Here is a 57,671-nt window from a genome sequence, read left to right as displayed (position 1 = left end):
TAATGACTCATACGGTTTTGACCGAGTTTTTCAACAAACAGAATGCGACGGTGCATTCATGTTAGGCAATATAAACTTAAACCTACTGCGCTCTCTGCATGTACTTCTTGAAGAGTGTCACGTAAGCCGTGCTGCTCAACGCCTGCATATCACACAATCCGCAGTGAGCCGCCAGCTCAGCCAGTTACGAGATTTGTGTGGTGACCCTTTGCTGGTTCGTGACGGCAACAAACTGGTGCCGACCAACCGCGCACTTCTGCTTAAAGGCAAACTCGACGACCTGCTTGGGGAGTTTGACCACCTGTTAGATGATAAACCCTTCGAACCGCAAGATTGGCAGGGTGAATTGGTGTTGTCCTCGAGTGATTATGTGGCTCAGTATATTCTTCCTGTGATTGTGGCAGAGGTATCCGCTGAGGCGCCAAATATCAATTTAGCTTATCGTCTGTGGCAGCCAAACTACCTTGAAGCACTGAACGAGTCGGGTATTCACTTGGCTTCCAGTATGTTTCCCACAAAGCCTGAACATGTCTCAAGCATCAAACTTGGCGAAGATAAGTCGGTGTGTTTGATGCGAAAGTCGCATCCATTGGCTCAACAAGCAGTTTTGAGTGCAGAAGATATTGTTCACTACTCTCACATCAAAGTGACGGGTGGTGGAGATAAAGACAGCTACGCGGACATAGCATTGAAGAAGCAAGGGCTGAAGCGAAGAGTGGCTTTACAGGTCCCGTTCTTTTCATCCGCTGGCACTGTGTTAATGCAAGACGACTATCTGATGATCGTGCCAGAACATATCGCCTACAACCTAGGTCGACACCTCGATACTGCTTACTTTTCGTTGCCATTTGATACGGAGATGCATACCTATTGGTTAATGTGGCACCCTAAATATGACAACGACTCTGCCCACAAATGGGCGCGAGAAAAAGCATTCCAAGCCATGCAAAAGTCGAGTTACAATATCAGTATGACTTGAAATCATAGGTGTGATGATAATCTTTGATTTCAAATAATACCTCCTGCGAATTATGGTAAGTGCCAAGTATTAAGCGTAGAGCATTCAACTGGAACGCTTTATTTTATTAGGAATGGAATGATGACAGTAACAATTTGGTTTTCTTTATTAGCGATTTGCTTGTTGGGTGCAATGTCTCCGGGCCCAAGCTTGGCGATGATCGCTAAACACAGTTTGGCTGGTGGCCGTATGAACGGGCTTATCGCAGCTTGGTCACACGCAGCTGGCATCGGTATTTATGCGTTCGCAACCATTGTTGGTTTAGCCGTTGTGCTTGAGCAATCCCCAATGTTGTTCAAAGGTATTAGCTTAGCGGGTGCTGCTTATCTGCTTTATCTTGGCGTTAATGCGTTGCGTTCGAAAGGTGGTGTTGCCGCTAAATTAGAAGCAGGTGAGAAGATGAGTTACATGCAGTCTGCTCGTGAAGCTTTCTTGATCTCTATCTTGAGCCCAAAGATCGCGTTGTTCTTCATCGCTCTGTTTAGCCAATTTGTTGCGCTAGGTAATGAACTGACCAATCAAGTGATTATTGTTTCAACACCGCTGATTGTCGACGGCCTTTGGTACACCTTTATCACCTTGGTACTGTCTAGCCCGTTGATTGTTGAACGCATTCGCTCGAAAGCTCAGTTGATTGATCGACTATCTGGCGTGGTGCTGATCCTGCTTGCTGTTCGTGTGGTGTGGACGATATAGCAGTGCGCGATAAGAATAAGTAACGAGACGTTCACCAGAAACGACACTCATTAAAAAAGGCTCACTAGAGGTTATCTAGTGAGCCTTTTTGATTTCTATGGATTGGCTTCGACAGGCTTTAGCTTGTTAGCCTTCAGAGTTCAGCACGGTATCTAACTTCGCCATCGAGTCTGAGAAGTAGGGGTTGTAAGTCAAACGTGCATGGTTTTTGCCTTCTTCGCGATAGCCCCAAGCTGAGTACCAAACCTCACTGGTTGCGTTGCATTGTTCTTCAAAGCCTTCAGCCTGACCATTGGAGCAAATCTTTTCGCTACCATTGATTCCGTAGTAAGGGTTGTTTGGTGAGAACAGTAAGCCCATGTGAGAGCCGTTCGAGATACGTTGCTCTGGAATTTTCATGCTGTACTGAACAGCGCGAGGATCCTCGAGAGTCGTCTCTCCTTGCCAAACCAACACATTGTTTGGATTCTGCATAGATTCAGTAAACGCTTGCTGAACGTAGTTGGTGTCAATCACGCTATCGCCTTCACTCATCATAATAAACACTGGTTTGTCGAAGTGCTTATCTTGCAAGTCATCACGTACGACTTCTGATGTCTCGTAGTAAACCGAGGCACCGTTCATTGGCAACGAGTTATAACGTAAAACATTGTCTTCAGGATCTTGGTCAGCCCAAGTGACAAAGTAGCTTGCTAGTCCCGCGTATTGAACGGCAGACGAGCTCGGTTGAAACGCAGGTGAGAACAGCAGTAACCCAGAGATCTTTGGATCGTTCATCGCCTGTGAAGTCACGAGGTTCGCACCGGTTGAATAGCCGCCTAGCCAAACCGAATCATATTCTTGCTCAAGTAACTTCGTATGATGAGCCACCACACCTTGCCAATCTTCTAGGCTCGGCTGCATTAAGTCACCCACGCGACTGCCGTGCCCCGGAAGTAATACGGTTCTCACTAAGTAACCTTGCTCTGCCAAATGGGTAGCGATGTCTTTAAATGAATAAGGTGAGTCGCCTAATCCATGAACCAATAACACCGCCTTACCGTTTGGCGAGGTTGGTTGATACTCGGTTGGTGAATTGAGTTGGATCTCTAGTTGCTTGTCTTCCGTCATGAACACACGGTTTTTCAATAACCAATCTTGGGTGTCATTAACATAGGCATCAAAGCTGTCTTGCTGATAGCTAGGCAAGTCTGGAGAAGTTTCGTAAGCGGGTATCGGTGTCTCGTTGGAACAACCAACGAGACTTAAAGTCGTTAAGGCCAGCAGTGCTAGGAGGGGCTTTCTTTGCATTATGTAATCTTGTCTCTGTTGTGCTTTCACTATGTCTGAAACTAAAGTTTAGGTTACTTCTTGCTTGAAAGGTCTTCGTATTCACCTTCAATAACACCGGCATCATTGGTTGATGACTGACGAGTGTTCATATGTGCTGCGAAACCTTGTTTCTTCATTTGATTCTGAATGCGCTTGCCAGTAATTAAAGCTGCAATAGCTAAAGGAATAGCAAGGATCAAGCTTGTGAATAACGCCAAAAGGCCAGTAAACAATGCAACAATCGTAACTAATATATTTTTCATATTCATTCCTCTTTTTCTATGTTGTTACTTTATCGCTTCTATTCTGAACGAAACATGAACGCCGTTAAATAATCTCTGAGAGTCACTATGACACGGATGTGTGCTGTTGGGGAGTTTATATGTAGTCATAATCACGCACTAAAAATATGGAATAAAACTAAATCTAATAAAATCAACAGGTTAAAAGTTGGCACGCTTGATGCTCTGTAGGGTTTGGAATAAGTCACTGTAAGCAAAGTACTTACAGTTAATAAAAATTACTGGAGCCCTTATATGTTCTGTATTCAATGTGAACAAACAATTCAAACCCCAACCGTAAAAGGCTGTTCTTTCGCACAAGGTATGTGTGGTAAAACTTCGGAAGTATCCGACCTTCAAGACGTGTTGGTGCATTCTCTTCAAGGTGTTTCTTTTTGGGCCAATTTAGGCCGTGCTTGTGATGTTATTGATACTGAAATCGACGAGTGGGCGCCAAAAGCGTTTTTCGCAACACTGACCAACGTTAACTTCGATCCTGCTCGTATCATCGAATTCGCACAGCAATCTCACGAATTTAAGCAGCGCTTAGAACAACAGGTTCGCGCGGCAGCGACATTGATTGGTTTTGAGATCCCAGCGCTTTCTGCTGCTGCTCAATTCGACCTTCCAACGGACTCTTCAGAGCTATTGGCGCTTGCCCCTCAAGCGGCGGTAAACCGTGGTCACGACTCTCAACACGAAGATGTGATTGGTCTTCGCCTTCTTTGTCTTTACGGGCTAAAAGGTGCAGCAGCTTACATGGAGCACGCTCGTGTTCTTGGTCAAACTGACAATGCTATCTTTGCTGAATACCATGAAATCATGGCGTTCCTAGGTACAGATCCATCAGACCTAAAACAACTGTTAGATACGTCTATGCAGATTGGCTTAATGAACTACAAAGTCATGGAAATGTTGGATAAAGGCGAGACAGATACATTTGGTCACCCTCAACCAACAACCGTGAATGTGAAGACGAAGCAAGGTCACTGTATCCTTGTTTCTGGTCACGACCTGCATGATCTAGAAAAGATCCTTCAACAAACGAAAGGCAAGGGCATTAACGTTTACACCAACGGTGAGATGCTACCTGCACACGGTTACCCTGAACTAAACAAGTACCCGCACCTTGCGGGTAACTACGGCAGCGCTTGGCAGAACCAGCAAAAAGAATTTGCGAACTTCCCAGGTGCGATCGTAATGACATCTAACTGTCTGCTTAACCCTGATGTGGGCTCGTACGCTGACCGCCTATTTACGCGTAGCATCGTAGGCTGGCCGGGTGTTGCTCACCTTGAAGGTGACGATTTCAGTGCAGTGATCGATTGTGCTCTTGCGCAAGAAGGCTTTAAGCATGACGAGATCGAGCAAATGATCACTGTCGGTTTTGGTCGTAATGCCTTGATGGAAGCTGCACCAGCGGTTGTTGAACAAGTGAAAGAAGGCAACATCAAACACTTCTTCCTAGTGGGTGGTTGTGACGGCGACAAATCTGAGCGTAGCTACTACACAGATTTCACAGCGCAAGCGCCAGAAGACTCAGTAATTCTGACATTGGCGTGTGGTAAATTCCGTTTCAACAAAAACCAATTCGGCGACATTAACGGTATTCCACGTCTGCTCGATGTTGGTCAATGTAACGATGCTTACTCAGCGATTCAGCTAGCTCTTGCGCTGTCTCAAGAGTTTGATTGTGGCATCAACGAACTACCGCTAACACTTGTTCTTTCTTGGTTCGAGCAAAAAGCGATCGTTATCCTGCTTACTCTGTTTGCTCTTGGTGTGAAAGGCATCTACACCGGCCCAACAGCACCGGCTTTCTTAACAGAGAACCTACTAAAGATTATTCAAGACGAGTTCGACATGCGTTCTATCTCAACGCCAGAGCAAGATCTTAAAACAATCTTAGCGGCTTAATATAAGCCCACTCCCAAGCCCCGTTGTTGCTGTTCTCTAGGAACGTGCAGCGGCGGGGCTTTCTAGATTTAATTCTTTAGTATCAGTAAGGTGTGTGAACTATGTATGCATGGTCGGATAGCGATTCAATCAATTTAGTGTGTTTAAAGAAATGGCACGAGACGCCAGATACGGTCAGCTTTGAGCTTGGCAGTATTCCACAAGACTTACATTTCAATTTTAAGCCCGGTCAGTTCATCACCTTGGGTTTAGATATGCCGACGAAAACCGATTACCGTGCTTATTCAGTGGCTTCTTGCCCCGAAGATAACCGCCTGAAGTTGACGGTCAAGCGTGTGGAAGGTGGCTTGGTTTCGAACTTTATTGTTGATGAGCTTGATGAAGGTGACGAGGTTTCTGTGTTGAAGCCGGCAGGCTCGTTTAATTGTATTGATTGCATGCCAACGGCAACAAAGAAAGTAACGCTAGTGAGTGCAGGCTGCGGTATCACTCCAGTGATGGCGATGGCAAAGTATTGGTTGTCTCAAGACAGTGACATCGAGATTGATTTCGTCCACATGGCACGCAACAAGCTTGAGACTATCTACTTTCAAGAACTTCATCAGCTCGATGAATCACATGCGAACTTCAACTTAAAACTTTTGCTAAAAGACAATGAAGGAACAATGGCTCCTCAAGGTCGTTTAGATAAAAACTGGTTGGTGAAACTGAGCCCAGATATCTTAGAGAGAACCGTTTACCTGTGTGGGCCTGTCGGCTTCATGCAAGATATTGAGAGCTATCTGAAAGAGCTTGAGTTCAACATGGATAACTTCTATCAAGAAAGCTTTACTCCTGCTACTCAGAATGCTCAATCAGAAGCGTCAAACGCCGAAGTTGCTGACGATACGAATAGTGCAGTTAAGGTATTTGTGCCAGCGTTCGGCGCTGAAGTTGAAGCGGAAACTGGTACACCATTGGCGGATTCATTAGAAAAAGCAGGCGTTCCAATTATTATCGCTTGTCGTAGTGGGATTTGTGGTTCGTGTAAGTGCAAAGTGACCAAAGGATCTGTGGAATCAAGCAGCCAAGAAACATTGACGCCAGAACAGATTGAACAGGGCTACGTGCTCGCATGTTCAAGTTCGATTCAGTCAGATGTTGAGGTGGAGTTATAACAGACGCGAAGCTGTGCAAGAGTGATGAAGACAAGGTCTTGTCATAGCGATAAAAGTTAGAGCGCTAGATGTAAAAAGGCCACCTAGATCAGTTAGAGAGAGCAGATCTAAGTGGCAACCCTCTTGTTTATACGGGGGAGTAAAACAAAAGGGGTTGCGAAGCCCATACAGACTTCGCAGATATAGTTATTATGTTGTGGAGCTTGTCGCGATGGACGTATCTACAAGAGCGAAGTTAATTAAACTTCTGGGTATGTCTTGTAGCGTACACCCATCATCTGTTCCATACAGTGAACAACTTGGCAGCTGTAGCCAAACTCGTTATCGTACCAAATGTACAGCACGGCACGGTTGTCTTGTGCGATAGTCGCCACACCGTCAACCACGCCTGGGTGACGAGAGCCAACCAAGTCCGTAGATACAATCTCAGTCGAGTCTGTGTAATCGATTTGTGCAGACAAAGCAGAAGACAGCGCCATTTCTCGTAGGTACTCGTTCAACTCTTCTTTGTTTGTGCCTTTCTCAAGGTTTAGGTTCGCTACTGCCATTGAAACGTTTGGCGTAGGTACGCGAATCGCATTACCTGTTAGCTTACCTTCCATTTCCGGCATCGCTTTTGATACTGCTTTAGCAGCGCCAGTCGATGTCAAAACCATGTTCAATGATGCAGCACGACCACGACGATCACCCGAGTGGAAGTTATCGATTAGGTTTTGATCATTGGTAAATGAGTGCACCGTTTCGATGTGACCAGACAGCACGCCAAACTTGTCGTGAACCGCTTTCAATACTGGAGTGATTGCGTTAGTAGTACAGCTTGCTGCAGAGATGATGGTGTCTTCTGGCTGAATAACATTTTCATTTACACCAAATACCACGTTCTTGATGTCGCCTTTACCAGGCGCAGTCAGTAGCACTTTCTTCGCACCGTTACACGCAACGTGCTGGCTCAGGCCTTCCGCGTCACGCCATACGCCTGTGTTATCAACCACAAGTGCGTTTTCAATACCGTAAGTCGTGTAATCCACTTCTTCTGGTTTGTTTGCGTAGATAACTTGGATGAAGTTGCCGTTAACGATGATCGCTTTGCGTTCTTGGTCTACAACAATGCTGCCGTTGAATTGGCCGTGTACAGAGTCACGACGAAGCAGGCTTGCACGTTTTTCTAGGTCACCATCTTTGCCGCCACGTACAACGATTGCACGTAAACGCAGTGGGTAACCCGGGCCACTTTTCTCGATCAACAGGCGAGTGAGCAGTCGGCCAATACGACCAAAACCGTACAATACAACGTCACGAGGTTCTGTCATCGCATCGCCTTCAAGCGATTCAATTAGCGCAGTTTGTAGGAAATCATCCAACCCGTGTGTGTCTTCGCGATCTTGCCAGAATGAATGTGCAAGGCGACCAACGTCAATACGACATGGAGATAAGTCCATAGAGAGAAGGTGTTGAATGATAGGTTGAGTCTGTTCTGCTGTAAGAGGAGAACCAGTGTAACGTTTTGCGATGCGGTGAGCTTTGATGATGTCGATAGTTGTCGCGTTAACTAAGGTCTTACCAAAGAGGATAACTTCTACGCCTTTTTGACGGTATAACTGACCTAAAGTTGGAGCGATGGATTCAGCAATGGTTTGACTAGTTTGCCAATCTAGGAGGTGCTTTTCGGGACTCATCTTTACTCGGGACCTTTCACGTTAAGTTTCTGCATTCATGGCGGTTGTAGGGAAGCCAATCAGCATAGGGGATTTGAGGCATCAGGCTGTGGTCTTTATTGCCACTTAAATGTGCTGATATACCTTGTGTGTAACTTGTAATTTTTATGTGGCAGGATTGTAAGGTACGACGGGTTATTCTGCTAGGAAAAATAAATGCAGACAAAATATCTGTAAATTGGCTTTATATTAGCCATAAATCAAGATTTGAACGTCAATAAAGACTATTGACTTTAACAATCTGTAGCACTTATTTTTCGTCAAAAAATACTCAATTCAAAAGATAATATGTAATACAGGTCATATTGAACATTAAAGATGTGATCGCTAACTCAAGTTACACGTAAACAGTAAACGACAAATAAGGGAATCAGCGAGTATTGTTGTTCGACCTTTTAATAAGTCTAGTTTGAGCGTGAAAAGTGCATTACGCAAACGATTGGATGTCACAATTTTAACCTAACTATCCGCTTTGTTAGCGCGCAGAGTCATTATTCACAGTCTAGTTGAGACGCGAAATGTGGCCGTTCACTTGTTATGCGCGTGATAATAACTGGAGAAAACGTCTTTTGTTTACATTTTGCTCTCTGAAACCTCGCTTGTTTAAACCAGTCTTAATAAAAGCACGCCTTTCCGCTTTAAAGCTCTTTTCTGGATACCAGTTGGCTTTAATTTTTCGTTCTGGGCTCAGAGTATCGTTTGTTCATATCCAATTTGATCAATAACCCCCTGTTAATGTCCTATTCTTAATTTGGGTTAGGTAAATTACTTTCGGGAAGGGAGTAGTTATAAAAATGATAAATATGTCAATTAGATGGCGTCTTATTTTTCTTTCCACGGTTTCTGTACTCATTATGTTCGGGTTTACAGTGAATGAAGTGCTTAAGAACGATGAGAAGATGAATCACCTTGAAACAACGCGTATTAAGGTCGAAGCGCTTCAATCTTTTAATACGGTATCAAGTGATGCTTATCGATGGTTGGTGCTGTCTAATGACTCCCCTGAGAAAGGTCAGTTACTTTTAACGTTGCAATCAGAACTGGATAGACTGACTCAGTATGGAATGCGACTTCAACAGTTCGACAGCAATTGGAGTATTGATCCTCAGTTAGCTGAATTGAAAAAGCTGTTGATGACCCTAGCTAGTACATCTGAAACCAGAGACAGCAGACAATCGACAGAGCGCGCTTTCGACTTATTAAAAGACGTGCTAATGGATCTGTCTGAATATCGCATGGCCTTAGTCGATGAAAATATTGGTCAAGCGGATGCGATGTTCATCAATCTTACGCATTACGTGTTTTGGACTCAGAGAGAAGCGTGGTTAAGTTTCAGTTTGTATCGCTCGCCAGAGTTTAAAAACCAATACTTGCTTAGCTATGTCGGTGCTCTTGAGAGGCAGCAACAGCTATTAGATACCTTTTTCCGTTCGGATACGCGTTCTCCAAACATTAGACTGTTGTTAAACGCTGTCGCCAAGGATGAATTCCAAGACAAGTTCACATCACGAATCCTCAAAGGGGACTTTTCATCACCCGAAATATATCAACACTTGAAAAGCTTAGAGCTTAAAAAACGGGCGATTTCAAAAGCGATTGGCGCTTACACCAATCAAATACAGTTTGAGCTGACCAAGAATATCGCGTTGCAGAAAAGACAAACCTTGGTCATGACGTTGCTTATACTCATCGCTTCTGGTGTTCTGATGTGGCTTGGGGTCGCGACGTCTCTGCGTTTAAACAGAAACCTGTCGATTATCTTGAAAGGGGTGTCTGAATGCGCGGATAGCTACGGCAAGCCCAAGGTTATTCATATTCAAGGCAACGATGAACTTGCCGAGTTCACTGAAACTTTGAATCGAGTGATGGAGCGCAACTATCAACATAACAAAGAGTTAGTAGAAGCAAAGGAAGATGCAATTTCGGCTAACAAGGCCAAGAGCGCATTTTTAGCCAATATGTCCCATGAGATACGTACACCACTCAACGGGATCATTGGCATGGCTGAGATCTTATCTCAAAGTCAACTGAGCCCAAATCAACAAGAAGTGTTAGGAGATATCGAATCGTCTTCTCACTCATTACTGGTTCTGCTTAATGACATTCTTGACCTGTCCAAAATCGAGTCGGGCAACTTAATGCTATCGCCACACAACGCTGATCTGAGAGAGGCGGTTTACGACTCAGTAAGTGTGATTTTATCCAAAGCGATAAGTAAGGATATCGAACTCGACATCAATATCGATTCCCAAACTCCACCGCAGCTGTTTTTCGATGAGTACCGTGTGAGGCAGGTGCTGACCAATTTGCTGTCTAACGCCATCAAATTTACGTCAAAGGGCACGATTACCACGGACATTGCTTATACACCTATGTCTATGGGCAGAGGTAAGCTTGAATGCAGTGTGTCTGATACTGGAATTGGGATTGAGCCAGAGAAGCTAGAGTCCATATTTGAACCTTTCACTCAAGAAGATGGCAGCATTACCCGCCAATTTGGTGGTACGGGGCTAGGGCTTGCGATTTGTCGACAGCTTGTTGATTTGATGGGTGGTTACATTACCGCGCGTTCAGTGAAAGGAGAGGGCTCTACATTCACGTTTTGTTTGTATGTCGATATTGTAGAAGCGCCTGTTCAAACTTTCAATAACCTGAGTAGAGCGACCATCATCTCGAACTCTTTCAATTACCTCGATCAGCTTGTGAAAGAGTGTGAGCGTTTGAATGTTCGAGCCAATGTGGTGTCATCCATTGCAGCCCTGAGTGAAAGTGTTAAAGAAAGCGACTTCATACTTTATTGTCATACCTTGCACCACTCTATGGAAAAAGATCTTGCGACGTTGAAGGCGATATATCCTCTTGCTCGCGTCATCGTTTGTCAGCATCACCTATTTAAAACCAACCTAATCAGAGAAACAGTCCACTCGACTCATACCTTGCCATTCTTGGGCCGACGTTTCTTAACCAGCTTACAATCTCTCGATGTGGGCGAAGAGCAAACGCCTCAAGTGGAAGCAAAAGATGAAGAAGTTCGCTCTCTGAATCGACGCATTTTGATCGTTGAAGACAATCTGATGAATCAAAAAATAGCGAGCTTCTTCCTTGAGCAAGCGGGTTATGAATATTTGATTGCCAGTAATGGCCAAGAAGCGGTGGATGTCATCACTCAGGGGGCTCAGTTTGATGCCATTTTAATGGACTGCATGATGCCTGTTATGGATGGTATAACGGCGACTCGTGCGATTCGTCAGTGGGAAGCCGATCAACAAGTCACACCATTACCCATCATTGCTTTAACCGCCAGTGTTCTAGAAGAAGACATCAAAGACTGTTTTGAAGCCGGTATGAACGCCTACTTACCGAAACCCTATAAATCTCACCAGCTGTACGATCTTTTCAGTAGCCTTGATATTGTTTAAGGGTTCCCGTATCAAGGCTAACGAGGTGCTACTTAACGAACTTCTAATCCAAGGTTGTATTGTGCAAGGCAACGACCGACATAGCTGATTTTCAACAAGGCTGCGACTAAGATGGTGCTGATGTGGGCGACGATTTGAATTGGCAGTGAGAAGTGATCGGCCATTGGATAAGCAACGATAATACTGAGTAGCATAAGCAAGGCGGTGGTTGCTAGACTGAAGTTTGAAACAGAAAGTAGCGTTTGAGAGCGTTGAGTCATCGTCTTCATATTGAATTCCTAATTGCTATTAATGATTATGATACTCGTTATCAATAGCAATTAGCGTTCCAGTTTTATTTTAATCATTAAATCAACTAGTTAAAGTGTCCTGTTAACTTTGCGAGTCATAATGACTTTGGTGGTTATCATGTCTTTATGACTCTCTAGTGTGATTACCACTGTCTGAATCCGCAAGTATCGATGTGGAATCGAACACCAGAATACAACCCCAGCCCAACGTTATTTTTTTGCCCAAATTCAGCATGAACCTTTTTAAGTTTCACGTGTAGATCTTCGCGAGTAATATCATTCGCAGGAACTAAGTCTAAGGCGCAGAATTCCAAGTGTTTACTTCGCAGTGCGCCGCCAGCTTGTTGATTGTAGATATTGGTTCGCTCTCCGGACACAGGGATAACCACGCCAATTTCAGGCTCAATATATTGTTGTATGTACTTAAGGGTATTGACCATGTTTGGCACATGTTTCTTATTGGGAAGGGTGAACAGGGTCGTATTACTCATTGCCCAATCCGTGCCTTGCAACAAGACTAAATGCAGAGGCATGCTCTGAGTGATGCCGTTGTCTTTTAGTTGTTGACCGATCGCTTTGACTTGATCTTGGGCGTGGTTAAGGAGCATCCAACCTCGAAATGCTGATCGGGTCGGAACCTTGTAGCCATGAACATCGACCACGAGATCGTCATAAGTGATTTCGGTTTCTTCGGTATAAAGTTTCTCAAATTTTTCAGGGTAAGGTTGTGTCGTTGATAACGCCAAGGTAATCAGAATACTTGCGTACATACGGTCTCTCCATCGCTGATGTTCACCTAGTTATTTTTCTTCCTACGGTTGCTCTGTTTTCTCTAATGGTTCAGTGTTCTATAGTTGTTCATTTCATGCGGTTACTTAGGTACGCTTAAGTATAGACGCTAGAATTTAGGTACAAAAAAACCCACTACAAAGAGTGGGTTACTAACATTATTACAAGTTAATCAACTAGGTGAGATTATTTCTTACCTTGGATTTGCTTGTCTTCTTCTGTCAGTTCACGAATGCGACGGCTGATGTCACGGCGAGCTTTAGAAATCTCGGCGCTCTTGATGATGTGGTCATCAACACGGTCTTCGTAGTCAGCTTTCATATTTTTGATAATGCCTAGGATCTCGTCGTGAGTCATCTCTGGCTTGATGTAATCAAGTAGGTTATCAAGAAGGTCGACACGCTTACGGTTGTCACGAACTTTCTTTTCGTTGTCTAAAAGTTCACGCTTAAGTTTGTTCTTACGTCGTGCTTGGTTAACAATTTCAAATACGCTGCTCATAGATTCCTTTTCCTATTCGTCAAATACGTTGTCTGGTTCTGATTAAAGCACATCAATTGATGATGTAACAGTCTTTAGATCAAAGCAAAAGTAAGGTTGTTTAATTATTCGTCACTCTCTCTAACGTGTGATTGTTTTTATCTCGCGGTTCAAGTTAGTATCCTATGTAGATACTGCATTGATACGATATGTGAAATGAATCAACAACAATTGGAAACAGAAGATTTGGGTGACGATGTTACTGAATCTTCGGCAGAGCAGAACAAGCTTCGTGATGCGTATGTACAAGAGCGTACTTATTTGGAAGTCGTGGAAATAGAGCTAAACCGTTCTAAGATCATAATGATTGATGAACAGGGCAGAAAGAAACGAGTACCAATTTTGTCTGAACACTAGTTACTGTATTGTTAGGTGTTGAGATGGAATTATCAAAATAATAAAAAGGAAAAACGATGAACACAGTACTTTCCCCAATTGAAGCGAGAATTATCGGTTGTTTGATCGAGAAAGAAGTCACTACTCCCGATCATTACCCACTGACACTGAACAGTTTAACCACGGCATGTAATCAAAAGAGTAACCGTGAACCTGTTCTCTCTCTTTCTGAGTCAGATGTTTTAGATGCGGTTGATGGCTTAATCGGACGTCGCATGGTGAGCGATGAGAGCAGCTTCAATAGCCGTGTTAATAAGTATCAGCATCGTTTCTGCAACACTGAGTTCGGTGATCTGCAATTTACAGAGCAAGAGCGTGCAATCATCTGTTGTATGTTACTGCGCGGCGCGCAAACACCCGGTGAACTTCGTACTCGAACGGGTCGCCTTGCAAACTTTAGTGATGTGAAAGAAGTAGAAGCAACATTAGATAAGCTAGCTGCAAGAGAAGCAGGTGCCTTAGTGGTTAAGCTACCACGCGAAGCGGGTAAACGTGAATCACGCTACCAGCACTTATTGAGCGGTGAAGTGGATGTTGAAGCGTTTGCGACGGCATCAGTCAGCGCGGCTGCACCCTCTGCAACGAGTGAAAAGTTTGAAGAGCTTGAGTCTGAAGTTGCAAGCCTAAGAGCAGAAGTGGCAGAGCTTAAGGCTCTGGTTGAATCACTGCTTTAGATGTCTGAGTCTGATAAAAATGCGGATTGGGTCGTGTACTTGATCCGCAATCGTCACAATGCCCTTTATTGTGGCGTGACGAACAATCTAGAACGTCGATTGGAACAACATCAAACCGGTAAAGGCGCCAAAGCTTTAAAAGGTAAAGGCCCACTTAAGCTGGTTTGGAGCTTTGGTGTTGGCTCAAAAAGTGAGGCGTTGAAAACCGAATACGCGATCAAGCAATTGCACAAATCCCGCAAAGAAAAACTGGTATCACTCAAACTGATTATTGAGTGGCAAAAAGACAAAATTCAATATATCGAAGTCTCATAATTCATAGCCAAAATGTTTGTTATTGATTAAATCTTAATAATGTAAGGGTCTATGATAAATTAAGCTAAGCTCATGAATTTAAATGGTAATTACTCTTAACGTGAATGGGCTAAAATCATGATTGAACTCGTTGTTGTTAATCTCCATTCCAAATTAACATATTGCTCATTTAGAATGTCGTTCTAATTAGTGTTAGACGCTATCATTTATCATCGTTGTCCTACATAATATCCATTAGCCATACAAAGAGATGGTGTCATGCTAGGTTAAAAAATGAGCCAAAGTAGCTCATATAAAACGAGAAAAATATGAAACGTTTACTGATGTTGTTTGGACTTGCCGTATTTTCTGCGTCCGCTCTCTCCCATGGTACTCATGTCCTCAATGGGTACTGGGAATACCAAGATTATCTTTCCACTTTTCCAGAACAAAGAGCATTGACCGATAAAATGGTCGAGGCTGTACAAAATCACCCTGTGCCACTGAGAAGAATCCAAGACGAGCCGATTACGATTTCCGTGGTGTATCCGGGTCAACAGATCTCGGATTACTGGGTTCGTAATATTCAAGCTTTTGAGAAACGTCTTGATAGGCTGAAGATCCGCTACCAAATAAATCAAGTATTTACCCGTATTAATTCCGATCTCGCGCAGCAGAGTATTTCGTTGCAAGAAGCCATTGAAAACAAAACGGACTACTTGATTTTCACTCTAGATACCACGCGCCACCGCAAGTTTATTGAGCACGTGTTGACCTCTACAGATACTAAGTTGATCCTTCAAAATATCACGACGCCAGTGCGAGCTTGGGCGGATAGACAGCCATTTATGTATGTGGGCTTTGACCATGCGACAGGCAGCTTAAAACTGGCGGACTATTTTAAACAAGTAAGCCCACCAGACAGTAAGTATTCTGTTTTGTATTACTCACAAGGCTATATAAGTGATGCGCGTGGGGATACTTTTATCCATGAAGTGAATACGGATACCAACTTTACCCTTAAGTCTTCGTTTTACACAAAATCAAACAAAGACAGTGGCTACCAAGCGGCTAAAATCAGCATAGAGAACGATAAGGATCTAGACTTTATCTATGCATGCTCAACGGATGTGGCTCTCGGTGCAATGGAAGCGATTCGTGAATCGGGCCAAGACATCTTAGTGAATGGTTGGGGAGGCGGCTCTGCTGAACTTGAAGCCATTGCAAGAGGCGACTTAGATGTTACTGTCATGCGTATGAACGACGATACGGGCATTGCGATGGCAGAGGCGATCAAGTGGGATCTAGCCGGTTTGGAAGTGCCTACCGTTTACTCTGGTGAATTTGAAATTGTGACCAAGGAAGATTCCCCAGAACGTATTTCAGAACTTAAACAGCGAGCATTTAGGTACTCAGGTCAATAATGAAGAAAAGCTACGCCAGTACACCTAGAAACACTTTAGCTAGACTCATTACGCGTATCGTTATTTTGGTGATAGGCGTGATGGCAACTGGCGTGCTTATTCATAACTATGAAACCAGCAGTAATATCGTACAGCAAGAGACGAATCGAACGGTTCAGCAAACCTCAAGCCTGATCCAAAACATGTTTGATTATCGTTTGTCGGTGCTGCAAATCCACCAAGACAGCAGCTCACACAGTGAAACTCTCAGAGAGTATTTTGATACCGGTAATGACGAGATTCTGAGCTACTTTTTCTTTGGTGTTGACCAACGTGAACCTGACCATGCGCCAGATTTACGCTTTGTCTCTACCCACGATGGTTTGGCTTGGGAAGACGGCAACAGTCAATTCTATGGTTTAGATGAGTCCAACTTAAAGCATATTTCTGATGAGGTTTCTTTCAGTAGTAATTGGCATTTTATTAAACTGAGGACAGATATAGGTAAGCGTCACTTGTTGGCTCGCCGTACTCCTATCGTTGATAACGCTACCGGGGAAGTGCTTGGTCAGCTCTATATAGCCATTGTGCTTGATAATAACTTCTCTTTGGCTGAGTCAATCCAACAAGGCAGTAACTGCGAAAATATCGTTATTGAAGCGCATGGTACACCGGTGACATCGACATTCAGTGGTGATGAAAGCTACACCATTACTGACATCCTCAATTATCAAATGTACGAACAGTTGCCGCGTCATTTCGTCACCATCGCAACCATTAAGATCAACGCGGTTGAAACCCCTTTAATCATTCGAGCCGTTCAAAAGAACAATAACTTCATTGCGTTAGAAGAGAATTATCAGCGCGCGATCATCGTAGTGATTGTGGTGATCATATTGATGTCTTTCTTTGCGCGTACTTGGATACAAAGAAGGGTTGCTGCTGAGCTAGATAAGCTGATGGATTTCACCCGCTCCGCAAGCGATGGCGAAGAGTACAACAAGTTTGATGGCTCTAACATTTTCGAATTCCACCATATTGGTTGTACCCTCGAAGACACCTTTGAGCGCTTATCGGAACAGAATCAAAAGTTCCAAGATCTCTTTAACTTTGCTCATTCACCTATTTTGGTTTGGTCTGAGAAAGGCGACTTGATTCAGATGAACCCAGCCGCTCGTATGGCGCTGTTCGATGCTGATGACAATTATGGTCCAATTGCCCAAGAGTTTGAGCATCGAATGCTGCCTAATATTCAAATGGTGGTTCAAGGATCTAAACTGACGGGTATTAACGTACCCATTGGTGAAAAGGTGTTTCGTTGGAACATGTCTGCTATTCGCGTGGAACACGGCATCACAGGGGTGGTGGTACAAGGGCAAGATATTACTAAGCTTATCGAGGCGGAAAGGCAGGCTGATCGGGCAAGAGAAGAAGCCGAGCATCTTGCGAATGTGCGAGCAGACTTTCTAGCTAAGATGAGTCACGAGATTCGTACGCCGCTCAACGGCATTCTCGGTGTCTCTCAGCTGCTCAAGCGCTCTATGCACAATGAAGCTAACCGTGAGCAGGTGGATGTACTGTGTAATAGTGCGGAACACTTACTGGCGGTACTTAATGATATCTTGGATTTCTCAAAGATTGAGCAAGGGCAGTTTAATATTCAAAAGAAAGACTTCCGCTTGGGGGAGTTAGTTAATACCTTAGACAGCATCTATCGTCCGCTGTGTGAAGATAAATCCATCGAATTTACCATTGTGAATCACTTGGTCGATGACATCGAAATCAACACCGACCAAGTACGCCTCAACCAGATCATGTTTAATCTGTTGAGCAACGCCCTTAAGTTCACTCATCAAGGCGGTATCTCCGTCAGCTTTGAGCTCGAGAGTATCTTTAACTCTGATCACGCCAGCTTAATCGTTCGAGTGAAAGATTCCGGTATTGGTATTGATGAAAGCAAGATTGATGCTGTTTTTGAACCCTTTGTTCAAGCCGAAGAGACCACGACTCGTGAATATGGCGGTACTGGTTTAGGACTTACGATTGTAAAAAATCTGGTCGATATGCTGGAAGGGGACATTCAAGTCCGCAGCGTGATAGGTCAAGGCTCAGAGTTCACGATAGAAATTCCAGTGGTCGTACACGCCAAGCCCCTATTAGTCGATGCTAAGAAACAAGCTGAGGTTGAGCCAGAGGCGTTGTTTAGTCGACCTTTGAATGTGTTGCTGGTGGAAGACAATCACACCAACGCCTTTATTGCTCAGGCTTTCTGTAAGAAATATGGCATGGTCGTCACTTGGGCAAAAGATGGCTTAGAAGCGATTGAGATGGCTAAGACGATAACCTATGACTTGATCTTGATGGATAACCAACTTCCTAATCTCGGTGGTGTTGAAACCACTCAGCAACTAAGAGGTGAGATTGGTGTGTCAGCCCCAATTTATGCGTGTACCGCTGATGCTCAAGAGTCAACAAGAGATAGTTTTATGGCCGCAGGGGCGAATTACGTGATTGTAAAACCGATTAAAGAAGAGTCGCTACACCAAGCATTTGTTCATTTCAAAAACTCATACTGGAATGACACAGAGCACTAGGCTTTAACTTAGTGCTCTTAAATGGACTCTATTGAAGATAAGTAACTAATTTGCTGCCTTTATATCGAGCCAGCGACAAAGGCTTGTTCCAACAGTAGCGTTTTCAACTCATCACTCATATCTAGGTGTTCAGGGAATTGGACACCTAACAACCAGCCTTGTCTTTGCCTTTTCTTACTCACCACTTTGTAGACCAGATCGTCATCTAAGAACTCATTTAAGTCAGAATTAACTTTAATCTTCCAGCCGACATCGATATCTGATTGCTGGGTAAGATAGATACCGCAGCCTGAAGCTGAAAAATCGATCAGTGTGGCATCCAGCGACAAGGTATCAAAGGTGACTTCACAGCTGAGACGTACTTTATACCTTTCGTGTTCACGAATAGGCTTGGTTGCAAAGTTTGAGGGTGGGCGAAGGAAGATTAGATGTGCTGGTGAGGTGATATGAGCCAGTACATTGGTTTTGAACGCGACAATGTGCCCAAGTTCGGTGTCGGTAATCGCACGAACAATAATATCAACGTTTGTGAGCTTTCTCAGTGTCAGTGCTTCTGTCGCTTTTTGCGTAAGCTCTAGTATAAGGTACTGATCTTCTTTGTGTCCGATATAAAGCGTACTGATCTGGATTGAGTCGTCTGGGCCAAATTCTAATACACCTGCTGTTTTTGTACCTGGCTTTAGGTATCTGAACAGTTCTAAGTTTTTATCTTTATGCATATTCGTTACTGAACAATGTTAATCGTTTGATAAAATAATATAACGTCCTGATAAAACTATGTCATTAGTTTCATTGAAGTAATTAGCAGCGTACAACAAAAAAATGAATCGCTGTCTCAAGTAAACAACGGCTTACTCTTGTCGTAAAACAAGATACACTGCTGACAGATATATACTTGATGGAGAAATAGTAAATGGAACTGGAAACCTTATTAAATACTCTGGCTGAAACCCCAGAAGCCGTGCAATTTGAAGATACAATGCAAGTGATCGAAGCTCACTATGATTTTTCTGAGAGCGAATTTCGCAATGGTGAGGTAGTGAACGCTGCAGGGCAGAATAATGGTTCGTGTAAGATTTTTGCTTTTGGTTTAGAGCAAGGCCTATCAGCAGAGCAAACCCTTGCTTGTTTTGGTCAATTTTATCGTAACGACGTGCTAGGTTTTCCTGAGCACAGCGACCATCAAAATATTCGTAACTTTATGGTTCATGGCTGGAATGGTATCCAGTTTTCTCAGTCTGCGCTGGTTGCAAAAGCGAAGTAGACACTAACTAGTTAACGATTAGGTCGAAACTTAATCTCAGTATTTTGAAGCGAGAAAATAACCTCTCGCTTTTTTTTGTCTATGTTGAACCAGCTCGTAACTTGTTAACTAGTAGCTTGCTGAATAGGCTTTAAACTACTGAACAGGCAAGGCAGACAAGCACTTACGGCACATACAAACTCCAGCCTTTGGAATATCACTAGTATCTCGTTTTTCTAGCTCAAAACACCAACACGTCTCTTTACCGGCACTGATATCGCATTGAGCTGGCTCATTACACTGTGGACACTGGTGAGTCGAACTCTCGCCACTAAGATTATCCATAACCGACGTTTGCTCTTCTTCAGATAAGCCTTTCCAACCTATAATTTCATCCATTGTTCGAAAGCAGCCACTACACATTCCGCCATTATTTTTACAAGCCGCTCGGCAAGGTGTTTTCATTTCTCTAACCTGTGATTCATTTGGGCTGAAATGTAGCATATTTGTTTCTTCTTGAAGAGCCGTTAGGTTAAGAAATTACTCAGTTAAATTTAGAAATGACCTCGTAATTTTTAGGCTTTTCATGTAGCATCTCGCCCCTTTTGTTGAGTGGGGGATATTATGTTTATTGGATTTGATTATGGAACAGCGAACTGTTCTGTCGCGGCGATGGTTAATGGAGAGCCAAGCCTGTTGCCGCTCGAAGGTAACAACCACTATATTCCCTCAACCGTGTTTGCGCCTACCCGTGAGAGTGTTTCTGAACACCTCTTCCGCCACTTGAATATCAAGCCGAGTGATGCGATCGGTGAGCAAGTTTTACGACGTGCGATCGCTCTGAACAGAGAAGAGAGTATCGACTTAGTGCCAGAAGACATGGCATTTGGTCAGGCTGCGTTGGACTTATATCTAGAAGACCCTCGCGATGTTTATTATGTTAAGTCCCCTAAATCTTTCCTTGGCGCGAGTGGACTGCATGATGTTCAGGTGAGTTTCTTCGAAGATTTAGTGTGCGCCATGATGGCAAATATTAAGCATCAAGCCGAAATCACGACTCAAGATCAGATCAAGCAAGCTGTTATCGGCCGACCAATTAATTTCCACGGTCGAGGTGGTGAAGAAGCAAACAGACAAGCTGAAGACATCCTCACTCGCGCAGCTAAGCGTGCAGGTTTCCTTGATATCGCTTTTCAATTTGAGCCAGTAGCCGCAGGTCTTGATTACGAAAGCACATTAACTGAAAACCAAACAGTATTGGTTGTTGATATTGGCGGTGGTACCACCGATTGCTCATTATTAGAAATGGGACCTAGTTGGTCTGGTAAAGCGGATCGTACCCAGAGTTTGTTGGCACACAGTGGACAAAGGGTAGGGGGTAATGACCTCGATATCTATCTTGCATTCAAACAACTTATGTCACCTTTTGGTATGGGTAGCAAAGGCATTTCGGGTATCGATATGCCACTGACTCAATTCTGGAATCCTATTGCGATTAATAATGTTGAAGCTCAAAAGAACTTCTATTCAAGAGAAAACCTAGCGGCATTGAAATTACTTCGTAAAGAAGCGTCAGAGCCTCAAAAGCTAGAACGTTTGATGAAGGTCTATCAGGACACCTTGGGCTACGGTATTGTGCGTAGAGCGGAAGAAGCCAAGATTGCGCTGGCAGAATCTTCTCAATATCGAGCTGCGATTAATGTTGCCTCTGAACTGGTCGAGGTAGATATCTCAGTCGAACAGATGGTTGAAGCGATTGAAACACCAAAGTCTAAGATGGTTGAGTTGGTTAAAGAAGCGATTCAACAAGGCCAGAAAAAGCCAGACGTAATCTACATGACGGGTGGTTCTGCGCGTTCACCGATACTTCGTGAAGCCGTACAAAAAGCTGTGCCGAACGTACCGATTGTGAGTGGTAATTACTTCGGTTCAGTAACTGCAGGTTTAGCTCGTTGGGCCGAGGTTTGCTTCAAATAAGAGTCCAATGATGAGTTATGAAGGGCAACCAGTCGCTGATTGGTTGCCCTTTTTTTTGTTTTTTCTCTAATGAACTTTCTATTGAGCGATTTTTCCTAGCTCAAATTGGGATTTGTTTCACAAAGCTAAATATTTCAGTTGAGTTCTGTATGTTACAAAATGTTTCAAGGTTAAAGGTTAACCTCTCGATGGTCTGATGAGTTACCTTGGATTTAGATTTTTAATGCTTTTTTAGTGATTATAAAATCAAAAATAATCAAAGTGTTCATCTCAAAGAATGAAAAGAACTCCCAGTAATTACTGTGTTATTTCTTTGTTTTTAAATGATTTTTTGTTTTTTATGTTGCGATTTTTTTTATTTTATATATTTTAATGCAACTTTCTTGTCATTCGTATATTAGGGTTTCGCTACTTGTTAAATGCAGGTAACAACTTCTCCGTAAGCACGAGGTTGTTAGTGAATAACTCACCCAGTTACATAATGGATATGACAATGAATAAGAAACTTTTAGCGCTAGCAATTTCTGGTGCAGTATTTGGTACACAGGCAGTTGCAGTAGAACTTTACAACGAAGATGGCACAACATTCTCAGTTGGCGGCCACGTTTCAGTTGCAGTTGGTGACGTAAACAGCGATGACCGTCAAAACAGCGATGACATTGGTGTAGAAACTGTATCTCCACGTATCAACTTCGGTGCAACTCACGAGCTTGGCAACGGCTTTACTGCTGACGCTAAAGGTGAATGGGCGCTAAACATGCTTGATGGTGGTGAAGAGTCATTCACAACTCGTCTTGGTTACGTTGGTCTTTCTCACGACGATTACGGTCGTGCAGCAGTAGGTACTCAATGGGCACCTTACTACAACGTTGCTGGCGTAGCAGATATGCCAATCGCATTCGCGAATGACTTCATCTACGAAGATCACGGTAACCTAGGTACTGGTCGTGGTGAAGAGATGGTGAGCTACGGTAACGCTATCGATTTCGGCAATGCAGGTTCTCTAAGCGCTGCAGTTGCATGGCAAGGTCGTAAGATTGATGACTTAACTACATACGGTAACCGTGGTCAAGTTGCATTGAACTACGCAATCGCTGGTTTCACTGCAAACTACGCGTACAACACAGGTGACGTAGAGTACGCACTTGCTGGTTCACAAACTGCTGATTCACACGTAGTAAGTGCTACTTACGGTTCATACGGCGCTGAAGGTCTTTACCTTGCTGGTGTTTACGCAATGAACAACTACATGAACTCTGGTAACGGCCAAATTCTTGAAGAGTCAGTTGCAGTTGAATTACTAGCTTCTTACGCACTATCTAACAGCCTTAACCTAAGCGTTAACTACGAAGCTGTAGAAGACGACAAGATGAGCGAAACTGTGTACAGCACGACTGCTCTACAAGCTGAATACAACTTCACATCTCAGTTCGTAGGCTTCGCTGGTTACCAGTTTGACCTACAAGGTTCTGGCGTGTACAAAGAAAAAGCTGACGACCAATGGCTACTTGGTGCTCGTTACTACCTATAAGTCGCAGACTTATTTAGCATAGTGTTTACTCCTTAAATTTACCTTTTCGGATACTGTCCTAGACACCATGCTAAGCCCTCTCCAGCCTTTTGGTTTGAGAGGGCTTCTTTCGTTCTATACGCATCTGTTTTAGCTTTTCCTTCATGTTTCCCTGCTATTCATTTTATCTACGTAGTTATGATCTACGAAGCTATGGCTCTTGTCATCAGTTCATATATGTCGCGATCTTCGGATAAAAGTATTTAAATCATTTAATTGAGCTAAAGATCAGAATTTAGAGATCGGTAACCATCTTGTCGAAGACTCTCATTTTATGATGCGTTAAACTCTGCACTCCAAAAAATAGTTCAGGGATAAACTATGAGCAGTGTTGTCGATCAGGAACAGCTGATGAATTCGAAACGAACAGCAACTCCAACCAAGGTTCTGTGTGTTGGGCGTAACTATGTCGATCACATCGAAGAACTCAATAACGCAATTCCAGACTCAATGGTGGTTTTCAATAAACCGAGCACCAGTGTTACGTCATCTCTGTCTTCTTTTCATCAAGAAGCGCTGCACTACGAAGCAGAAATCTGTTTTATTGTTGAAAATGGCCAGTACTCCGCTGTGGGTTTAGGGCTAGATCTCACCAAACGTGAATTACAAAGTAGCTTAAAAGTGAAAGGCTTACCTTGGGAGCGCGCCAAAGCGTTTGATGGTTCCGCTGTCTTGAGCCGTTTTGTACCCATTGATAACTTAGCTCTCTCTGACTTAAATCTAGAGCTATTTATTAACTGTGTTCGCGTTCAAAAAGGGCACGTTGAGCAGATGCTTTACTCTCCACAAACTATCCTCGAAGAGTTATCTTCTTATACGACTTTGCTTGATGGTGATGTTGTAATGACAGGCACACCTAAAGGTGTTGGTGAGGTGCATCGAGGTGATATCTTCCTTGGTCGTCTAAAGTGTGGTGAAGCGACATTGATTGAGATTGAGTGGGTAGCGAGTTAATTAATGCTCTATGTTTAGTTAATAAATTGGTTTGAATGGTTAAAGTTAGTTTTTAATTCGTACAATTTACCACCTTACAACTAATTGCATCTGGAAGGGTGTTGGTAATTGATATAAAATCCGCCTCCGTTTTTATCAATACTGAAACCCATGATCGACTTAGCCATCTTACCTGTTTACCTGACAGCCGTTGTTGCACTTCTTCTTTTACCTGGCCCTGATATGTTACTCATCGCGAGCTCAAGTATGAGCTACGGCCGCAAGGTTGGTGTGTTCGCAAGTTTAGGTAATGCAACTTCCGGAATCATCCTGACTGTATTGGCTGCAATGGGTGTTTCAGCGTTGATCGCAATGAGCCCAATAGCGCTTAAAGCTCTACATTTGTTAGGCGGCGCGTACTTGTTGAAGATGGGATGGGATTGTCTGCGCACAGAACAGGGTAACGCGCCTGAGTTAAGCGATAACTTTGCAGCAAAAGCCTACTATCAAAGAGCGCTTATTAGTAACCTGCTTAATCCAAAAGCGTTGGTTTTCTTTGTGATGTTCTTACCACAGTTTGTGTCGACGAATATTGAAGCGACTTCCGGTCAGCAGATGCTTGTTCTGGGTTTATTACTGAATGTTCTTGGCTTAACGTTCAACTTTTTGCTGGTGGCTTTAGTGGGTACGATTGGTAAGTCTCTGGTAGAAAACGCGAAATTTCGTACCTATCAACAGAAAGTCATGGGCGGAGTCTTCATCGTGTTGGCTATCTGGATGTTGTCTTCTTTCTTTACTTCGTAGACGAATCAAATCAGACATCTTCTCGTGGTTAGCCGCGAGACAAAAATGGACGCTTCGAGCGTCCATTTTTATATTTAACCGTTACATGTTGAACGCGCTAAATCGCTATGAATTCAACTCTTGTTGGTGCTGTTCAATCAGTTTCTCCATGTACTTCTCACCGCGCAGGCGAGTGTCTTCATAGGTTTCTGTCCCCTCAAACTTTGTCACCGTTTCATAATAGACTTTCACTTTTGGCTCTGTGCCTGAAGGTCTTACGATAATGCGTGAACCATCCTCGAGGTGATAGATGAGTACGTCACTTGCGGGCAGGTTAATGGCTTCAGTATTGCCTCCAATGACGAAGCGTAAAGAAGACTGCAGATCTTCAATTACAGAGATAGCGACACCGTTGATTCCTTTAGGCTGTGCCGAGCGGAGCTTAGAACCAATTGATGGTGAGTCTGGGTCTAGGGCAATACTTCGCTGCGCGTTGGTGTGAACCCCATGTTCAAATGAAATTTGAGCGAGAAGATCCCAAACCGTTCGACCTTGCGATTTTAACTCCTCAACCAATTGAGCAAACACGACGATAGCAGACAGCCCATCTTTGTCTCTTACCTGAGTACCAATTGTATAGCCTAATGCTTCTTCATAGGCAAACAAGAACTCGTTCTGCTCATCTTCTAATTGCATGCCAATATTCGCTAACCATTTAAAACCTGTCAGCGTTTGGAAATAAGTCGCACCATGAGATTGAGCCACTTTTTCTAGTAGGGTGGATGAGACGATGCTGTTACCAACTAACTGGTTTTTGGTATGCGGCTTTGAGAGTAGATAATGAGCGAATAGCACACCAACTTGGTCACCTGTTAGCATTTTGTATGAGCCATCATCTGTTCTCACTGCAACCGCAAATCGGTCTGCATCTGGATCGTTGGCACAAGCAATGTCGGCATCGACACTTTTTGCTAAGTTAACCACCAGATCCATCGCGCCTTTTTCTTCCGGATTCGGGAAGTTGACGGTCGGGAAGTTACCATCGGGCTCTCTTTGTTCTGCAACGCTGAACACCTTATGGAAACCAGAATCGTGAAGTAGATCCTCAGCCATTTGTGCGCCGACACCATGCATTGCGGTATAGGTGATGGTTGTGTTCGCCGATTCGATCTCGTTACTCACGTATGGGCTCTGATTGATCGCAGCGCGATATGTTTGATAATAGCCTTCAGTTAACCACACCAGCTTACCTTGCGTTTCAGCGTCGCTTAGGCTCATTAAAGGGAGCGGCTTAGTTGACGCGATCTCGATTTCAGCGGCAATGCCTGCATCGTGAGGAGGAATGATTTGAGCGCCATTCTCCCAATACACTTTGAAACCATTGTATTCCGGTGGGTTGTGGCTGGCGGTCACCACAACAGCAGCTGCGGCGTTAAAGTGCTCAATACCAAAAGCAACGATAGGGGTCGCCGCGACGTTCGAGGTTAGATAAACCTTAATGCCTAAAGCCGTGAATACGGAAGCGGTATCAATCGCGAACTGCTTCGAATCTAAACGGCCGTCATAACCCACGACCACACCGCGGATGGTCGCATTAGCGACATGTTCGATTAAGTAGTGGCCGAGCCCGGTTGCTGTTTCCTGTATGACTAAACGGTTCATTCGATTTGGGCCGCATCCAACTTTGCCTCTAAGCCCTGCTGTTCCGAACTCTAATCGTTGGGTAAAGCGGTCTTCAAGTTCGTCGTGCATTCCCTCATCGATGAGGTGTTGAAGTTCTTCACGAGTTCTTGGGTCTGGGTCTCTCGCTAACCAATTCATTGCATCTTGCATAATCACTAAACCTTTTAATGTCGGTATGACTTACTGTTGATTTAATTTAAGTGATATTGATTATCATTTCCATGAAAGCAATCGTAAAACTCGATATAAAATAAATTCCAACGGCAGAGGGCATGTAGATTAAGCCACTTCAAATAATTGACTGTTTAGTAAGTAAACTTACCTTGAATAATTGAATATCACTAACTAGCCTTTTACATAAATATAACAAAATTTAACAAATTCGCCGTTTTTGAATCTTTCATGGAAACCTCCAACGCTTTTGAACCGTATTAGTTCTTAGGTTATATAAGGTCAGTAGCCCACTTACAGGCTAGTTCCATGTGAGTTGTAGATTGAGATTCAGCCTTTTCATGTGTAGCCGGAATAACAATGAACGTTGTCCAGCTCACAACGACATTTAGGTCGCAAGTATCCAATTAGGAAGGATAAGGAGAGATCTTTTGAAAAGATTACTGGTTAGGCTAGCGTGGCTTTTGAAGAGTTTTGTTGTGCTTTTAGTATCGCCTTTAGTGCACGCAAGCAGTGATTACAACATGACTCAAGGCGTCACTGAGATCAGTGGTAAGGTGTATGAACTTCATATGCTGATCTTCTACATCTGCTGTGCGATTGCCTTTGTTGTTTTTGGTGTGATGTTTTATTCGATTTTGAGGCACAGGAAATCGAAGGGGGCCGTTGCTGCCCATTTCCACGAAAGCACGAAAGTCGAAATTCTTTGGACCATCATCCCTATTATCATCCTCATCGCTATGGCGATACCCGCCACCAAAACTTTGATAGCGATGGAAGATACCTCCCAATCAGATTTGACCGTTAAAATCACCGGGTCACAATGGAAATGGCATTACAGCTATTTTGGTGAAGACGTCGAATTTTTCAGCCTTCTAGCGACCAGTGACAAAGAGATTGAAGGCATTGAAGTGAAAGGCGCGCATTACTTGCTAGAAGTTGATAAGCCGCTTGTACTGCCTGTTGACCGTAAAGTCCGTTTCTTGATGACTTCCGATGATGTGATTCACTCATGGTGGGTGCCAGCATTCGCCGTTAAGAAAGATACCATTCCAGGTTTTATCAATGAGGCTTGGACTAAGATAGATGAGCCCGGCGTCTACCGCGGGCAGTGTGCAGAGTTGTGTGGTCGTGCCCATGGCTTCATGCCGATCGTGGTGCATGCCATGGAAGAAGACGAGTTTGACGCATGGCTAGCAGAACAGAAAGAGTTGGCGATAGCCGAACAACAAGCCGCGAAAGATGCATTAGATGCGTCACTTTCCTTGGCAGAGTTGAATACCATCGGTGAAGAGGTTTACAAAACTCGATGTGCGGTTTGTCACCAAGTAAACGGTGAAGGCATTCCCGGAGCATTCCCTGCCATCAAAGGAAGTCCTATTGCCCTTGGTGATGTGGATGTTCATATCGACACCATTGTTTATGGTCGTGGCGGAACGGCGATGCAAGCATTCGATAATCAGTTAACCGAGAAAGAGATCGCAGCGGTAGTGACTTATCAACGAAATGCTTGGGGTAATAACACCGGCGATATTGTTCAGGCCTCAGATATCAACGCTTATAAGGCGAAGCAAGAAGGCAGTTCTGAAAGCTCAACGGATGATGCACAAAATGATGCTAAGGATCAGTTATGAGTTCACCAATCAATAAGCCGGTGAAATCGGCTCCAGCAGAAGATCAAGTACTGAGCCATTCTGCGGAAGGCACCTTGGGCAATAATGATTTGCCTGTTGATGATCACGACTCACATGCGGCACCTAAAGGTTGGGCTCGTTGGCTGTATTCAACCAATCATAAAGATATTGGTACACTTTATTTGTGGTTCAGTTTTGCAATGTTCTTAACGGGTGGCGCCATGGCGATGGTGATCCGTGCGGAGCTGTTCCAACCGGGTTTACAACTTGTTGAGCCAGATTTCTTCAATCAGATGACTACCGTCCATGGTTTAATCATGGTATTCGGTGCCGTGATGCCTGCATTTACGGGTTTGGCTAACTGGATGATTCCGATGATGATCGGTGCACCAGATATGGCGCTGCCGAGAATGAACAACCTCAGTTTCTGGATCTTGCCTTTTGCGTTTCTAATCTTAATCGGATCTTTGTTTACAGAAGGGGGCGGCCCGAGCTTTGGTTGGACCTTTTATGCGCCACTCTCGACAACTTATGGGCCAGACAGTACCGCGCTATTCGTATTCTCAGTTCATATTATGGGGATCAGTTCAATCATGGGGGCGATCAACGTGATCGTAACCATAGTGAACATGCGCGCACCGGGCATGACTTGGTTCAAGCTACCGATGTTCGTATGGACTTGGTTAATTACCGCTTTCTTGCTGATAGCGGTGATGCCCGTGCTCGCGGGGGCTGTGACCATGGTACTGACTGACAAATACTTTGGGACTAGCTTCTTTGATGCCGCTGGTGGTGGGGACCCAGTGATGTTTCAACATATATTCTGGTTCTTTGGGCACCCCGAAGTGTACATCATGATCTTGCCATCTTTTGGTATTGTCTCAGCCATCATCCCTGCATTCAGTGGTAAGCGCCTATTTGGTTATCACTCGATGGTTTATGCGACCTGTAGTATCGCACTGTTGTCATTCTTGGTTTGGGCACACCACATGTTCACCACGGGTATGCCAGTATTTGCTGAACTGTTCTTCATGTATTGCACCATGTTGATAGCGGTGCCGACCGGTGTGAAAGTCTTCAACTGGGTGGCGACCATGTGGCGGGGGGCTTTGACCTTTGAAACCCCAATGCTGTTTGCGATTGCCTTTATTGTTTTGTTTACGATTGGTGGGTTATCTGGATTGATGCTCGCTATCGTGCCAGCTGATTTCCAATATCACGATACCTACTTTGTTGTGGCTCATTTCCACTATGTTCTGGTAACAGGTGCCGTGTTCTCAATTATGGCTGCCGCCTATTATTGGCTGCCTAAGTGGACCGGACATATGTACGACCACAAGCTCAGTCTGTGGCATTTCTGGACGTCGGTAATTTCAGTCAATGTACTGTTCTTCCCAATGCACTTTTTGGGGTTAGCGGGTATGCCGCGTCGTATTCCTGATTACGCGATTCAGTTCGCCGACGTTAACCAAGTGGTGTCGATTGGCGGTTTTGCCTTTGGGTTGTCTCAGCTAATTTTCTTATGGCTAGCGATTAAGTGCGTAAGAGGGGGCGAGCCTGCACCAAGCAAGCCTTGGGACAGAGCTGAAGGACTTGAGTGGACAGTACCAAGCCCTGCGCCTCACCACACCTTTACTCATCCACCTAAAGTGGATTAGAGGACAGAACCATGAGTGATAAGCAAAGCGATCCCAATCAAGATAAAAAACAACCAAAGCGCCTGTCTAATAAGCGGTCAACCAAAAAGCTGACGGGCTATTTGGTGTTGAGTGTGGTTGCGATGTTTGGCTTCGGTTTCGCTTTGGTTCCTCTGTATGACGTAATGTGTGAAGCCTTGGGGATCAACGGGAAAACCAACACGGTTTCAGCGGTTCAACCTCAGGGAATGCTGCCCGACTATTCTCGTACTGTTCGAGTGGAATTCATGTCGCACATTAAGCCAGATATGCCGTGGCAGTTTTCGCCTGAAGTTCGAGTGTTAGAGGTTCATCCTGGTGAGGTGGTTCAAACTAACTACATTGCCAAAAACCTCTCTGGAGCCTCATTGGTTGGCCAAGCCGTACCATCGGTTTCTCCAGGTATGGGGGCTACTTACTTCAATAAGATGGAGTGCTTTTGCTTTAATCAGCAACCATTGGATGGGCACAAGAGCGCAGAAATGGGTTTGATATTTTACATTGAGCCAGACATTCCTGAATCAATACATACGCTTACACTCTCTTATACGCTGTTTAACATCACGAGTCAGGTGAGTGGAGAGGCAAGTAAGCCTGAAGTGAGCACATCAACATTGAACACACTACAATCTGGCTCACCAAAAGCGAGCACACTCGCAAGTAACTAGGGATTTACAGAACCAGTATCAACATAAGGAGTTGAGCGATGAGTTCTAAAAAGGAAGTTTATTTCGTTCCACATCAAAGCCACTGGCCATTGGTGGGTGCCGTAGCGCTGTTTTTGGTCGCGGTTGGCGCTGGCTTGACGGTGCAAAATATGGGCACCGACGCCGCAGGTGGAGTATTTGGCAAAGCGGTGTTGTTAGTTGGGTTTGCAGTGCTGCTTTACATGCTCGCAGGATGGTTTAGTAATGTGATCACGGAATCATTAAGTGGCGTTTATTCTGAGCAAATATCCCGCTCCTTTAGGCAAGGCATGAGTTGGTTCATCTTCTCTGAGATCATGTTCTTCGGCGCTTTCTTTGGCGCGCTTTTCTATGCTCGAATGATTTCTGTCCCTTGGATTGGCGGTGCGGGCAACAATGAAATGACCCATGAAGTGTTGTGGCCGATGTTTCAATCAATGTGGCCGTTAACGACGACACCTGATGGCGTGACGACAGAAGCTATGTCTTGGCAAGGTATCCCGCTTAAGAACACCATTATCCTGCTGCTTTCCTCTGTGACGCTGCACATGGCACATATTAGTCTTGAACAAAATAAGCGTATGGCTTTGATCGTCTGGTTGGAGATAACCATTGTTCTGGCTGGCTTCTTCCTGTTCTTCCAAGTTGAAGAGTATCTTCACGCTTATCAAGAGATGGGGCTGACACTTCAGTCTGGCATCTACGGTAATACCTTCTTTTTGCTGACTGGGTTTCATGGTTTACATGTCTGTTTAGGGACGATCTTTTTGATTGTGTTGCTGGCAAGGGTTGCGAAAGACCATTTCACTCCGAAAGACCACTTTGCGTTCCAAGCGGGCAGTTGGTATTGGCACTTTGTTGATGTGGTTTGGTTAGGGCTGTTTGTGTTTGTTTATGTGCTTTAACGATTGAGCCTATAGGGGATTAATAGGGGCGAGGGTTGGGAGTTATCACTCCTGATCCCAGAGCAAGTAATAAAAGTAGCACGACAACGGCTGACCACATGACACGACGCCCCAAGAAGTGACTGAGCCTTTTTCCATTGTGTTTGCCCGAGGCGATTTGGATTAGACCTTTCATCAAATTGAAAGCGATAAAAAACAGCAAAGCGACCAAGACGACTTTAAATAACAGAACAAAGGTAGATGACGCCATAGTGATAACTCCAAACCGATTGATTGATGATGAACACAAGTTCCGCAGTAAAGGTTTTTGGATAGCGGTTGTTTTAACTGTGGTTTCAGTCGGCGCTTTAATCAAGTTAGGTTTGTGGCAACTCGATCGTGGTAACGAGAAATTACGTTATGAACAGCAATTAGTTGAGAGAGCACAGCTATCGTCACAACCTTTAGGTGTCGTTATTTCTGAGATGCGAGAGCTGGGTTTATCTAATCAAGAGTCATTAAACCCTCAAACCTTAAATGGGTTGAAGGCTGATGTTGAATTAGTCAATGCGAGTGGCTTGATACTCTTGTTAGACAACCAGATAAACCAAGGAACGGTAGGGTATGTGATTTACATGTTGGGTAAGGTTCGTTTTGAAGATGAAAACCAGTCCTTAGTGGCTGAAAAACAGTTGTTGATCGATCTTGGATTTGTTGCGGCAAGTAAGGACAGAAGAGAACTACCGCAATTAGGAAGCATCACTGTACCAACCAAAATGTCAGGGCGCTTGTATACACGCTCCGTTAATCCTTTAAGTCATGAGTTGGGTTTAGAAAATACGACACCGAATAGAATCCAAAACCTAAACATAGCAGCGTTATCACAGTATACAGGGCAAGAAGTGCTGCCCTTTGTCTTCCAACCTCAGAGCTTAGATTCGTGGCCTTATGAGTTGTTATGGCGACCGACGGCAATGAAGTCTGAGAAGCACTTTGGTTACTCGTTTCAATGGTTTGTAATGGCTGCTGTACTTCTGTTTTTGATGTTATTGATTGGGTTCCGATATTTTAAGAAAAATAGCTACATGAATAAGAAGTAGGCACTTGAAGTTTAAATAGCGACTTAAAAGCAGCGCCTACAACAAGGAAGAAAGATGGATAAATCTCAAGTACAAATGAACAGGGAAAGTACCGATGCAAACATGGCCGAGCTTAAAAGTCGTCGTACTAAGGGGCGTCTGGTATTAATCGGATTAGTTTTGATTTTCGCTTTGCCTGCGATTATTGCCAAAACCGTGTTGGATCAGAATTGGTACACGTCAGGCGTCACTAACTCGGGCGAATTGGTAGAACCAAGAACCACACTAGCGGATTTCGGCGTAACGGTACCCATGGCTGGAGAGGGGTGGGTAGTGGGTTATATCGCACCGATGGAGTGCGAAAGCTTGTGTGAACAACAGCTTCATTATTTGAATCAAAGTTACTTAGCGTTAGGGAAAAACAAAGAGCGAGTGACCGCCGTTGTTTTTGTATCGGAAGGCAACTCGTTATCGGGTTCGCTTGATAAGCCGGATCTGTCTTTGCTAGCTGGTGGCGATCAGTTAAGTACCGAGTTTGCGCCGGCTTCTATTGTCATTATTGACCCACTAGGGCAGTTGGTTATGGAGTACAAAAGCGTTTCGGAACCGTCGCAGCTAGTCGGGCAATCCAAAGGCATGATTCATGATTTAAGAAAGCTACTTAAGCTATCACGAGTTGGGTAGTGTTGGCGCGAGTGCTTGAGCTCAAGCAGCGAAAGGGAATAAGTATAGGGAGATAAGCGATGCAGAATAAAGCCCCTGATTTACTGATGCTCGTGATGCGAGTGACTATCTTGTTAACCCTTACCGTGATTGTTCTCGGCGCTTATACACGTTTGTCTGATGCTGGCCTTGGCTGCCCTGACTGGCCGGGTTGTTACGGTAAGATCACCGTTCCGTCTGATGCCCAAGCGGTGAATCAAGCCAATCTGCAATTTCCAGAGCGAGCTCTTGAAGCAGACAAAGCGTGGATAGAGATGATACATCGCTACTTTGCAGGAACATTAGGGCTGCTTATCTTTGTCGTTGTAGCTTGGTGTATTAAAAAGAACATCACACCAGTTGGTCTTCCATTACTTATCTCAGCCACTGTGATTTTTCAGGCTTTGCTTGGAATGTGGACGGTGACTCTTAAGTTGATGCCCGTTGTGGTTATGGCGCATTTGATGGGGGGCTTCACGTTGCTGTCACTGTTGTGTCTGCTCTACTGCCGTTTGTCTCATTTCCAAAGCCGTTTTGGTGAGGCTTCTTATTCTCCAACACTTAAATTTTGGGCGCTGTTTGGGTTACTCATTGTGGTTGGGCAGATACTGCTTGGTGGTTGGACATCGTCAAACTATGCCGCTTTGGTGTGTACCCAATTGCCTATTTGTGAAGGTAACTGGATGAGCTACCTCGATTTCAAAAATGCGTTCGATTTTGCTCAACATGGACACGATAACTATGAGTTTGGTGTATTGGAGTATCCAGCAAGGCTCACCATCCATGTTATGCACAGGTTCGGGGCTATTGTGGCGACATTAACGGTGCTGATGGTCGTGTACCAGTTATGGAAGTTTGGCCAAGCACCTCACCAAAAGTTGAGCGTGATTGTGGCAATAGTGTTGTTTACTCAAATCAGCCTTGGGATCAGTAATGTATGGTTTCACTTGCCAATCTCAGTTGCGGTTTTGCATAACCTAGTCGCAGCAATGTTGCTCATCAGCATGGTTGTAACCAATTTTGTGGTGTGGCAACGCAAACCGAGTGAGAGCTTGGTGAAGAACAGTGTATTACAAGGAGGTAATCATGGTCAGTAGAACGTCAACACAGTATGAAGCGGTGGCTCAAGACGCAGCCTTAACTCATAAGATAACAGCCAACAATGACATAGCTTTAGGTAACCAAATGGCTGCAAAAAACAAAGCCACTTGGAAAGTTTATTTAACGCTGACCAAACCCAAGGTAGTGGCTTTGATGTTGCTGACGGCACTGGTTGGTATGTGTTTAGCGGTGCCTAACGGATTACCTTTACAGCAAACTCTGTTTGGAATGATCGGAATAGGGTTGATGGCGGGCTCGGCAGCGGCATTTAACCATTTGATCGACAAAAAGATCGATGGGCAAATGACTCGCACAAACCGACGCCCTTTGCCGTCAGGAGAACTCAGCAGCGTACGGGTGTTCAGCTTTGCTGCAGGCATTGGTTTACTTGGCTTTGTCACATTAGTGGTGTGGGTTAATCAACTGACCGCTTGGTTAACCTTTGCGAGCTTATTAGGCTATGCGGTGATTTATACCATGTACTTGAAGCGGGCTACGCCGCAAAACATCGTAATTGCAGGGATCGCAGGCGCTATGCCTCCGTTATTGGGCTGGACGGCGGTCACCAATGAGCTGCATTCAAACGCTTGGTTGTTGGTGATGATCATCTTTATTTGGACGCCTCCCCACTTCTGGGCGTTGGCAATTCATCGTCGTGACGAGTATGCCAAAGTGAACATCCCCATGCTGCCTGTAACCCACGGAATCGAATACACTAAGACGTCTATTTTGCTGTATACCTTGTTGCTTAGCATCGTGTGTATATTGCCTGTATTGGTTGGCATGAGCAGCTGGATATATCTGAGCGCTTCATTGGTACTTAACGGTGGGTTTGTTTATCACGCTTGGATACTGAAATATCGTGATGAGCCTAATATGGCGATGAAGACCTTTAAGTTCTCCATCTATCATCTCATGATCTTGTTTGTGGCTCTGTTGGCAGACCACTATCTACTTTGATAACCGCATTTCTGCTGTTGCTGAATAAGAAAACGGATGCTCTGGGCATCCGTTTTTGTTTGGCTAATTACACAAGCTCACATACTTGAAAGTAAGTAACTCGCTAACAATTAGTCCACTTTGTTCCAAGCATCTTGCCAGTGTGAACCGACACCTGGCTCGTACTGAGTTGCTGTTGGAGCCCATTGAACACAGTAACCAGAGTATGGGAACTCTTTACACTGATACACACCACCATCGCTGCTCAGAACCTTTGTTCCTGCAGTGTAAGATTCAATGCTTTCTGGGAACACAAAGTCGTAATCGCCCGCTGGTGGCGGTGTTTGCTCATCCATTAGATGGAAATCAAGCGTATTCTGATCCACTAAGTTACCTTGGTCATCTTTCGTCACAACCACAAGCATGTGGTGGCCAGCTTCAGACTTAGAAAGAGTCAGTTGAACATCTTCAACTTGTCCGTCTGTTAGGTCCGATTTCTGAGATGCAAGTGCTTCACGGTGATGGTTGTACACGGTAAGCTCAGCTTGGATATCGCCTGTTGCCGCTAACGTAAGATCAAGCTGAGTAGGTTGGCTCTCATCGATAATGTACTCTGATTCTAAGCCCGAGATTTCAAGATCATGCTCGGGTTCTGGAGTATCAATCTTGTAGCCGATTTCTACACTGTTAAAGCCAGAGCCTGTTTTTAGATAAACAGGGTTAGTGCCGTAAACGGGTGCGAAATCGCCTTGGTCGTTCAATTGACCTGCTTTGATTTGCGTCTGCTCTTGGTTGATCTTAGAAGCAAGTGCGTAAGACCAGTTATTGGCTTTGCCTTGCTCTGAACTTTCAATCACAAGCTCTGTGCTGTATGAAGCGTTCTCACCAGATTGGTCGAATACACGAGTGTAAACAGCGTCACCAACATTTAGGTCTTGTGTCGGGTTGATTTGACCACCTTGATCCCAATCAGGAATGATAGGGCCGTCGCCATCAAACTTCACATCGATAACGTTGTAGAAAGCCGCTGCAGTGTCACCTACATCCCATACCGCAAGGATCACTTGATAGCCTTCGCGTTCTGGCACATTACACAAGTGGCTTACTTGCATCGGTGGTTGTTCCATATTGCCTTCAACAACACAGAATGGCGTTAAGTCAAAAGAGCTGCGAGTCAAAGGCTGGTTTGGATTCCAGTCTGGTTGAGTAATGTAATATTTCCAATCGCGAGTCTTGTGGTTAGCTGTGAACGTCCACTCAAAGTACTGAGAACCAGACTTGATAGGGCGTTTAACCCAGCGGTCTGCCTTTTGCTCGTCTAGCGCTGCTGCTAAAGAAGATTGCGCACTGGCGATTTTTCCATCAGCAGGGCCAACTTCTGGGAAGCCTTCAGGGCCTTCTACACTTTGTGGTTCGTATTGGATACCACCACAGTTGGTGTTTTTCTCTTGCGTATCACTCGCAGGGAACTTACATAGGGCAACACGGCTCTCAGCTACGCCATTGTTGTATGCCGAGACATAACCGTGACCGAAGCTTGCACCGCTTACGCTAAGAAGCGATAGCGCGATGAGTGATTTTTTTGGGAGTTGTTTCATTATTTGTCCTTACTGTATTTGGCCGACAAAAAAGAGAACACTCCGGCATGCATTTACACTTAAATCCTATTAAGTGGCGGCCCCGCTATCATAGACAGAATATTTGTCGACAGACCGGTGGCTTTGCGTCCTATTCTTTCAAATAGTTTGCCAGAAGTGAGTTTGAGCAACCGAAATGTAGCCAACCAGTTTTATAAATGCGAATCAATCGATTTAAATGTGGAATGCTAATCTCGAACTTTTAATTCTTAATACAAATTAACTTGCTATATGTTTAGTTCGTTAATGTATAAATTATTGATATAAAATAAGAAAGTATTCGCTCTAATCGTTTCTGTGAATGAATTTGGCTTGTTCCGTTTTGCTCTGTACAACAATTGTACGCATATCAAAACCAAACCTTTGGTTTCCACTAACCGAACCCTGACACGCCATGTATGAAAAACCGGACAATTGATTGGTATGAATTATATAAAGGAGTCGGTATGGAATTCACAGAACTAGACAGAGACGCGTTGTATCAAACGTGGATGTCACAAAAATCGAGAATGCGAATTACGCAGATGGAGTTTTCAAAAAAGCTAGGCATGAACCAGCTTGATTTCTCTAGAGTGCTAAGAGGGGAGACGCCATTAACCATGTCTTTCATTAGTCACTTTTGTCGTTTACTTCATTTGGAACCAAGGAATGTATTCCCTTCGCTAAAAGAGGGTAATGAATCGGGGCCTAAAGTGGTCTATCTGAAAAGTAGAATGAGTGTTGATGGTGAGATCCAAAATGCTTATATCGAAGGAAATCAGGTAATTGTAGAGTACGCACACACTGTTCAACATGATTAATTTTAGAGTTAGCTCTGATTTTTAACCCCCTTTTTCTACAACCTTTTCACATAGGGTATGGCATACTTAGTTAGATTCCTTAATTTTAACTAAGTGCGTTATGAACCCTTTAAAAGTCCTTTTGCTTGTTGCAACCAGCATTTTCTTGCTTGGTTGTGCAGGCGGCCCAATTAGAACCGCTACTAAATTTACCAGCTACGAAGATTTTCAGGTTGGGCCTGACGGAGGCGTCGACTTGGTTTGGGCAAGGGTTGGGCTACGTGACGCACAGCGTTTGAAATCCAAGTTAGATGATTACGATTCTGTAGTAATCGACCAAATTTTTGTTTTAGCAGAAGAAGGTTCGTTGGATCAGGAAGAGATTCAGGAACTCACTGAGCACATGGTTGCGCGCTTGGAAGATAAAATAGCGCCTCATAAAACGATTGTCGATGAACCGACAGGAAAGACGCTCCGCTTGAGTATCGCTCTGAGTAACGTTGAAACGCCCAATCCGATCTTAGCTGTAACGAGCAGCGTTCTGCCGTTTGGCCTTGCGATGTCAACCATATCTAAGGTCACGACTGGTGAGCACACCAATGTTGGGAGTGCGAGTGTAGAGTTATTGGTCAGTGATGCTCAAGAGGGTACACCATTGTTTGCAGCCATCGACCGTGAAGCGGGTAATAAAGACTTTTCAACCATGATTGATTCGCTGGATGATGCTAAAGACGCGATCAACTATTGGGTCGAGCGTTTAGGTGATACTCTACACAACATAGATGACGCATAGTAAAGACCGAATAATGCTAGAGAAAGAGAACCTGATTAAGTTGGCTCGAATGCAGATGCCATTTGGAAAGTACGCAGGTCGTACACTGATTGACTTACCTGAAGAATATTTGCTGTGGTTCGATAAAAAGGGATTCCCGTCTGGCGAACTCGGCGATTTATTAAAACTGTGCCTTGCTCTGAAAATTGAAGGGCTTGATAGTGTCGTCAAGCCATTGAAAAGAATGTAATTAAATAAAAGCTCACGCTGAACACGTGAGCTTTTTTGTTTTTAAGTTCGACATAATTTCACATGCATGATGAAGCTTGAAGGACGGCTCTTCTTACCTTGCTATAAAATACGCAATCGATAGCGTGTAAATAATGGTATACAGGGTGTTTTAAATATAAAACACAAAAAAAATTGCGTTTATTTTTAATTAGTGATTGAAACTAGAGTTTTTACTAGTTAAGTTACAGGGAACAAGAAGATTAGTGCTGATAGAAAGTGACGTGAGACAACGTACATTCAGCTCAAGGATAGAAAAAAGGAAGAAGTAAGCAATGTTCCAGACTGATGATGTAAGAATTAACAAAGTAAAAGAGTTATTACCCCCTGTTGCTGTTTTAGAAAAGTTTCCAGCAACAGAAGTTGCTTCTTCTACAACCTTTGAAAGCCGCAAAGCGATCCACAATATTTTAGATGAAAGCGATGACCGCTTGCTTGTTATTGTAGGTCCATGTTCTATTCATGACACAGAAGCTGCGCTTGAGTACGGTAAGCGTTTGAAAGTGTTGCGCGACGAACTTGGTGATAACCTTGAAATCGTAATGCGTGTTTACTTTGAAAAGCCACGTACAACTGTTGGTTGGAAAGGTCTAATTAATGACCCGTACATGAACGATACGTTCAAGCTAAATGATGGCCTTCGTCTAGGACGTAAGCTACTGCTGGACCTAACTGACATGGGCATGCCAACGGCAAGCGAATTCCTAGATATGATCACGCCTCAATACGTTGCTGACCTAATCAGCTGGGGTGCAATCGGCGCACGTACTACAGAATCTCAAGTTCACCGCGAACTGGCTTCTGGCTTATCTTGCCCAGTTGGATTTAAGAATGGTACTGATGGCAACATCAAGATTGCAACAGATGCTATTCGCTCTGCTAGCGCTTCTCACCACTTCTTATCGGTAACTAAGTACGGTCACTCAGCTATCGTTGAAACAGCAGGTAACCCTGATTGTCATATCATCCTACGTGGTGGTAAAGAGCCAAACTACAGCGCAGAACATGTTGGTAAGATTAAAGAAGAGCTAGCAGCTTCTGGTCTTCCACAAAAAGTGATGATCGATTTCAGCCACGCAAACAGTTCTAAGCAGTTTAAGCGTCAAATGAACGTATCTGATGACGTTAGTGCTCAAATCTCAGGCGGTGACAAAGCTATCTTTGGTGTGATGATTGAATCTCACCTCGTTGAAGGTCGCCAAGATCTTGTTGATGGTAAAGCTGCAACTTACGGCCAATCTGTTACTGATGCATGTATTGGTTGGGAAGATACTGAAACAGTACTTCGTCAACTGGCAGATGCTGTTGAAGCTCGTCGCAACAAATAGATTAATTACAGCCAGCAACTAAGCTACTGAAAATTCAAAGCCCTTATTAGCAATCGCTAGTAAGGGCTTTTTTGTTGCTCTTAGGAGCAAATTGGAAGCACTTTGTACTCTTAAATGAGAAAAGACAGTAGCTCTTCGACTTTATGTGACAACAAAGCTTTATCTTTTTGGGTTTCAACATTGAGGCGTATCAATGGTTCTGTATTCGATTTTCTCAGATTGAAGCGCCATGTTCCCATATTCACACTGATACCATCGATGAAGTCTACCGCAACGGCGCCCTTTTTATAGTGTTCTAAAACAGAAGCTATAACTCGGTTGGGATCTGAAACTCTGCGATTTATCTCTCCGGAAGAGGGGAATTTAAGCATACTGGTACACGTCAATTGGTGAAGAGATTGTTGAGTCTTCGAAATTAGTTCGATAACCAGTAGCCAAGGAATCATGCCTGAATCACAATATCCAAAATCACGGAAATAATGGTGTGCGCTCATTTCACCACCGTACACTGCGTTGAGCTTTCGCATTTTCTCTTTGATCAAAGCATGCCCAGCTTTTACGCCAACAGCGTTTCCACCTAGTCTTTCTGCAACCTCTATTGTATTCCATGTCATGCGCATGTCGTGTAGTACAGTCGCATTGGAGTCTTTCAGCAAGAAGGCTTCGGTTAGCAGGCCGACGATGTAGTAACCCTCAATGTAATTGCCTTTTTCATCGAAGAAAAAACAACGATCAAAATCTCCATCCCATGCGATACCAAGGTCGGCGGAATGAGCTAGCACAGCATCTCGTGTCGCAATCTGGTTTTCTTTGATTAAGGGGTTTGGAATACCATTAGGGAATTTCCCATCAGGAGTGTGATGAACCTTGATGAAAGAGATAGGGACACCGAGTTCGTTAAATTTATTCTCTAAAGCATCAATGACATGTCCTGCAACACCGTTCCCAGCATTAACCACAATCTTCATCGGTGACAGCTTTGATGGGGTTATATACGAGAGTAGGTGCTCGACGTACGGAGCAAGAATATTGGCCTTTCTGCAAGAATCAGAAGGTAGCACTCTACTGATAGTTATACCGTTTTTCAGCTCTTGACCCAGAACTTCAATACGCTGTTTGATTACATCTAAACCACTGTTTTTACTAATCGGCCTCGCATCTGCACCGACTAATTTCATTCCGTTGTAATTGATTGGATTGTGGCTTGCTGTAATTTGAATTCCGCCTATAGCTTGTAGGTGGCGAGTCGCAAAGTAAATCTCTTCAGTGCCTGTCATACCGAGATCGATCACACCTATGCCAGACTCGTTTAAGCCTTTGGTGATAGCTTTTTGTAATGAAAGGGACGTTTCGCGGTTATCACGGCCAATCACTACCTGAGCTGAGTCGTAGAGTGACGTTTCAGTTGAAGCACAAAGTACGTGTTCGCCAAATGCTTTTCCAAACAGAAAGGCGAAATGTTCATTGATTTGTTGACCAATGATGCCGCGGATATCGTTATTCTTAAAGCAGCTCAAGTCTAATGGTGATTTCATCGATTTGTCGCTGCTTTAGTTCGATTTGATGATTTGAGATGAGTCAGGTTGTTCGCATTTCACGTCTCGCCCATAACTGTCTTGATATCGAATGATGTCGCCTTCGCTCAAATGGCTGCCGGTTTGTACCTCGATCATTTCGAGTGGCAGTTCGCCTGGGTTTTCTAAGCTATGAACATGTTCTAATGGAATGTAGGTGGATTGGTCTTCTTCGACTAGGTAAGTTTTCTCATCATTAGTCACCTTCGCGATGCCCGCTACGACAACCCAGTGTTCCGCTCTATGGTGATGCATTTGTAGCGATAACTTATGACCGGGTTTTACGGTGATACGTTTTACTTTGTCGCGTTTACCTAGGTCGATTACATCGTATTTACCCCAAGGTCTAAACACCTCACGGTGATGAACATGTTCTGTGCGACCAGCTTGGTTCAGCTGACTAACAATCGATTTTATGCCTTGAACTTTGTCTTTATTCGCAACCAATATAGCGTCTTTGGTTTCGACAATAATCAGGTTTTCGACACCCACAGTCGCAACCAATTTATTTTCGGCATGAATATAGTTGTGTTGAGAATCGACGGTTAACACATCACCTTCAATGACGTTATTATGCTCATCTTTTTCACTTACATCCCAAATAGCAGACCATGAGCCAATATCGTTCCAGCCGACATCCATCGGGATCACTGCGGCGTGTGAGGTCTTTTCCATCACGGCATAATCGATAGAATCACTCGGACTGCTTTTGAATGCTTCAGCGTCTATTCGGATAAAGTCGAGGTCGGTATTTTGCGTTGCAAGAGCGAGTTTACAAGCTGCTAATATCTCAGGGTGGTGTTCGGCGAGTTCTTCAACATAGCGTGATGCCTTAAACATGAACATGCCACTGTTCCATAAGTATTGTTCTGAGCGGATGTACTCTTCTGCTGTTGCTGTATCTGGCTTTTCTACAAAGCATTCTATTGCGTAGGCGTGATTGATTGGGAGCTCTGTCCCATTAGTATCAGTTTGAATACTGGAGGAAAGAGGCTCTCCCTGCTTGATATAGCCATAACCAGTCTCTGGGGAGTTAGGTGTTATACCGAATGTCACCAGTTTGCCTTGTTTTGCATAATCAACACCACGACTAATCGCTTGTTGGAATTCAGAGGTTTTCGCGATGTGATGATCAGCAGCCAGCACTAATAAGATAGGATCGGATGCGTTTTGTTCATTAAGCGCTGGTTTACTTAAAGCCTTTAGGGCGGCAAGCGCAATAGCTGGGGCTGTGTTTCTACCGACTGGCTCTAACAGTATTCCACTGTGTTGGATATTGGATGCCCGAGCTTGTTCAGCGGCAATAAAGCGATGTTCTTCATTACAGATAATGAATGGGGCATCGCATTTACTATCCATCAAGTGCTCTTCAAGACCTTGCAGGCGTTGAAGCGTTTGCTGAAGCATTGACTGTTCACCGGCAATATTGAGAAATTGCTTAGGGTAAAGCTCGCGAGACAGTGGCCAGAGACGACTTCCGGAGCCGCCGGCTAGAATGACAGGTAAAATCATAGCGTGGTAATTAGGTGCATTTGAATACTTGCGCCATGTTACCACGCTTCACGCTGTTTATTTATCGATAACCAGTTTACTTATCATTAACCAGCTTACTTATCGACAACCAATATGGGCTTGGTTATTGATGACCTTCCGGGGCGGAAGTGATCATACTTTGATCTTCACCAAGAACGTGAGTTTCACCAAAGCCCTGAGGATCGATTTTGAGTGTTTGTGTTGGGAAGGCGATATCTGCATTGTGCTTATGAATAATCGCTAACACTTGCAACAGGACATCTTGTTTAACTTCGTGGTATCTCACCCAGTTGACCGTTTTTGTAAAGGTGTAGATAAAGAAGTTGAGCGTTGATGGCCCAAACTTATCAAAGTTAACGATCAGCGTCTGTTTGGCATCAATATCTGGGTGCGTTTCAAGCATGGCTTTTACGTCATCCACAATCAGAGCCAGTTTGTTTGCATCTTGGTAACGCAGCCCAAAAGTCTCATTGATTCTGCGGTTCAACATTCTTGATGGGTTCTCAACCACAATGTTACTGAACACAGAATTCGGCACGTACAAAGGACGTTTATCAAAGGTGCGAATGATGGTCATACGCCAGCCTATGCGTTCGACAGTGCCTTCGATTTGACGATCGGGAGAGCGTATCCAGTCGCCGACTTTAAAAGGGCGATCGAAGTAAATCATCATGCCACCAAAGAAGTTCGATAGTAGATCTTTTGCTGCCAAACCAACGATCAAGCCACCCACACCACCAAAGGTAAGTAAACCGGAAAGGCTGAGTCCAAACGCCTGCATGATGGTTAGACCACCCATCACCATAAAGAACAAGCGAGCGACTTTCGCTATAGCTTGCACTGTGGTTTCGTCTCTGGTTTTTTGCTCTAAGACATACGCTTCAGTGTTAGTGATCATTCGTAAGGTAAACCAAACGAAGGAACAGATAATCAATATGTGCTTAAGAGTTTTTAACCAGTTGATTTCATTACCAAACTGGTCTTGAAGGATTAGCCCGACAGATACTGTAGCAGGCCAACACCAAAGTAATGTGCTGACTGGGGTTTTCAGTGCTTCTAGTAGCAAATCATCCCAGTGGAAAGGGGTTTTCTGAACCAGAATTTCTAAGCGATTATGGATAATTCGCCAAGCTACCCAAGCGAGAAAACTCGCAATAGTGATGAATAGGACGCTGTTTGCCCAATCACTATGGCTCTGGTTGATGTAGGCTTGTACTTGGGTTATGAATTCATTCATTGTGTGTGCTGCCGCAGAAATTATGAATTGGAAATTAGCAGAAACTCGAGTTGTTCTCTACCTTTATAAATCAAGCGATTATGACAATAGTATAACCTTATTCTTGCAGAACTAACTTTTTTTTAGATAGAAACTAATGTAGGTTTGGCTATCCCGTGTAATTAAAATTTCTAAACAGGATTTCAAATGAGCAACAAACAATATGCAGTTATCGGTTTAGGGCGATTTGGTTTATCTGTTTGCAAAGAGCTACAAAGTTCAGGCGCACAGGTACTCGCCGTCGATATTGATGAAGAGCGAGTGAAAGAAGCGGCGGCTTTTGTTTCACAAGCGATTGTTGCGAACTGTACAAGCGAGGAGACCGTCAAAGAGTTAAGACTCGACGATTACGACATGGTGATGGTGTCGATTGGCTCTGATGTTAACTCCAGTATTCTTACTACGCTAGTGGTCAAAGAATCAGGCGCAAAAGCTGTTTGGGTAAAGGCGAACGATAAGTTTCACGGCAAGATTCTCTCTAAGATTGGTGCCGACCATATCATCATGCCTGAACGAGATATGGGCATTCGTGTTGCGCGTAAAATGTTGGATAGACGCGTTCTTGAGTTTATCGATCTTGGCAGCGGTTTAGCGATGACGGAGATTGTTATCGGTTCTAATTTGTTGGGTAAGAAACTTGGCGACCTTAAGCTGTGTAAAGAAAATGGTGTTGAGGTACTTGGCTTCAAGCGAGGACCGAACCTCACTAAAGCACCAGAACTGGATGTGAGTTTAGAAATTGGGGATGTGGTGATCATCGCTGGGCCGAAAGAGACCTTATCTAGAAAGCTACGCAATTGGTAATAAGGTAACAGTATGAATTCGTTAAAACGAAAAGGTACTTTCTACACGCTTAAGAGTGATAAAAAGCCACGTAAAGGCTCTGAACCTAAGATTATCCTTATGAGTTTCTTAGGCGTACTTATCCCATCTGCAATATTGTTGACGATGCCTGTATTCTCTGTGACAGGCCTAAGTTTTACGGATGCACTGTTTACAGCAACCTCGGCGATCAGTGTGACAGGATTAGGTGTTGTCGATACCGGTGAGCATTTCACCTTGGCGGGCAAAATCTTACTGATGTTCTTGATGCAAGTCGGCGGGTTAGGGCAGATGACGCTATCTGCGGTGCTGCTTTACATGTTCGGTGTTAGGTTAAGCCTTAAACAACAAGCACTTGCGAAAGAAGCGCTTGGCCAAGATCGTAAGATTAACCTTCGCAAATTAGTTAAGAAGATCATCATCTTTGCATTAGTGGCTGAATTTATCGGTTTTGTATTGCTCTGTTTCCGCTGGGTGCCTGAGATGGGATGGTCAACGGGTAGCTTTTATGCACTTTTTCATGCTATATCAGCATTCAATAACGCAGGTTTTGCACTGTTTTCAGACAGTATGATGAGTTTTGTGGATGATCCATTGGTGATCTTCACCTTAGCTGGCTTGTTTATTTTCGGCGGGCTAGGCTTCACAGTCGTCGGCGACCTATCGAGTAACTGGCGTAAAGGTTTTGGACATCTTCATTTACACACCAAGATTATGCTAACCGCCACTCCGACTCTATTGTTGGTAGGTACGGTATTGTTCTGGCTGTTGGAAAGAAATAACTCAGCAACCATGGAAGGGTTATCGACTCAAGGACAGTGGCTAGCCGCATTTTTTCAGTCGGCAAGTGCTCGTACTGCTGGCTTTAATAGTGTGGATTTGTCTCAGTACACACAGCCTGCATTATTGGTGATGATTGTACTGATGTTGATTGGTGCCGGTTCTACCTCAACAGGTGGTGGTATTAAGGTTTCGACCTTTGCCGTCGCCTTTGTCGCAACTTGGACCTTCCTACGTCAGAAAAAGCATGTAGTGATGTTTAAGCGAACCGTAACTTGGCAAGCGGTAACAAAGTCATTGGCCATTATTGTGGTAAGTGGGGCGTTATTAACCACCGCGATGTTTTTGTTAATGCTTACTGAAAAGGCAGCGTTTGATCGAGTCATGTTTGAGGTGATTTCAGCCTTTGCAACGGTTGGCTTAACGGCTGGCTTAACCGCGAACCTGACTGAGCCAGGTAAATACATCATGATTGTTGTTATGGTGATTGGACGTATCGGCCCCCTGACCTTGGCTTATATGCTAGCTCGCCCAGAACCTTCCTTGTTGAAATATCCAGAAGACACGGTGTTAACGGGTTAATTAGGTTCACGGGCTGATAAATAAAGCTTTGTAAATAAAAACAAAGCCAGCGATATGCTGGCTTTGTTGTCATAGGCTGTTCGTTAAATGCTGAATGTTTAGCCCTCAAACATCTCAACGTATTCCTCATAGCCTTCTTCTGCTAATTTATCCGCTGGGATAAAGCGCATTGCGGCTGAGTTCATGCAGTAACGTAACCCTGTTGGTTTTGGACCATCTTTAAATACATGTCCTAGGTGAGAATCGCCAAACTTGCTGCGAACCTCAGTTCTTGGGTAAAGCAATTTGTAGTCAGTAGTTGTGACTACATAAGCCTCGCTGATTGGCTGTGTAAAGCTCGGCCAGCCTGTACCTGATTTGTATTTGTCTTTTGAAGAGAACAATGGCTCGCCAGTTACGATATCAACGTAAATACCTTCTTGCTTGTTATCCCAGTATTTGTTGTCAAACGGGCGCTCTGTTGCATCGTCTTGTGTTACATCGTACTGCAGTGAGGTTAGCTTCGCTTTGATCTCTGCATCAGACGGCTTGACGTAGGTCTTAGCATTAGCTGTCGCATTTTTGCTGTCGATGATCTGACGGATAGTTTGTGGATTCTCTTTTCTATCGTCACCGAAGATCTTATCTAGGTACTGATCGCGGCCAGAAGCATAGCGGTAGTAGTTATAACGAACTTTACTCTTCTTGTAATAGTCTTGGTGATAGTCTTCCGCTGGCCAGAATTTTTCAAATTCAATCAGTTCTGTTTTTAGTGGTTCACCAAAGATATTAGCTTTGTCGATCTCCATCATGAAGCTCTGAGCAACATCTTTTTGTGCTTGGTTATGATAGAAAATAGCTGGTCGATAATGACGGCCTCGGTCTACAAAAGAGCCTTTGTCATCGGTTGGGTCGATGTGTCTGAAGAATTGGTCAAGAACCTGTTCATAGCTAACAACATCAGGGTTGTAAGTCACGTTGATCACTTCGATGTGACCAGACTTGCCTGAGGATACTTGTTTGTAGGTTGGGTTTTCTAGTTCACCACCAGAGTACCCAGAAATAACGTCGGTGACGCCTGTCAGCTTTTCTAGGTCGGATTCTGTACACCAAAAACAACCACCAGCCAGTGTCGCGATTTCACTTTTACCTGAATTAGCTGTTTTATCCATTGTATTGGCAGTGCCAGTCTGGCTTACAAACAGCGAAATCAGTGGTAGCGCAACCACGAGTGATACCAATATTTTAGATAATTTATTCATAGATACCTCATCTTGACGTTCTTCTCATTCGATTTTGAATGTACGAATAGAGACAGGTTTTAGATGGAAAAAATTGCATCATTCATGAAAAAAATATGTCATTGAGAAAATCTTGCTCATAAATGCCGCCAGTAGTAGGGTGTCGGTACTAACAATAAATAATAGACAGTGATGGCGGTTATCGGTCATCTAAGGGACAGTATGCAAGCAGAAGTTAAATGGGTCGAAGGCTTTAAATTCTTAGGTCAATCTCAATCAGGTCACTCTGTCGTGATGGATGGAAGTGGTGGTGCAACTGCGCCAAGCCCGATGGAAATGGTGTTGATGGCTGCTGGTGGTTGTAGCTCTGTTGATGTGGTTGATGGTTTGAAATCTGCAGGCCAGAACATCACAGGCTGTAATGCAAAACTTGAAACAACACGTCGTGAAACCGCGCCAAAAATCTTTACCGTGATTAATATTCATTTTGAAGTATCGGGTGACAACCTTGATCCTGAGCTTGTTGCTAAAGTCTGTGCGGATTCATTAGAGAAATACTGTTCAGTATGTCTGATGCTAGGTGCTGGCGTAGAGATGACCCACAGCTGGGAAATCGTTTAGCCTTCTGATTGTTACTTTCGCGATAGGCTAATGTTTTACGGCTTACGACGTATGGGTAGAGCCAGACAAAGAAAAGGGCGGAGCACATTACAGTGTTCCGCCCTTAATTATTCTCGCTAGAGTAGAGTGCTATTATTCAGCCGCTTCTACGATAACTTCTTCCATTTGCGCTTCTTCTTGGTATTCGAAGCTTGGGATTGTTGCGTCAACACGACGGTTTTGCGCACGACCCTCGGCAGTATCGTTTGTTGCTACTGGGTTTTCTTCACCTTCACCTGTAGCCGTAATACGGTCTGCTTCAATACCTTGCTCTTCGATGTATGCAGCTACAGCGGCAGCACGTTTCTTAGAGATCATCATGTTGTACTCAGCTGCACCTGTTGAATCGGTGTGACCAACTACATTGATTGACGATTGAGGGTAAGTTTGCAGCACTTCTACTAGTGGCATTAGAGCAGTTTCACCCTCAGTAGACAGTTCAGTGCTGTTTGTCTCAAACATGCCTTGAGAGAAGCTTTCAGTTTGCGCTTTAATTACAACAGTCTCTTCTTCAACCACAACGGCTTCAGGTTCTGCAATTGGTTCAGCTGGAGCCTGTGTTACCGCTGCCGCAGTAGCTACTGTTGCGGCTGAAGCTGTCGTGTTACCTGTACCGAAATTGTAGCTTAGACCAATGGTAACAAGGTTAGAGTTAAGGTCTTGGATAATCTTATCGTCAAAATCATCGAAGTATTGGTATTCAACTCTAAGCGCCCAATCGTCTGAAAGCTGTTTCTCGGCACCGATACCTAAGGCCAAAACAACGTCGTCTTCGTCATCGTGCATGATGTAAGCAGGACCTGCTTTGAAGAAGATATCAAATTGTTGTTTAATCGCTAGTCGATACATTGGGCTCAAAGAAATGGCTACGATAGAATCGCTGTATCTTTGAGTCGCTCCGTTGTTGTTAAAGCTGGTGTCATAATCACCTAAGTAATCTGCATTCAATTCTAGAGCAATGTTATCGGTAAAGTTGTAGCCACCGTAAATACCGCCCGCAACTGAATCATCTTCACAATCAACGTTGTCGACACAAGCGCTATCTAGCCAACCCATGCCAACTTTTGCGCCAACGTATGTCGTTGCGGCAATTGATGGAGCAGCAGCGAAACCTGAAGCAGCTATTACTGCACACATGATTTTTGACAGTCTTTTCATAATCTTATCCTTGGATTAACTCTTATTGTTATCTGAATGAGCCTTTAAAGCGACGACTTACTGATTGGGACACTGCAGCAGTAAGTGGTTCAGGCGTAGATTCAGGTCGAACCTATCTTGGAACTGTTTTTACATTGTTAGTGTAGTTGCTTATTGGGGTCAATGAAGTTGTTAAAATTTATATATTTAAGGTGCTATTTACAGAGGTTTTTGTCAATTAATTGTTGTCTCAAATGTTGGAAACGAAGAAACCTCGTATCATTTTTAGGTGATACGAGGTTTCTTTTTATGTGTGCGGATTATTGGGCTATAGGCCCTGATTTGCGGAAGTTACAGGAGTTATGGGCGCTCTCCGGCTAACAAACGTTTTTCAATGTCTGCAATGACACCTGGTAGGTCTGCAATGGTATCGATTAGGTAGTGTGGGTTTGATTTGTTTAGCTTAACGCTTGCTTTTTCACGTGCAGCCGCAAGTGTTGTCTCGTCTGCATCTAAATATTCTTGATACGTTAACCCTGCTTCGTTCCCCGATAATACAAGTCCAACTGTCCACATGCCTGCGTTGTGACCTTCATCGATCCCCGGTGCTGCGTCGTCTACTTTTACACACGCAGCAACGCTAGTTACACCTAGGTCGATTACGTTTTTCAGTGCCATAAATGGAGCAGGGCGACCACCTTGAGGTAAGTCATCGGTCGCTACCACGTTATCTGGTCGGTAACCGTAATCTGCAGCAGCAGGAATTAAAACATCCATCACTTCACGTGGGTAACCTGAACAAGACCCGATCTTCACGTTCTTCTCTTTTAGGTTATTGACCACTTCTATCGCATTCAAAATAGGTGCTGCGTGATCGGCTACTTTCGCTTTTTGAAGAGGCATGAATGCCGCGTAGATCGCATCAACGTCTTCACTTATCATGGAGCGTCCGAACTGAGCCTTCCAACGAGAGTCAACAGCAGGAATTCGACCCACTGCTTGGATGTGGTCCCATTTGCCGATCCCCATAGGTTCACGCGCTTCTGCTAAGTCGATATCAAAGTCGAAACCTTGTCTGAATGCTTCAACGAAAATACTGGTTGGAGCAAATGATCCAAAATCAACGATAGTGCCAGCCCAGTCAAAGATAACCGCTTGGATAGGTGATGTTGTGTTCATAGTCGTGTCCTATTTCTGTTCTCTCCCAGCTCAAGTTGTTCTGGGAGATGAATGATTGTTTTAAGTTATTGGTTAGATGATGGTTTAAAGGTATTCAAAGTCTTTGCAGACTTTTGCTATCGCTTTTTCGAATACAGACAGAGCGACTTCTAGTTCGCTGCGGCTGATGATCAATGGTGGGCTCAACTGAATCACATTACCTTGTGACACCTTGAAACTCAGGCCATCGTTTAGACATTGGTAAAGTACTGCTTCCGCTTCATCGAAAGCTCGGGTTTTGGTGATATGATCGGTGACCAATTCCACCCCCCAGAGCAGGCCGATGCCGCGAACGTCACCAATGACTGGGTACTTCTCTTTCATTTGAAGCAGTTGTTCACACACGAATGCGCTGTCCGCTTGTACTTTTTCAAGAAGGTTTTCTTGCTCAATCACTTCCATGGTGGCGAGTGCTGCCGCGCAACCAATTGGGCTTTTTTCGTGGGTGTAGTGACCAAGAGATACTTGCGCTGCCGTGTTGTATTTGTCTTTAGTGATCATGGCTGCGATTGGCACTAAGCCGCCGCCAAAACCTTTACCGATACAAAGAATGTCAGGTTCGATATCAAAAGCTTGGTGAGTGAACCATTCGCCACTGCGACCCATACCGTTTGGAATGTCGTCGATGATCAACATGACGTTATGCTTATCGCAGATCTCACGGATGCGCTTCCAGTAAGCTTTGCTTGGTACTTGAACGTCTGTGTTACGCACTGCTTCGGCAATGAAGGCACCAATGCCACCTTCTTTTTCAATCACATACTCAAGGTAATCGGCGTAGTGCACATCACATGCAGCCTCACTTTCACCGCCTGCGCTTTGCCCGCGAAGCGGAAAAGCACCACGATAGGAAACCGCTGGTGGAATGCGTTCTACGCCAGCCATTAATGGCCCCATGCCTTCGCGGAAACAAGCTTCGCCACCCACTGAAATGGCATCGAGTGACGCGCCATGGAATGAGTCCCACAATGACACTACTTTGAAATTGTTGGTGATATGTCTAGCAAGTTTTAGCGCCATGCCGATCACTGATGTGCCACCCGGAGCAAACAACACGCGATTCAAATCACCACCGCAGATCTGTGTGAGTTTCTCAGCACACTGAACCGCAGTTTCATTGGTGAAGCGACGTGGTGAAAATGGCAACGACGCCATTTTCTGAGTCACTTTATTGATGATGTGGGGATGACCATAGCCTAGTTGATGAACATTATTCCCGTGAAAGTCCATGTACTTTTTGCCCGTCGCATCTTGAATGTAGATGCCTTCGGCTGCTTCAAGTGTGTCTAGGCAAGGCGTTGACATGGCTTGATGAAGAAACACGTCAGAGTCACGTTTTAAAATCGCTTGAGTCGCATCATCGTTTAGCGATTCGTTCCATTTTTCGCGTGCTGGCGTGGTGTTCACATCGCCTTCGCTTCGAAAGTGTGTGGCCTTTAGAATCGGCTCTTGATTGGTCGTCGTCATTATTTGATGTCCCAGTACATAGCATTCTTAACTGCGCCAATGAGAGCTTCAATGTCTGACGGGTACACTTCACCAATGTTACCGATTCGGAAGCAGTCTGCGTTTGAAACCTTGCCCGGGTAAATCACAAAACCTTGTTCTTTCAAACGGTCATAGAATTCCTTGAATTGGTAATCGTTATGAGTTGGAGAATAGAAAGAAGTAATGATAGGTGAATGAAGATCATCATTAAGCAGTGGCTCAAAGCCAAGAGAGCGCATACCTGCAACCAATGTGGTTTGGTTGGTTTGGTAGCGATTATGACGAGCTTCGATGCCACCTTCTTGCTCCAATTCAAGTAGAGCTTGGTAGAAAGCACGCACTGTATGAGTTGGAGAGGTGAAGCGCCATTTACCATGGTTGCTTTCCATGCAGTGCCATTGGTCAAACAGGTCAAGGCTTAATGAACGAGCTTGGCCTTTGCATTTTTCCAGTTCCGATTGCTTCGCAATAACAAAGCCGAATCCAGGTACACCTTGAATACACTTGTTTGCCGAGCTGATCATGTAATCGATACCTAAGTCAGCAATATCCATAGGGATGCCACCAAAACTCGACATCGCATCTACAATGACGGTTTTGTTGTGCTGTTTTGCCAATTTGGCGATGTCTTCGATTGGATTCAACATACCCGTAGTGGTTTCACAGTGCACAATCGCAACGTGAGTAATGTCTGAATCCATAGCCAATGCCGTCTCCATTTCGTTCAAGTCAGGCTGTGATGTTTCACCCGGGGAAACGACATGGCATGGAATGTTTAAGTATTCTGAGATTTGAGCAATACGAGCACCATACGCACCGTTGTCAACAACAAGAAGCTTGCCGCTTTTTGAGATAACGCTACCGATTGTTGCTTCAACTGAAGCGGTGCCGCTACCTTGCATTAGTACGCTCGTATAACCCGTTTGCTTAGTCGCCAAAGTCACTAGCTTGCTACGAATCACTTCAACAACGTCTTTGTTGTATTCATCATCCCAAGTACACCAATCTTTTAGCATCGCTTGGCGAACGGTTTCAGAAGTAGATAGAGGACCCGGTGTCAGTAGTAGGTATTCGTTTCTCATGTTCAATTCTCGTGATTTGTATTTTGGACTATACCAGTATTTGCGGTTACTTTAACAACCAATTTAAACGGTCGTAAATAGCCCAAACGTTATTTTCACAAAAGCTTCATATTCAAATTTGTCACTTGTGTTGAGAAATTTTCCGATCTTTAAATTGCCATTTTTTGTTCATTTAACCGTCATAAAAGTCGATTAGGTTAATACTCGTCATCTGGTACATACCAATGTAAAGGCGTGTACTAACAATCTAAATGAATTTATGGATATAGGCGCCTCTTGATGAGGCTTCTAATTTAAGAAACGTTAAACCTTGGTTGCTTCCAAACCTAGGCAGCTTTAAACCTCGATAACTTTTAATTTTGGCAACTTCTCACTTTAGAGTTAAGCCTGACTGGAGAAAATGATGAAAAACCGTTTTATGAAAGGATCACTTGCAGCTTTAGTAACTCTACTAGCTGGTAACGCTTATGCAGCACAGGAAGTGACGGTTTACACTGCTTTTGAAACTGACATTTTAGCTAAATACAAAAATGCTTTCGAAAGTGAAAACCCAGACATCAACATCAAGTGGGTGCGTGATTCAACAGGGATCATGACGGCAAAATTATTGGCTGAGAAAAACAACCCTCGCGCAGAGGTAGTTTGGGGTCTTGCAGGTTCTTCAATGGCATTGCTTAAAGAAGAGGGCATCCTGAAACCTTATACGCCTCAAGGTGTAGAAGCATTACGCGCTAACCTTAACGACCCACAGTCGACTCAAGCTTGGTATGGCAATGACGCATTCTTCAATGCAGTTTGCTTTAACGAAGTGGTGGCTAAGCAATTGAACCTACCGGCACCTAAGTCTTGGGATGACCTAACTAAGCCTATCTACAAGGGCCACATCGCTATGCCAAATCCAGCGTCTTCTGGTACGGGCTACATGCAGGTTTCGGCTTGGCTACAAAACATGGGTGAAGACCAAGGTTGGAACTACATGCAGAAGCTAGACCAAAATATTGCTCACTACACGCACTCTGGTTCTAAGCCATGTGTTCAAGCAGGCATGGGTGAAGTCGCTATCGGTATTTCTATGGCGAGCCGTGGCGCTAAGCTGAAAACTCAAGGCGCTCCACTTTCAGTGATTACGCCTGAAGGTATCGGTTGGGAATCTGAAGCGGTAGGTCTTGTTAAGCCTTCGGATGCTGCGCAGCGCGTTGTTGATTGGTCTATTTCTAAAGCGGCAAACGAGCTTTACATCGAAATGTACCCAGTTGTTGGTCACCAAGATGTGACAGGCAAAGCAGAGAACTTCCCTAATGTAGAAAATAACATGGCAAAAATGGACTTCGCTCGCATGGGTAGCGAACGTGCTGACGTTCTTAAAACATGGTCTGAGAAGTTTGACGCTAAATCAGAGCCAAAATCCTAATCTGCCGATCTATTCAGTTAATTAACTATTTAGTTCATTAGAAGTTAGAAATCAGTAAAGGAAGGCTTCGGTCTTCCTTTTTTAGTTTTACGCCTTTAGGTTTTTAGTAAGGTAAAACAAATGAAAAAGCACTACTCATATTGGTTCAAGCAAGCATTGGAACAGGAATTTGGCAGCATAGATGCAGGTTTAGAATCCGCGAAGCCACTTAAAAAAGATGTTAACTGCAACATCGCTATTGTTGGCGGCGGCTATACAGGTTTATGGACGGCGATTTTAATCAAACAACAGCAACCCGAAAAACATGTTGTCGTGATTGAAAAAGGCCTATGTGGTAGCGGCGCTTCTGGCGCAAACGGCGGCTGTATGCTGACGTGGTCGACTAAGTACCCAACGTTGAAAAAGCTCTATGGAAAAGAACAAGCGAAATGGTTGGTTAAGGAATCGGAAAAGGTTATATACGAGATCGAAGCCTTCTGTAACGAACACAACATTGACGCGCATCTATATCGCAGCGGAACTTACTACACGGCGACCAATGAAGATCAAAAGGGTGGAATGGAGCCTGTTGTTAATGAGCTGGTTAAGCAGGGTATCAATAGCTGGAAGAAGTGCGACAATTCTTTGGCTGATAAAGCGGGATCTGATCGCCATATTGAGGGTTACTACTCAGAAGCTGCTGGTAGCGTTCAGCCAGCGTTATTGGCGAGAGGCTTACGCCGCGTTGCGATCGAATTGGGTGTCGAAATTTACGAAAATACAGAGATGACTTCTCTTGATTACGGCTCGCCAGCTCGCGTCCAAACTAAGGGTGGGACGATAACTTCCGGTAAAGTGATCTTAGCGCTCAATGCATGGATGCTCGATCACTTTAAAGAGTTCAAACGCAGCATTGTGGTTGTCTCGTCTGACATGGTAGTGACTAAGCCTATTCCAGAAAAACTCAAGCAGTTTGGTCCCGAAAAAGGAGCGGCGGTAGTGGACTCACGTATCTTTGTTCATTACTACCGTGACACTGAGGATGGACGACTCATGTTAGGCAAAGGTGGCAATAAATTCTCGTTTGCGAATCAGGTTGAAAGCATGTTTAACCAAACGACTAACTACCTACCGATTCTCAATCAATCTTTCCAGAAATTGTTCCCTAAACTGGATCAGAATGAATTCGATTACAACTGGTCGGGCGGTTCTGACCGATCCGTCACAGGATTGCCATTTTTCGGTAATCTAAAAGGCCAAAACAACATCTATTATGGGCTCGGTTACTCAGGTAATGGTGTGGCTCAAACTCGCATGGGAGGCAAAATTTTGTCTTCAATGGTGTTAGGAGGTGATAACGAATGGACACGTAGTGGCTTAACTAGCGGTCCACGAGGCTATTTCCCACCAGAGCCATTTCGTTGGGTTGGGGCAATGATGGTTAGAGATGCTGTTCGAAGAAAAGAGAACGCGGAAGACTCTGGTAACACGCCATTGTGGTTGGATAAACAATTGGCAAAGCTCGCGGGTGCGGCAGGTAAAGCCGACAAGGTTGAATCGTAGATTAATCTAGCGTTTAAACTAGAAGTTTACATTTAGGCTCTCAGTGATTTATGGGCAAGTCACTGAGGGTTTTCAACGTTGAACTGACTTTTAATAGCAATCTTTAATGCTTATTATTTCTGCAATATAACTGTCATTTAGCTTCTATAAATTTGTCACTCAACTGCAATATTCAAAGTTTAAATTTGGTATATACCATTTAAAGAGTGCTGTAGTATGAGCAACCAAACTTATTTGAATATTGAAAACGTTGTAAAGCAATTTGGCCAATTTACAGCGTTAAAAGACATATCCCTATCGATCGAAAAAGGTGAGTTCGTCTGTTTCCTTGGCCCGTCTGGCTGCGGTAAAACGACACTACTACGTGCGATTGCAGGACTGGATTTACCGACCTCAGGCTCTATTGAGCAGAACGGTAATGATACGACGTTCCTACCTCCTGAGAAGCGCGATTTCGGCATCGTATTCCAATCTTATGCTCTATTTCCAAACCTGACTGTGGAAGAGAACATCGCAATTGGTTTGAAGAACCAAGGGATGTCGACCAAAGAAGCTTTGGAAGCGGTAGAATCTTGGTTAGAAACCATTGGTTTACCAACGTCTGGTCAGAAATACCCAAATCAGCTATCTGGTGGACAACAGCAGCGTGTTGCTCTGGCTCGCGCATTAGCGTTGTCTCCAGGCTTGTTGCTACTCGATGAACCGCTTTCTGCATTGGATGCGAAGGTAAGAACACACCTGCGTGATGAGATCTGTCAATTGCAGCGTAAGCTGGGCATTACCACCATCATGGTGACTCATGATCAAGATGAAGCCTTAACCATGGCCGATCGCATTGTGGTCATGAATCATGGTGTTATCGAGCAAGTGGGTGCTCCGCAAGAAATCTATCAAAACCCAGTCAGCCGCTTTGTCGCTGAATTCGTTGGTAGCATGAACTTCATTCAAGCTTCTGTTGCTGCGAAAGGCAAAATGCGCATTGCAGAG

At 44.2% G+C, this 57,671-nt stretch carries 53 protein-coding genes and 1 riboswitch (2 of these 54 cut by a window edge); of the genes, 34 read left to right on the top strand and 19 right to left on the bottom strand.

What is annotated here, in order from left to right:
* The 3 genes from MSG36_RS08230 to MSG36_RS08220 form a co-directional block, all read left to right on the top strand.
* A protein-coding gene (locus MSG36_RS08230; protein ID WP_048608920.1) for an Lrp/AsnC family transcriptional regulator crosses the window boundary here: on the top strand, window positions 1–65 show its final stretch. 397 nt of this gene lie to the left of the window's left edge; the window shows 65 of its 462 coding nt (coding positions 398–462); its start codon lies beyond the left edge, outside the window; the stop codon is at window positions 63–65.
* Window positions 59–979 carry a LysR family transcriptional regulator gene (locus MSG36_RS08225; protein WP_061038489.1) on the top strand — a complete coding sequence of 307 codons (921 nt, stop codon included), beginning with the start codon at window positions 59–61 and terminating at the stop codon, window positions 977–979. Before MSG36_RS08230 ends, MSG36_RS08225 begins: the two co-directional genes overlap by 7 nt.
* A 120-nt stretch (window positions 980–1,099) precedes the next feature.
* Window positions 1,100–1,714 carry a LysE family translocator gene (locus MSG36_RS08220; protein WP_017061779.1) on the top strand — a complete coding sequence of 205 codons (615 nt, stop codon included), beginning with the start codon at window positions 1,100–1,102 and terminating at the stop codon, window positions 1,712–1,714.
* A gap of 126 nt (window positions 1,715–1,840) precedes the next feature.
* On the opposite strand, the gene MSG36_RS08215 is transcribed toward MSG36_RS08220, so the two are convergent.
* Both MSG36_RS08215 and MSG36_RS08210 read right to left on the bottom strand, forming a co-directional pair.
* Window positions 1,841–3,004: an alpha/beta fold hydrolase gene (locus MSG36_RS08215; protein WP_248367194.1), complete on the bottom strand. Its 1,164-nt coding sequence runs from the start codon at window positions 3,002–3,004 to the stop codon at window positions 1,841–1,843.
* 53 nt (window positions 3,005–3,057) lie between these two features.
* Entirely contained in the window at window positions 3,058–3,288 is a 231-nt protein-coding gene (locus MSG36_RS08210) for a hypothetical protein (protein ID WP_017061777.1), read from the bottom strand.
* A 273-nt stretch (window positions 3,289–3,561) separates the two neighbouring features.
* On the opposite strand from MSG36_RS08210, the gene hcp reads away from it, so the two are divergent.
* Window positions 3,562–5,223, top strand: coding sequence for a hydroxylamine reductase (hcp, locus tag MSG36_RS08205; RefSeq protein WP_248367191.1), 1,662 nt, complete (start codon window positions 3,562–3,564; stop codon window positions 5,221–5,223).
* Between the two features lie 101 nt (window positions 5,224–5,324).
* The gene (locus MSG36_RS08200) at window positions 5,325–6,380 is read left to right on the top strand and encodes a hybrid-cluster NAD(P)-dependent oxidoreductase (RefSeq protein ID WP_248367188.1); all 1,056 of its coding nucleotides are present in this window, start codon (window positions 5,325–5,327) and stop codon (window positions 6,378–6,380) included.
* Window positions 6,381–6,619: 239 nt separating this feature from the next.
* Here MSG36_RS08200 and MSG36_RS08195 read toward each other — a convergent pair whose 3' ends face one another.
* Window positions 6,620–8,056 carry a glyceraldehyde-3-phosphate dehydrogenase gene (locus MSG36_RS08195; RefSeq protein ID WP_050621730.1) on the bottom strand — a complete coding sequence of 479 codons (1,437 nt, stop codon included), beginning with the start codon at window positions 8,054–8,056 and terminating at the stop codon, window positions 6,620–6,622.
* Window positions 8,057–8,949: 893 nt separating this feature from the next.
* Here MSG36_RS08195 and MSG36_RS08190 point away from each other — a divergent pair.
* Window positions 8,950–11,514, top strand: coding sequence for an ATP-binding protein (locus tag MSG36_RS08190; RefSeq protein WP_248367185.1), 2,565 nt, complete (start codon window positions 8,950–8,952; stop codon window positions 11,512–11,514).
* A gap of 32 nt (window positions 11,515–11,546) precedes the next feature.
* Here MSG36_RS08190 and MSG36_RS08185 read toward each other — a convergent pair whose 3' ends face one another.
* From MSG36_RS08185 to MSG36_RS08175, 3 genes are all read right to left on the bottom strand, one after another.
* The gene (locus MSG36_RS08185) at window positions 11,547–11,783 is read right to left on the bottom strand and encodes a hypothetical protein (protein WP_050052413.1); all 237 of its coding nucleotides are present in this window, start codon (window positions 11,781–11,783) and stop codon (window positions 11,547–11,549) included.
* Window positions 11,784–11,947: 164 nt separating this feature from the next.
* Window positions 11,948–12,574 (bottom strand): D-Ala-D-Ala carboxypeptidase family metallohydrolase, encoded by a 627-nt coding sequence (locus MSG36_RS08180; RefSeq protein WP_248367183.1) that lies wholly within the window; start codon window positions 12,572–12,574, stop codon window positions 11,948–11,950.
* 205 nt (window positions 12,575–12,779) lie between these two features.
* Entirely contained in the window at window positions 12,780–13,094 is a 315-nt protein-coding gene (locus MSG36_RS08175; protein ID WP_004742367.1) for a DUF496 family protein, read from the bottom strand.
* Between the two features lie 195 nt (window positions 13,095–13,289).
* Here MSG36_RS08175 and MSG36_RS08170 point away from each other — a divergent pair, with 195 nt between their 5' ends.
* The 5 genes from MSG36_RS08170 (at window position 13,290) to luxQ (ending at window position 18,494) form a co-directional block, all read left to right on the top strand.
* A complete protein-coding gene (locus MSG36_RS08170; RefSeq protein WP_048659067.1) occupies window positions 13,290–13,490 on the top strand; it encodes a hypothetical protein in 201 nt (66 codons plus the stop codon).
* 56 nt (window positions 13,491–13,546) lie between these two features.
* The gene (locus tag MSG36_RS08165; RefSeq protein ID WP_019823422.1) at window positions 13,547–14,203 is read left to right on the top strand and encodes a YceH family protein; all 657 of its coding nucleotides are present in this window, start codon (window positions 13,547–13,549) and stop codon (window positions 14,201–14,203) included.
* Window positions 14,204–14,518 (top strand): GIY-YIG nuclease family protein, encoded by a 315-nt coding sequence (locus tag MSG36_RS08160; protein ID WP_248367182.1) that lies wholly within the window; start codon window positions 14,204–14,206, stop codon window positions 14,516–14,518. It begins immediately after the preceding gene.
* 308 nt (window positions 14,519–14,826) lie between these two features.
* The gene (locus MSG36_RS08155; protein WP_248367181.1) at window positions 14,827–15,921 is read left to right on the top strand and encodes an autoinducer 2-binding periplasmic protein LuxP; all 1,095 of its coding nucleotides are present in this window, start codon (window positions 14,827–14,829) and stop codon (window positions 15,919–15,921) included.
* The gene (luxQ, locus tag MSG36_RS08150) at window positions 15,921–18,494 is read left to right on the top strand and encodes a quorum-sensing autoinducer 2 sensor kinase/phosphatase LuxQ (RefSeq protein WP_248367179.1); all 2,574 of its coding nucleotides are present in this window, start codon (window positions 15,921–15,923) and stop codon (window positions 18,492–18,494) included. The genes MSG36_RS08155 and luxQ overlap by 1 nt, the downstream gene beginning before the upstream one ends.
* A 59-nt stretch (window positions 18,495–18,553) precedes the next feature.
* On the opposite strand, the gene MSG36_RS08145 is transcribed toward luxQ, so the two are convergent.
* Window positions 18,554–19,213 carry a PilZ domain-containing protein gene (locus MSG36_RS08145; protein ID WP_048659071.1) on the bottom strand — a complete coding sequence of 220 codons (660 nt, stop codon included), beginning with the start codon at window positions 19,211–19,213 and terminating at the stop codon, window positions 18,554–18,556.
* A gap of 194 nt (window positions 19,214–19,407) precedes the next feature.
* On the opposite strand from MSG36_RS08145, the gene MSG36_RS08140 reads away from it, so the two are divergent.
* Window positions 19,408–19,758, top strand: coding sequence for a HopJ type III effector protein (locus tag MSG36_RS08140; RefSeq protein WP_052879999.1), 351 nt, complete (start codon window positions 19,408–19,410; stop codon window positions 19,756–19,758).
* A gap of 135 nt (window positions 19,759–19,893) precedes the next feature.
* Here the strand turns inward: MSG36_RS08140 and MSG36_RS08135 are convergent, their stop codons facing one another.
* Window positions 19,894–20,202, bottom strand: a complete 309-nt coding sequence (locus MSG36_RS08135) for a DUF1289 domain-containing protein (protein WP_082242633.1) — start codon at window positions 20,200–20,202, stop codon at window positions 19,894–19,896.
* 159 nt (window positions 20,203–20,361) lie between these two features.
* Between MSG36_RS08135 and yegD the strand changes: the two genes are divergently transcribed.
* From yegD to MSG36_RS08115, 4 genes are all read left to right on the top strand, one after another.
* The gene (gene yegD, locus MSG36_RS08130; protein WP_052880000.1) at window positions 20,362–21,714 is read left to right on the top strand and encodes a molecular chaperone; all 1,353 of its coding nucleotides are present in this window, start codon (window positions 20,362–20,364) and stop codon (window positions 21,712–21,714) included.
* A gap of 493 nt (window positions 21,715–22,207) precedes the next feature.
* Complete coding sequence (locus MSG36_RS08125) at window positions 22,208–23,245, top strand: porin (RefSeq protein WP_052880001.1); 1,038 nt, start codon at window positions 22,208–22,210, stop codon at window positions 23,243–23,245.
* Window positions 23,246–23,605: 360 nt separating this feature from the next.
* Window positions 23,606–24,238 (top strand): fumarylacetoacetate hydrolase family protein, encoded by a 633-nt coding sequence (locus tag MSG36_RS08120; protein WP_052880002.1) that lies wholly within the window; start codon window positions 23,606–23,608, stop codon window positions 24,236–24,238.
* A 150-nt stretch (window positions 24,239–24,388) separates the two neighbouring features.
* Entirely contained in the window at window positions 24,389–25,021 is a 633-nt protein-coding gene (locus tag MSG36_RS08115; protein WP_050644045.1) for a LysE family translocator, read from the top strand.
* 105 nt (window positions 25,022–25,126) lie between these two features.
* Here the strand turns inward: MSG36_RS08115 and MSG36_RS08110 are convergent, their stop codons facing one another.
* A complete protein-coding gene (locus tag MSG36_RS08110; protein ID WP_248367177.1) occupies window positions 25,127–26,833 on the bottom strand; it encodes a phospho-sugar mutase in 1,707 nt (568 codons plus the stop codon).
* Window positions 26,834–27,285: 452 nt separating this feature from the next.
* Here MSG36_RS08110 and coxB point away from each other — a divergent pair, with 452 nt between their 5' ends.
* Genes coxB through MSG36_RS08090 form a run of 4 tightly spaced genes read left to right on the top strand, consistent with a single transcriptional unit; the run spans window position 27,286 to window position 31,755 of the window.
* Window positions 27,286–28,488, top strand: coding sequence for a cytochrome c oxidase subunit II (gene coxB / locus MSG36_RS08105; protein WP_248367175.1), 1,203 nt, complete (start codon window positions 27,286–27,288; stop codon window positions 28,486–28,488).
* Window positions 28,485–30,146 carry a cytochrome c oxidase subunit I gene (gene ctaD, locus MSG36_RS08100; protein ID WP_017061756.1) on the top strand — a complete coding sequence of 554 codons (1,662 nt, stop codon included), beginning with the start codon at window positions 28,485–28,487 and terminating at the stop codon, window positions 30,144–30,146. The genes coxB and ctaD overlap by 4 nt, the downstream gene beginning before the upstream one ends.
* 11 nt (window positions 30,147–30,157) lie before the next feature.
* A complete protein-coding gene (locus MSG36_RS08095; RefSeq protein ID WP_248367173.1) occupies window positions 30,158–30,832 on the top strand; it encodes a cytochrome c oxidase assembly protein in 675 nt (224 codons plus the stop codon).
* Between the two features lie 38 nt (window positions 30,833–30,870).
* Complete coding sequence (locus MSG36_RS08090) at window positions 30,871–31,755, top strand: cytochrome c oxidase subunit 3 (protein WP_248367171.1); 885 nt, start codon at window positions 30,871–30,873, stop codon at window positions 31,753–31,755.
* A gap of 19 nt (window positions 31,756–31,774) precedes the next feature.
* Here the strand turns inward: MSG36_RS08090 and MSG36_RS08085 are convergent, their stop codons facing one another.
* A complete protein-coding gene (locus MSG36_RS08085; protein WP_017064837.1) occupies window positions 31,775–32,005 on the bottom strand; it encodes a DUF2909 family protein in 231 nt (76 codons plus the stop codon).
* Here MSG36_RS08085 and MSG36_RS08080 point away from each other — a divergent pair.
* Genes MSG36_RS08080 through cyoE form a run of 4 tightly spaced genes read left to right on the top strand, consistent with a single transcriptional unit; the run spans window position 31,893 to window position 35,576 of the window.
* Entirely contained in the window at window positions 31,893–32,834 is a 942-nt protein-coding gene (locus MSG36_RS08080; protein ID WP_248367169.1) for an SURF1 family protein, read from the top strand. The two genes, MSG36_RS08085 and MSG36_RS08080, sit on opposite strands and share 113 nt — an antisense overlap.
* 54 nt (window positions 32,835–32,888) lie before the next feature.
* Window positions 32,889–33,497, top strand: a complete 609-nt coding sequence (locus tag MSG36_RS08075; protein WP_248367167.1) for a hypothetical protein — start codon at window positions 32,889–32,891, stop codon at window positions 33,495–33,497.
* A 59-nt stretch (window positions 33,498–33,556) separates the two neighbouring features.
* Window positions 33,557–34,612 carry a COX15/CtaA family protein gene (locus MSG36_RS08070; protein ID WP_248367165.1) on the top strand — a complete coding sequence of 352 codons (1,056 nt, stop codon included), beginning with the start codon at window positions 33,557–33,559 and terminating at the stop codon, window positions 34,610–34,612.
* Window positions 34,602–35,576: a heme o synthase gene (gene cyoE / locus MSG36_RS08065; RefSeq protein WP_248367163.1), complete on the top strand. Its 975-nt coding sequence runs from the start codon at window positions 34,602–34,604 to the stop codon at window positions 35,574–35,576. The genes MSG36_RS08070 and cyoE overlap by 11 nt, the downstream gene beginning before the upstream one ends.
* A gap of 110 nt (window positions 35,577–35,686) precedes the next feature.
* On the opposite strand, the gene gbpA is transcribed toward cyoE, so the two are convergent.
* Window positions 35,687–37,153 carry an N-acetylglucosamine-binding protein GbpA gene (gbpA, locus tag MSG36_RS08060; protein ID WP_248367161.1) on the bottom strand — a complete coding sequence of 489 codons (1,467 nt, stop codon included), beginning with the start codon at window positions 37,151–37,153 and terminating at the stop codon, window positions 35,687–35,689.
* Window positions 37,154–37,225: 72 nt separating this feature from the next.
* A riboswitch (cyclic di-GMP riboswitch) is annotated at window positions 37,226–37,315 on the bottom strand.
* A gap of 323 nt (window positions 37,316–37,638) precedes the next feature.
* On the opposite strand from gbpA, the gene MSG36_RS08055 reads away from it, so the two are divergent.
* The 4 genes from MSG36_RS08055 to aroG all read left to right on the top strand — a co-directional run bounded on the left by MSG36_RS08055 (window position 37,639) and on the right by aroG (window position 40,359).
* Window positions 37,639–37,992 (top strand): hypothetical protein, encoded by a 354-nt coding sequence (locus tag MSG36_RS08055; protein ID WP_017061749.1) that lies wholly within the window; start codon window positions 37,639–37,641, stop codon window positions 37,990–37,992.
* 100 nt (window positions 37,993–38,092) lie between these two features.
* Window positions 38,093–38,764: a DUF3313 domain-containing protein gene (locus MSG36_RS08050; protein ID WP_248367159.1), complete on the top strand. Its 672-nt coding sequence runs from the start codon at window positions 38,093–38,095 to the stop codon at window positions 38,762–38,764.
* Window positions 38,765–38,777: 13 nt separating this feature from the next.
* Entirely contained in the window at window positions 38,778–38,993 is a 216-nt protein-coding gene (locus tag MSG36_RS08045) for a DUF3820 family protein (protein WP_004730103.1), read from the top strand.
* A gap of 313 nt (window positions 38,994–39,306) precedes the next feature.
* Window positions 39,307–40,359 (top strand): 3-deoxy-7-phosphoheptulonate synthase AroG, encoded by a 1,053-nt coding sequence (aroG, locus tag MSG36_RS08040; RefSeq protein ID WP_248367156.1) that lies wholly within the window; start codon window positions 39,307–39,309, stop codon window positions 40,357–40,359.
* A gap of 110 nt (window positions 40,360–40,469) precedes the next feature.
* On the opposite strand, the gene MSG36_RS08035 is transcribed toward aroG, so the two are convergent.
* The 3 genes from MSG36_RS08035 to MSG36_RS08025 form a co-directional block, all read right to left on the bottom strand.
* Window positions 40,470–41,894 (bottom strand): phosphomannomutase CpsG, encoded by a 1,425-nt coding sequence (locus MSG36_RS08035; protein WP_248367153.1) that lies wholly within the window; start codon window positions 41,892–41,894, stop codon window positions 40,470–40,472.
* 15 nt (window positions 41,895–41,909) lie between these two features.
* On the bottom strand, window positions 41,910–43,445 hold the full coding sequence (locus MSG36_RS08030) for a mannose-1-phosphate guanylyltransferase/mannose-6-phosphate isomerase (RefSeq protein WP_248367349.1): 1,536 nt from the start codon (window positions 43,443–43,445) through the stop codon (window positions 41,910–41,912).
* A 124-nt stretch (window positions 43,446–43,569) separates the two neighbouring features.
* A complete protein-coding gene (locus MSG36_RS08025; RefSeq protein ID WP_248367150.1) occupies window positions 43,570–44,703 on the bottom strand; it encodes a mechanosensitive ion channel family protein in 1,134 nt (377 codons plus the stop codon).
* Between the two features lie 186 nt (window positions 44,704–44,889).
* On the opposite strand from MSG36_RS08025, the gene MSG36_RS08020 reads away from it, so the two are divergent.
* Both MSG36_RS08020 and MSG36_RS08015 read left to right on the top strand, forming a co-directional pair.
* Window positions 44,890–45,546 (top strand): TrkA family potassium uptake protein, encoded by a 657-nt coding sequence (locus MSG36_RS08020; RefSeq protein ID WP_248367147.1) that lies wholly within the window; start codon window positions 44,890–44,892, stop codon window positions 45,544–45,546.
* Window positions 45,547–45,558: 12 nt separating this feature from the next.
* On the top strand, window positions 45,559–46,926 hold the full coding sequence (locus MSG36_RS08015) for a TrkH family potassium uptake protein (RefSeq protein ID WP_248367145.1): 1,368 nt from the start codon (window positions 45,559–45,561) through the stop codon (window positions 46,924–46,926).
* A 98-nt stretch (window positions 46,927–47,024) separates the two neighbouring features.
* On the opposite strand, the gene msrB is transcribed toward MSG36_RS08015, so the two are convergent.
* Window positions 47,025–48,167, bottom strand: coding sequence for a peptide-methionine (R)-S-oxide reductase MsrB (gene msrB, locus MSG36_RS08010; RefSeq protein ID WP_048612925.1), 1,143 nt, complete (start codon window positions 48,165–48,167; stop codon window positions 47,025–47,027).
* A gap of 201 nt (window positions 48,168–48,368) precedes the next feature.
* On the opposite strand from msrB, the gene MSG36_RS08005 reads away from it, so the two are divergent.
* Window positions 48,369–48,767 carry an OsmC family protein gene (locus tag MSG36_RS08005; protein ID WP_017068628.1) on the top strand — a complete coding sequence of 133 codons (399 nt, stop codon included), beginning with the start codon at window positions 48,369–48,371 and terminating at the stop codon, window positions 48,765–48,767.
* 132 nt (window positions 48,768–48,899) lie between these two features.
* On the opposite strand, the gene MSG36_RS08000 is transcribed toward MSG36_RS08005, so the two are convergent.
* The 4 genes from MSG36_RS08000 to phnW all read right to left on the bottom strand — a co-directional run bounded on the left by MSG36_RS08000 (window position 48,900) and on the right by phnW (window position 53,731).
* Window positions 48,900–49,964, bottom strand: coding sequence for an OmpA family protein (locus MSG36_RS08000; protein WP_248367143.1), 1,065 nt, complete (start codon window positions 49,962–49,964; stop codon window positions 48,900–48,902).
* A 339-nt stretch (window positions 49,965–50,303) separates the two neighbouring features.
* Window positions 50,304–51,122 carry a phosphonoacetaldehyde hydrolase gene (phnX, locus tag MSG36_RS07995; RefSeq protein ID WP_248367142.1) on the bottom strand — a complete coding sequence of 273 codons (819 nt, stop codon included), beginning with the start codon at window positions 51,120–51,122 and terminating at the stop codon, window positions 50,304–50,306.
* Window positions 51,123–51,206: 84 nt separating this feature from the next.
* A complete protein-coding gene (locus tag MSG36_RS07990; RefSeq protein ID WP_050633135.1) occupies window positions 51,207–52,628 on the bottom strand; it encodes an aspartate aminotransferase family protein in 1,422 nt (473 codons plus the stop codon).
* The gene (phnW, locus tag MSG36_RS07985) at window positions 52,628–53,731 is read right to left on the bottom strand and encodes a 2-aminoethylphosphonate--pyruvate transaminase (RefSeq protein ID WP_050633134.1); all 1,104 of its coding nucleotides are present in this window, start codon (window positions 53,729–53,731) and stop codon (window positions 52,628–52,630) included. The genes MSG36_RS07990 and phnW overlap by 1 nt, the downstream gene beginning before the upstream one ends.
* Window positions 53,732–54,131: 400 nt before the next feature.
* Between phnW and MSG36_RS07980 the strand changes: the two genes are divergently transcribed.
* The 3 genes from MSG36_RS07980 to MSG36_RS07970 form a co-directional block, all read left to right on the top strand.
* Window positions 54,132–55,142 carry a putative 2-aminoethylphosphonate ABC transporter substrate-binding protein gene (locus MSG36_RS07980; protein WP_146490077.1) on the top strand — a complete coding sequence of 337 codons (1,011 nt, stop codon included), beginning with the start codon at window positions 54,132–54,134 and terminating at the stop codon, window positions 55,140–55,142.
* A gap of 120 nt (window positions 55,143–55,262) precedes the next feature.
* Window positions 55,263–56,684 carry an FAD-dependent oxidoreductase gene (locus tag MSG36_RS07975; protein WP_248367140.1) on the top strand — a complete coding sequence of 474 codons (1,422 nt, stop codon included), beginning with the start codon at window positions 55,263–55,265 and terminating at the stop codon, window positions 56,682–56,684.
* 216 nt (window positions 56,685–56,900) lie between these two features.
* Window positions 56,901–57,671, top strand: the 5' portion of a protein-coding gene (locus tag MSG36_RS07970) for a putative 2-aminoethylphosphonate ABC transporter ATP-binding protein (protein WP_102307070.1). The gene runs 339 nt beyond the window's last position; only the first 771 of its 1,110 coding nucleotides appear in the window; its start codon is at window positions 56,901–56,903; its stop codon lies beyond the right edge, outside the window.

Origin of the sequence: Vibrio sp. 1CM8B (genome assembly GCF_023161685.1) — a bacterium.
GTDB classification, from domain to species: Bacteria; Pseudomonadota; Gammaproteobacteria; order Enterobacterales; family Vibrionaceae; genus Vibrio; species Vibrio coralliirubri.
Note: the sequence above shows the minus strand (reverse complement) of the source record. Positions and strands in the feature narration are given on the sequence as shown.

Excerpts from the sequence above, each read along its gene's own strand:
- MSG36_RS08225 (WP_061038489.1), top strand. The coding sequence starts at position 59 with ATGTTAGGCAATATAAACTTAAACCTACTGCGCTCTCTGCATGTACTT.
- MSG36_RS08220 (WP_017061779.1), top strand. The coding sequence starts at position 1,100 with ATGACAGTAACAATTTGGTTTTCTTTATTAGCGATTTGCTTGTTGGGT.
- MSG36_RS08215 (WP_248367194.1), bottom strand. The coding sequence starts at position 3,004 with ATGCAAAGAAAGCCCCTCCTAGCACTGCTGGCCTTAACGACTTTAAGT.
- MSG36_RS08210 (WP_017061777.1), bottom strand. The coding sequence starts at position 3,288 with ATGAAAAATATATTAGTTACGATTGTTGCATTGTTTACTGGCCTTTTG.
- hcp (WP_248367191.1), top strand. The coding sequence starts at position 3,562 with ATGTTCTGTATTCAATGTGAACAAACAATTCAAACCCCAACCGTAAAA.
- MSG36_RS08200 (WP_248367188.1), top strand. The coding sequence starts at position 5,325 with ATGTATGCATGGTCGGATAGCGATTCAATCAATTTAGTGTGTTTAAAG.
- MSG36_RS08195 (WP_050621730.1), bottom strand. The coding sequence starts at position 8,056 with ATGAGTCCCGAAAAGCACCTCCTAGATTGGCAAACTAGTCAAACCATT.
- MSG36_RS08190 (WP_248367185.1), top strand. The coding sequence starts at position 8,950 with ATGTTCGGGTTTACAGTGAATGAAGTGCTTAAGAACGATGAGAAGATG.
- MSG36_RS08185 (WP_050052413.1), bottom strand. The coding sequence starts at position 11,783 with ATGAAGACGATGACTCAACGCTCTCAAACGCTACTTTCTGTTTCAAAC.
- MSG36_RS08180 (WP_248367183.1), bottom strand. The coding sequence starts at position 12,574 with ATGTACGCAAGTATTCTGATTACCTTGGCGTTATCAACGACACAACCT.
- MSG36_RS08175 (WP_004742367.1), bottom strand. The coding sequence starts at position 13,094 with ATGAGCAGCGTATTTGAAATTGTTAACCAAGCACGACGTAAGAACAAA.
- MSG36_RS08170 (WP_048659067.1), top strand. The coding sequence starts at position 13,290 with ATGAATCAACAACAATTGGAAACAGAAGATTTGGGTGACGATGTTACT.
- MSG36_RS08165 (WP_019823422.1), top strand. The coding sequence starts at position 13,547 with ATGAACACAGTACTTTCCCCAATTGAAGCGAGAATTATCGGTTGTTTG.
- MSG36_RS08160 (WP_248367182.1), top strand. The coding sequence starts at position 14,204 with ATGTCTGAGTCTGATAAAAATGCGGATTGGGTCGTGTACTTGATCCGC.
- MSG36_RS08155 (WP_248367181.1), top strand. The coding sequence starts at position 14,827 with ATGAAACGTTTACTGATGTTGTTTGGACTTGCCGTATTTTCTGCGTCC.
- luxQ (WP_248367179.1), top strand. The coding sequence starts at position 15,921 with ATGAAGAAAAGCTACGCCAGTACACCTAGAAACACTTTAGCTAGACTC.
- MSG36_RS08145 (WP_048659071.1), bottom strand. The coding sequence starts at position 19,213 with ATGCATAAAGATAAAAACTTAGAACTGTTCAGATACCTAAAGCCAGGT.
- MSG36_RS08140 (WP_052879999.1), top strand. The coding sequence starts at position 19,408 with ATGGAACTGGAAACCTTATTAAATACTCTGGCTGAAACCCCAGAAGCC.
- MSG36_RS08135 (WP_082242633.1), bottom strand. The coding sequence starts at position 20,202 with ATGAAAACACCTTGCCGAGCGGCTTGTAAAAATAATGGCGGAATGTGT.
- yegD (WP_052880000.1), top strand. The coding sequence starts at position 20,362 with ATGTTTATTGGATTTGATTATGGAACAGCGAACTGTTCTGTCGCGGCG.
- MSG36_RS08125 (WP_052880001.1), top strand. The coding sequence starts at position 22,208 with ATGAATAAGAAACTTTTAGCGCTAGCAATTTCTGGTGCAGTATTTGGT.
- MSG36_RS08120 (WP_052880002.1), top strand. The coding sequence starts at position 23,606 with ATGAGCAGTGTTGTCGATCAGGAACAGCTGATGAATTCGAAACGAACA.
- MSG36_RS08115 (WP_050644045.1), top strand. The coding sequence starts at position 24,389 with ATGATCGACTTAGCCATCTTACCTGTTTACCTGACAGCCGTTGTTGCA.
- MSG36_RS08110 (WP_248367177.1), bottom strand. The coding sequence starts at position 26,833 with ATGCAAGATGCAATGAATTGGTTAGCGAGAGACCCAGACCCAAGAACT.
- ctaD (WP_017061756.1), top strand. The coding sequence starts at position 28,485 with ATGAGTTCACCAATCAATAAGCCGGTGAAATCGGCTCCAGCAGAAGAT.
- MSG36_RS08095 (WP_248367173.1), top strand. The coding sequence starts at position 30,158 with ATGAGTGATAAGCAAAGCGATCCCAATCAAGATAAAAAACAACCAAAG.
- MSG36_RS08090 (WP_248367171.1), top strand. The coding sequence starts at position 30,871 with ATGAGTTCTAAAAAGGAAGTTTATTTCGTTCCACATCAAAGCCACTGG.
- MSG36_RS08085 (WP_017064837.1), bottom strand. The coding sequence starts at position 32,005 with ATGGCGTCATCTACCTTTGTTCTGTTATTTAAAGTCGTCTTGGTCGCT.
- MSG36_RS08075 (WP_248367167.1), top strand. The coding sequence starts at position 32,889 with ATGGATAAATCTCAAGTACAAATGAACAGGGAAAGTACCGATGCAAAC.
- MSG36_RS08070 (WP_248367165.1), top strand. The coding sequence starts at position 33,557 with ATGCAGAATAAAGCCCCTGATTTACTGATGCTCGTGATGCGAGTGACT.
- cyoE (WP_248367163.1), top strand. The coding sequence starts at position 34,602 with ATGGTCAGTAGAACGTCAACACAGTATGAAGCGGTGGCTCAAGACGCA.
- gbpA (WP_248367161.1), bottom strand. The coding sequence starts at position 37,153 with ATGAAACAACTCCCAAAAAAATCACTCATCGCGCTATCGCTTCTTAGC.
- MSG36_RS08055 (WP_017061749.1), top strand. The coding sequence starts at position 37,639 with ATGGAATTCACAGAACTAGACAGAGACGCGTTGTATCAAACGTGGATG.
- MSG36_RS08050 (WP_248367159.1), top strand. The coding sequence starts at position 38,093 with ATGAACCCTTTAAAAGTCCTTTTGCTTGTTGCAACCAGCATTTTCTTG.
- MSG36_RS08045 (WP_004730103.1), top strand. The coding sequence starts at position 38,778 with ATGCTAGAGAAAGAGAACCTGATTAAGTTGGCTCGAATGCAGATGCCA.
- aroG (WP_248367156.1), top strand. The coding sequence starts at position 39,307 with ATGTTCCAGACTGATGATGTAAGAATTAACAAAGTAAAAGAGTTATTA.
- MSG36_RS08035 (WP_248367153.1), bottom strand. The coding sequence starts at position 41,894 with ATGAAATCACCATTAGACTTGAGCTGCTTTAAGAATAACGATATCCGC.
- MSG36_RS08030 (WP_248367349.1), bottom strand. The coding sequence starts at position 43,445 with ATGATTTTACCTGTCATTCTAGCCGGCGGCTCCGGAAGTCGTCTCTGG.
- MSG36_RS08025 (WP_248367150.1), bottom strand. The coding sequence starts at position 44,703 with ATGAATGAATTCATAACCCAAGTACAAGCCTACATCAACCAGAGCCAT.
- MSG36_RS08020 (WP_248367147.1), top strand. The coding sequence starts at position 44,890 with ATGAGCAACAAACAATATGCAGTTATCGGTTTAGGGCGATTTGGTTTA.
- MSG36_RS08015 (WP_248367145.1), top strand. The coding sequence starts at position 45,559 with ATGAATTCGTTAAAACGAAAAGGTACTTTCTACACGCTTAAGAGTGAT.
- msrB (WP_048612925.1), bottom strand. The coding sequence starts at position 48,167 with ATGAATAAATTATCTAAAATATTGGTATCACTCGTGGTTGCGCTACCA.
- MSG36_RS08005 (WP_017068628.1), top strand. The coding sequence starts at position 48,369 with ATGCAAGCAGAAGTTAAATGGGTCGAAGGCTTTAAATTCTTAGGTCAA.
- MSG36_RS08000 (WP_248367143.1), bottom strand. The coding sequence starts at position 49,964 with ATGAAAAGACTGTCAAAAATCATGTGTGCAGTAATAGCTGCTTCAGGT.
- phnX (WP_248367142.1), bottom strand. The coding sequence starts at position 51,122 with ATGAACACAACATCACCTATCCAAGCGGTTATCTTTGACTGGGCTGGC.
- MSG36_RS07990 (WP_050633135.1), bottom strand. The coding sequence starts at position 52,628 with ATGACGACGACCAATCAAGAGCCGATTCTAAAGGCCACACACTTTCGA.
- phnW (WP_050633134.1), bottom strand. The coding sequence starts at position 53,731 with ATGAGAAACGAATACCTACTACTGACACCGGGTCCTCTATCTACTTCT.
- MSG36_RS07980 (WP_146490077.1), top strand. The coding sequence starts at position 54,132 with ATGATGAAAAACCGTTTTATGAAAGGATCACTTGCAGCTTTAGTAACT.
- MSG36_RS07975 (WP_248367140.1), top strand. The coding sequence starts at position 55,263 with ATGAAAAAGCACTACTCATATTGGTTCAAGCAAGCATTGGAACAGGAA.